55 protein-coding genes and 1 riboswitch (1 of these 56 running past the window's edge) are annotated in these 57454 nt (G+C 46.1%); of the genes, 27 read left to right on the forward strand and 28 right to left on the reverse strand.

The window, feature by feature from the left end:
- Positions 1-9: 9 nt before the first annotated feature.
- Positions 10-606: a LysM-like peptidoglycan-binding domain-containing protein gene (locus tag NDJ01_RS08865; RefSeq protein ID WP_139060148.1), complete on the forward strand. Its 597-nt coding sequence runs from the start codon at positions 10-12 to the stop codon at positions 604-606.
- Between the two features lie 81 nt (positions 607-687).
- Here the strand turns inward: NDJ01_RS08865 and NDJ01_RS08870 are convergent, their stop codons facing one another.
- The gene (locus NDJ01_RS08870; RefSeq protein WP_046874180.1) at positions 688-1149 is read right to left on the reverse strand and encodes a GNAT family N-acetyltransferase; all 462 of its coding nucleotides are present in this window, start codon (positions 1147-1149) and stop codon (positions 688-690) included.
- Positions 1150-1291: 142 nt separating this feature from the next.
- Here NDJ01_RS08870 and dbpA point away from each other — a divergent pair, with 142 nt between their 5' ends.
- Positions 1292-2671 (forward strand): ATP-dependent RNA helicase DbpA, encoded by a 1380-nt coding sequence (gene dbpA / locus NDJ01_RS08875; RefSeq protein ID WP_258586589.1) that lies wholly within the window; start codon positions 1292-1294, stop codon positions 2669-2671.
- Between the two features lie 43 nt (positions 2672-2714).
- Here dbpA and NDJ01_RS08880 read toward each other — a convergent pair whose 3' ends face one another.
- Complete coding sequence (locus NDJ01_RS08880) at positions 2715-3293, reverse strand: Crp/Fnr family transcriptional regulator (RefSeq protein ID WP_047009024.1); 579 nt, start codon at positions 3291-3293, stop codon at positions 2715-2717.
- A gap of 97 nt (positions 3294-3390) precedes the next feature.
- On the reverse strand, positions 3391-5352 hold the full coding sequence (gene cpdB / locus NDJ01_RS08885; RefSeq protein WP_047009025.1) for a 2',3'-cyclic-nucleotide 2'-phosphodiesterase: 1962 nt from the start codon (positions 5350-5352) through the stop codon (positions 3391-3393).
- A 275-nt stretch (positions 5353-5627) separates the two neighbouring features.
- Between cpdB and cobA the strand changes: the two genes are divergently transcribed.
- The 5 genes from cobA to cysC all read left to right on the forward strand — a co-directional run bounded on the left by cobA (position 5628) and on the right by cysC (position 11539).
- Complete coding sequence (gene cobA, locus NDJ01_RS08890) at positions 5628-6503, forward strand: uroporphyrinogen-III C-methyltransferase (protein ID WP_031780800.1); 876 nt, start codon at positions 5628-5630, stop codon at positions 6501-6503.
- Between the two features lie 59 nt (positions 6504-6562).
- Positions 6563-7471: a sulfate adenylyltransferase subunit CysD gene (gene cysD / locus NDJ01_RS08895; protein WP_005379592.1), complete on the forward strand. Its 909-nt coding sequence runs from the start codon at positions 6563-6565 to the stop codon at positions 7469-7471.
- 18 nt (positions 7472-7489) lie between these two features.
- The gene (cysN, locus tag NDJ01_RS08900) at positions 7490-8920 is read left to right on the forward strand and encodes a sulfate adenylyltransferase subunit CysN (RefSeq protein WP_047009026.1); all 1431 of its coding nucleotides are present in this window, start codon (positions 7490-7492) and stop codon (positions 8918-8920) included.
- 252 nt (positions 8921-9172) lie between these two features.
- Positions 9173-10897, forward strand: coding sequence for an SLC13 family permease (locus NDJ01_RS08905; RefSeq protein WP_005392351.1), 1725 nt, complete (start codon positions 9173-9175; stop codon positions 10895-10897).
- A gap of 24 nt (positions 10898-10921) precedes the next feature.
- The gene (gene cysC / locus NDJ01_RS08910; protein WP_065644941.1) at positions 10922-11539 is read left to right on the forward strand and encodes an adenylyl-sulfate kinase; all 618 of its coding nucleotides are present in this window, start codon (positions 10922-10924) and stop codon (positions 11537-11539) included.
- A gap of 89 nt (positions 11540-11628) precedes the next feature.
- Here the strand turns inward: cysC and NDJ01_RS08915 are convergent, their stop codons facing one another.
- From NDJ01_RS08915 to NDJ01_RS08945, 7 genes are all read right to left on the reverse strand, one after another.
- The gene (locus NDJ01_RS08915; protein WP_006742971.1) at positions 11629-12534 is read right to left on the reverse strand and encodes a TIGR03899 family protein; all 906 of its coding nucleotides are present in this window, start codon (positions 12532-12534) and stop codon (positions 11629-11631) included.
- A 321-nt stretch (positions 12535-12855) separates the two neighbouring features.
- A complete protein-coding gene (locus NDJ01_RS08920) occupies positions 12856-13350 on the reverse strand; it encodes a DUF3299 domain-containing protein (RefSeq protein ID WP_047009028.1) in 495 nt (164 codons plus the stop codon).
- 4 nt (positions 13351-13354) lie between these two features.
- A complete protein-coding gene (locus NDJ01_RS08925) occupies positions 13355-14614 on the reverse strand; it encodes an ABC transporter permease (protein ID WP_047009029.1) in 1260 nt (419 codons plus the stop codon).
- Positions 14611-15339: an ABC transporter ATP-binding protein gene (locus NDJ01_RS08930; RefSeq protein WP_258586590.1), complete on the reverse strand. Its 729-nt coding sequence runs from the start codon at positions 15337-15339 to the stop codon at positions 14611-14613. Before NDJ01_RS08930 ends, NDJ01_RS08925 begins: the two co-directional genes overlap by 4 nt.
- A gap of 52 nt (positions 15340-15391) precedes the next feature.
- On the reverse strand, positions 15392-16057 hold the full coding sequence (locus NDJ01_RS08935; RefSeq protein ID WP_258586591.1) for a DUF2796 domain-containing protein: 666 nt from the start codon (positions 16055-16057) through the stop codon (positions 15392-15394).
- 134 nt (positions 16058-16191) lie between these two features.
- A complete protein-coding gene (locus tag NDJ01_RS08940) occupies positions 16192-16491 on the reverse strand; it encodes a DUF2607 family protein (protein ID WP_005392338.1) in 300 nt (99 codons plus the stop codon).
- 237 nt (positions 16492-16728) lie between these two features.
- On the reverse strand, positions 16729-17280 hold the full coding sequence (locus NDJ01_RS08945; RefSeq protein WP_104971214.1) for a YtfJ family protein: 552 nt from the start codon (positions 17278-17280) through the stop codon (positions 16729-16731).
- A gap of 214 nt (positions 17281-17494) precedes the next feature.
- On the opposite strand from NDJ01_RS08945, the gene NDJ01_RS08950 reads away from it, so the two are divergent.
- Positions 17495-17695: a DUF1107 domain-containing protein gene (locus NDJ01_RS08950; protein ID WP_012841164.1), complete on the forward strand. Its 201-nt coding sequence runs from the start codon at positions 17495-17497 to the stop codon at positions 17693-17695.
- A gap of 86 nt (positions 17696-17781) precedes the next feature.
- On the opposite strand, the gene msrA is transcribed toward NDJ01_RS08950, so the two are convergent.
- A complete protein-coding gene (gene msrA, locus NDJ01_RS08955) occupies positions 17782-18420 on the reverse strand; it encodes a peptide-methionine (S)-S-oxide reductase MsrA (RefSeq protein WP_258586592.1) in 639 nt (212 codons plus the stop codon).
- A 167-nt stretch (positions 18421-18587) separates the two neighbouring features.
- Between msrA and NDJ01_RS08960 the strand changes: the two genes are divergently transcribed.
- The 4 genes from NDJ01_RS08960 to NDJ01_RS08975 are packed head-to-tail and all read left to right on the forward strand — an operon-like array spanning position 18588 to position 24871.
- On the forward strand, positions 18588-20300 hold the full coding sequence (locus NDJ01_RS08960) for an autotransporter assembly complex family protein (protein ID WP_053809466.1): 1713 nt from the start codon (positions 18588-18590) through the stop codon (positions 20298-20300).
- A complete protein-coding gene (locus tag NDJ01_RS08965; protein ID WP_258586593.1) occupies positions 20297-24061 on the forward strand; it encodes a translocation/assembly module TamB domain-containing protein in 3765 nt (1254 codons plus the stop codon). The genes NDJ01_RS08960 and NDJ01_RS08965 overlap by 4 nt, the downstream gene beginning before the upstream one ends.
- Before the next feature lie 45 nt (positions 24062-24106).
- A complete protein-coding gene (locus tag NDJ01_RS08970) occupies positions 24107-24454 on the forward strand; it encodes a gamma-glutamylcyclotransferase (RefSeq protein ID WP_012841162.1) in 348 nt (115 codons plus the stop codon).
- Positions 24455-24508: 54 nt separating this feature from the next.
- Positions 24509-24871, forward strand: coding sequence for a DUF2799 domain-containing protein (locus NDJ01_RS08975; protein ID WP_114323097.1), 363 nt, complete (start codon positions 24509-24511; stop codon positions 24869-24871).
- A 74-nt stretch (positions 24872-24945) separates the two neighbouring features.
- On the opposite strand, the gene ppa is transcribed toward NDJ01_RS08975, so the two are convergent.
- Positions 24946-25476, reverse strand: coding sequence for an inorganic diphosphatase (ppa, locus tag NDJ01_RS08980; RefSeq protein WP_012841160.1), 531 nt, complete (start codon positions 25474-25476; stop codon positions 24946-24948).
- Positions 25477-25603: 127 nt separating this feature from the next.
- Positions 25604-26620: a class 1 fructose-bisphosphatase gene (gene fbp / locus NDJ01_RS08985; RefSeq protein ID WP_005392321.1), complete on the reverse strand. Its 1017-nt coding sequence runs from the start codon at positions 26618-26620 to the stop codon at positions 25604-25606.
- Positions 26621-26932: 312 nt separating this feature from the next.
- Between fbp and mpl the strand changes: the two genes are divergently transcribed.
- From mpl to thiQ, 5 genes are all read left to right on the forward strand, one after another.
- Positions 26933-28291, forward strand: a complete 1359-nt coding sequence (gene mpl / locus NDJ01_RS08990; RefSeq protein ID WP_258586594.1) for a UDP-N-acetylmuramate:L-alanyl-gamma-D-glutamyl-meso-diaminopimelate ligase — start codon at positions 26933-26935, stop codon at positions 28289-28291.
- Between the two features lie 4 nt (positions 28292-28295).
- On the forward strand, positions 28296-28931 hold the full coding sequence (locus NDJ01_RS08995) for a flavin prenyltransferase UbiX (RefSeq protein ID WP_006742964.1): 636 nt from the start codon (positions 28296-28298) through the stop codon (positions 28929-28931).
- Positions 28932-28968: 37 nt separating this feature from the next.
- Positions 28969-29105: riboswitch (TPP riboswitch) on the forward strand.
- Positions 29106-29176: 71 nt separating this feature from the next.
- Positions 29177-30169 (forward strand): thiamine ABC transporter substrate binding subunit, encoded by a 993-nt coding sequence (gene thiB / locus NDJ01_RS09000; RefSeq protein WP_258586595.1) that lies wholly within the window; start codon positions 29177-29179, stop codon positions 30167-30169.
- A 41-nt stretch (positions 30170-30210) separates the two neighbouring features.
- The gene (thiP, locus tag NDJ01_RS09005; RefSeq protein ID WP_258586596.1) at positions 30211-31797 is read left to right on the forward strand and encodes a thiamine/thiamine pyrophosphate ABC transporter permease ThiP; all 1587 of its coding nucleotides are present in this window, start codon (positions 30211-30213) and stop codon (positions 31795-31797) included.
- Positions 31797-32501, forward strand: a complete 705-nt coding sequence (gene thiQ / locus NDJ01_RS09010) for a thiamine ABC transporter ATP-binding protein (protein WP_145473281.1) — start codon at positions 31797-31799, stop codon at positions 32499-32501. The genes thiP and thiQ overlap by 1 nt, the downstream gene beginning before the upstream one ends.
- A gap of 18 nt (positions 32502-32519) precedes the next feature.
- Here the strand turns inward: thiQ and NDJ01_RS09015 are convergent, their stop codons facing one another.
- Positions 32520-33467 (reverse strand): LysR family transcriptional regulator, encoded by a 948-nt coding sequence (locus tag NDJ01_RS09015; RefSeq protein ID WP_054867221.1) that lies wholly within the window; start codon positions 33465-33467, stop codon positions 32520-32522.
- A 92-nt stretch (positions 33468-33559) separates the two neighbouring features.
- Between NDJ01_RS09015 and NDJ01_RS09020 the strand changes: the two genes are divergently transcribed.
- On the forward strand, positions 33560-34636 hold the full coding sequence (locus tag NDJ01_RS09020; RefSeq protein ID WP_258586597.1) for an alkene reductase: 1077 nt from the start codon (positions 33560-33562) through the stop codon (positions 34634-34636).
- Between the two features lie 63 nt (positions 34637-34699).
- On the opposite strand, the gene NDJ01_RS09025 is transcribed toward NDJ01_RS09020, so the two are convergent.
- From NDJ01_RS09025 to argR, 4 genes are all read right to left on the reverse strand, one after another.
- Positions 34700-35137: a universal stress protein gene (locus NDJ01_RS09025; RefSeq protein WP_005392306.1), complete on the reverse strand. Its 438-nt coding sequence runs from the start codon at positions 35135-35137 to the stop codon at positions 34700-34702.
- 44 nt (positions 35138-35181) lie between these two features.
- Positions 35182-37761, reverse strand: a complete 2580-nt coding sequence (locus NDJ01_RS09030; RefSeq protein ID WP_258586598.1) for a TRAP transporter permease — start codon at positions 37759-37761, stop codon at positions 35182-35184.
- 295 nt (positions 37762-38056) lie between these two features.
- On the reverse strand, positions 38057-39025 hold the full coding sequence (locus tag NDJ01_RS09035; protein WP_005392302.1) for a TAXI family TRAP transporter solute-binding subunit: 969 nt from the start codon (positions 39023-39025) through the stop codon (positions 38057-38059).
- A 405-nt stretch (positions 39026-39430) separates the two neighbouring features.
- Positions 39431-39901 (reverse strand): transcriptional regulator ArgR, encoded by a 471-nt coding sequence (gene argR / locus NDJ01_RS09040; protein ID WP_031780246.1) that lies wholly within the window; start codon positions 39899-39901, stop codon positions 39431-39433.
- 361 nt (positions 39902-40262) lie between these two features.
- Between argR and mdh the strand changes: the two genes are divergently transcribed.
- Together mdh and NDJ01_RS09050 are read left to right on the forward strand one after the other, a co-directional pair.
- A complete protein-coding gene (gene mdh / locus NDJ01_RS09045; RefSeq protein ID WP_046874036.1) occupies positions 40263-41198 on the forward strand; it encodes a malate dehydrogenase in 936 nt (311 codons plus the stop codon).
- Positions 41199-41311: 113 nt separating this feature from the next.
- Complete coding sequence (locus NDJ01_RS09050; protein WP_258586620.1) at positions 41312-41503, forward strand: hypothetical protein; 192 nt, start codon at positions 41312-41314, stop codon at positions 41501-41503.
- An 89-nt stretch (positions 41504-41592) separates the two neighbouring features.
- Here the strand turns inward: NDJ01_RS09050 and ispB are convergent, their stop codons facing one another.
- Positions 41593-42564: an octaprenyl diphosphate synthase gene (ispB, locus tag NDJ01_RS09055; protein ID WP_005392297.1), complete on the reverse strand. Its 972-nt coding sequence runs from the start codon at positions 42562-42564 to the stop codon at positions 41593-41595.
- 256 nt (positions 42565-42820) lie between these two features.
- Here ispB and rplU point away from each other — a divergent pair, with 256 nt between their 5' ends.
- The 6 genes from rplU (at position 42821) to folA (ending at position 46751) form a co-directional block, all read left to right on the forward strand.
- Entirely contained in the window at positions 42821-43132 is a 312-nt protein-coding gene (gene rplU, locus NDJ01_RS09060; RefSeq protein ID WP_005383096.1) for a 50S ribosomal protein L21, read from the forward strand.
- A gap of 20 nt (positions 43133-43152) precedes the next feature.
- Positions 43153-43410, forward strand: a complete 258-nt coding sequence (rpmA, locus tag NDJ01_RS09065) for a 50S ribosomal protein L27 (RefSeq protein WP_005383095.1) — start codon at positions 43153-43155, stop codon at positions 43408-43410.
- Positions 43411-43616: 206 nt separating this feature from the next.
- On the forward strand, positions 43617-44792 hold the full coding sequence (gene cgtA, locus NDJ01_RS09070) for an Obg family GTPase CgtA (protein WP_005383091.1): 1176 nt from the start codon (positions 43617-43619) through the stop codon (positions 44790-44792).
- 196 nt (positions 44793-44988) lie between these two features.
- Positions 44989-45789 carry a threonine/serine exporter family protein gene (locus NDJ01_RS09075; RefSeq protein WP_150916207.1) on the forward strand — a complete coding sequence of 267 codons (801 nt, stop codon included), beginning with the start codon at positions 44989-44991 and terminating at the stop codon, positions 45787-45789.
- Positions 45789-46262, forward strand: a complete 474-nt coding sequence (locus NDJ01_RS09080; RefSeq protein ID WP_005392295.1) for a threonine/serine exporter family protein — start codon at positions 45789-45791, stop codon at positions 46260-46262. Before NDJ01_RS09075 ends, NDJ01_RS09080 begins: the two co-directional genes overlap by 1 nt.
- Before the next feature lie 9 nt (positions 46263-46271).
- Complete coding sequence (folA, locus tag NDJ01_RS09085) at positions 46272-46751, forward strand: type 3 dihydrofolate reductase (RefSeq protein WP_182019214.1); 480 nt, start codon at positions 46272-46274, stop codon at positions 46749-46751.
- Positions 46752-47019: 268 nt separating this feature from the next.
- Here the strand turns inward: folA and NDJ01_RS09090 are convergent, their stop codons facing one another.
- The 6 genes from NDJ01_RS09090 to lptD form a co-directional block, all read right to left on the reverse strand.
- Complete coding sequence (locus NDJ01_RS09090) at positions 47020-47826, reverse strand: symmetrical bis(5'-nucleosyl)-tetraphosphatase (RefSeq protein ID WP_258586599.1); 807 nt, start codon at positions 47824-47826, stop codon at positions 47020-47022.
- 15 nt (positions 47827-47841) lie between these two features.
- Positions 47842-48222 (reverse strand): Co2+/Mg2+ efflux protein ApaG, encoded by a 381-nt coding sequence (apaG, locus tag NDJ01_RS09095; protein WP_005379668.1) that lies wholly within the window; start codon positions 48220-48222, stop codon positions 47842-47844.
- Positions 48223-48297: 75 nt separating this feature from the next.
- Positions 48298-49107 (reverse strand): 16S rRNA (adenine(1518)-N(6)/adenine(1519)-N(6))-dimethyltransferase RsmA, encoded by an 810-nt coding sequence (rsmA, locus tag NDJ01_RS09100; RefSeq protein ID WP_005379669.1) that lies wholly within the window; start codon positions 49105-49107, stop codon positions 48298-48300.
- The gene (pdxA, locus tag NDJ01_RS09105; protein ID WP_258586600.1) at positions 49104-50102 is read right to left on the reverse strand and encodes a 4-hydroxythreonine-4-phosphate dehydrogenase PdxA; all 999 of its coding nucleotides are present in this window, start codon (positions 50100-50102) and stop codon (positions 49104-49106) included. The genes rsmA and pdxA overlap by 4 nt, the downstream gene beginning before the upstream one ends.
- Complete coding sequence (gene surA / locus NDJ01_RS09110) at positions 50092-51375, reverse strand: peptidylprolyl isomerase SurA (protein ID WP_258586601.1); 1284 nt, start codon at positions 51373-51375, stop codon at positions 50092-50094. Before surA ends, pdxA begins: the two co-directional genes overlap by 11 nt.
- 60 nt (positions 51376-51435) lie before the next feature.
- Positions 51436-53781 (reverse strand): LPS assembly protein LptD, encoded by a 2346-nt coding sequence (gene lptD / locus NDJ01_RS09115; RefSeq protein ID WP_006742729.1) that lies wholly within the window; start codon positions 53779-53781, stop codon positions 51436-51438.
- 266 nt (positions 53782-54047) lie between these two features.
- On the opposite strand from lptD, the gene djlA reads away from it, so the two are divergent.
- Positions 54048-54902 (forward strand): co-chaperone DjlA, encoded by an 855-nt coding sequence (gene djlA / locus NDJ01_RS09120; RefSeq protein WP_005383076.1) that lies wholly within the window; start codon positions 54048-54050, stop codon positions 54900-54902.
- A gap of 100 nt (positions 54903-55002) precedes the next feature.
- On the opposite strand, the gene NDJ01_RS09125 is transcribed toward djlA, so the two are convergent.
- From NDJ01_RS09125 to leuC, 3 genes are all read right to left on the reverse strand, one after another.
- A complete protein-coding gene (locus NDJ01_RS09125; protein ID WP_248381536.1) occupies positions 55003-55785 on the reverse strand; it encodes a DUF547 domain-containing protein in 783 nt (260 codons plus the stop codon).
- Between the two features lie 335 nt (positions 55786-56120).
- Entirely contained in the window at positions 56121-56723 is a 603-nt protein-coding gene (leuD, locus tag NDJ01_RS09130) for a 3-isopropylmalate dehydratase small subunit (protein ID WP_005383071.1), read from the reverse strand.
- Positions 56724-56734: 11 nt separating this feature from the next.
- A protein-coding gene (gene leuC / locus NDJ01_RS09135; protein WP_039841408.1) for a 3-isopropylmalate dehydratase large subunit crosses the window boundary here: on the reverse strand, positions 56735-57454 show its 3' portion. 681 nt of this gene lie beyond the right edge of the window; the window shows 720 of its 1401 coding nt (coding positions 682-1401); its start codon lies off the right edge, out of view — the gene reads right to left on this strand; it ends in the stop codon at positions 56735-56737.

A 57454-nucleotide genomic window follows, 5' to 3' on the forward strand; every position in this document is an offset into this window, starting at 1 on the left:
CTCATTAAAATGAATCGTCGCAGAAAGAAAAAGCAGCAAGTCGACTATGTCGAATTGGTTAAACAAAAATTCGCTGCTATCGACTGGAAGCAGCCGTTCAACAAAGAGCAATGGTTGGAGCGTATAAAGCCTGTTAAGCAGTTTTGGCTGCGCCTACCGAAATTCCATCAACGAGCTTTGATGGTTTTAGTTCCATTGATTCTGGTACTCCTTGTTATTCCTTTGCCGAATAAAACAGAACAATCAGTTGAGCAAGCTGAGGTCGATCATCAGCGCGTAGCGATTCAGCTGAACGCACAGAGTTTAAGCCAGCAAAGAACCTCTCAGAACTCAGGGCCGAAATCCGAAGACTGGAAAGAGTACACGGTTAAGAATGGCGACACGTTAGCGCAGGTTTTCAGAAGTAATAAGCTCTCGATGGCGGATCTTAGCGCTCTAGTAAAAATCGAAGGCAGTGATAAGCCGCTGAGCCAAATTAAACAAGGGCAATTGATTCGCTTTAAGCTTAGCGATGAAGGCGAGTTGGATATGCTGCAACTAGAAAAAAGCGGCCGGTCCGTCATGTTTTTCCGCTTATCGGATGGGACCTTTGGGCGCAACAAGTAGATGCTTCAAATGAACTAAAGACGCGAAGGTATCGCGTCTTTTTAGTTTATCTATAAATTAGTTAACCTAGCAATGAACGCGTTATATCGCTACGGCTTCTTTTCGCATATCCACATGAGGAATACCATCCTCTAGGTAGCGATCAGAAATAACTTTGAATCCATGACTCGCATAAAACTGGATGAGATGCTCTTGAGCTCCTATATCAATCGTCTGTCCTGGCCACAATATTTCACACTGTGTTAATGCCTCTTTCAGCAACTTATGTCCCAGACCATCACCACGCGCAGTTTGTTTGGTGACGACTCGACCAATGCTCACATTGTCATACGTCGTGCCAGCGGGTAGCAATCGTGCGCAAGCAACAAGTTCATCACCGTGGTAACCTATTAGATGATAAACACCTTCCAGTGTGTCTTTGCCATCCAGTTCAGGATAAGGGCAGGTTTGTTCAACGACGAATACATCCACACGTAATTTCATCATTGTATACAATTGTGTGGTTGTCAGTTGAGCAAAGGGCAAAGTAATCCAAGTGAGCATGTTGTCATCCGTCATGAGAGTAGAGTGACTGACTTTACTTTGTTTTGTACTCATACTCATTAACAAAGGTTAATTATCACTGGTTTTCCCACCAAATCTGGTGATAATGTGCCCTCTTTTCATCTCACCTGAGGATATTCCCGTGAGCAAACAAACTTTTGATCAAGTCGGGCTAAACCCAGCGTTACTCGCCACACTTGATTCCCTGAACTACACCCACATGACGCCAATTCAAGCTTTGAGTTTGCCTGCAATCCTAAAACATCGTGATGTCATCGGGCAGGGTAAAACGGGCTCAGGTAAAACCGCTGCATTTGGTTTGGGTGTTTTATCGAACCTTAACGTCAAACGCTTTCGTGTCCAGTCATTAGTATTGTGTCCAACTCGTGAGCTTGCGGATCAAGTCGCGAAGGAAATTCGTACTTTAGGTCGTGGCATTCATAATATTAAAGTGCTTACTCTCTGCGGTGGGATGCCAATGGGGCCACAAATTGGTTCTCTGGAGCATGGCGCGCATATCTTAGTCGGCACACCTGGCCGTATTTTGGATCACCTTGAGAAAGGCCGAATTAACCTGAGCGAGCTGAATACCTTGGTGCTAGATGAAGCTGATCGCATGTTGGACATGGGTTTCCAAGACGCATTAGATGCGATTATTGATGCAGCGCCAAAGCAGCGTCAAACTCTACTTTTCAGTGCTACTTTCCCAGAGAAAATTGAGCAAATTGCGCAGCGTATTATGCAGACGCCTGAAGTCATTAAGGTGGAATCGACTCATGATACCTCAAGCATTGCTCAGCATTTCTACAAAGTTGAAGGTTCGGAAGCGCGTGATGAAGCGTTGGCGAACTTGCTACTGACTCACCAACCAAAGTCCGCTGTGGTTTTTTGCAATACCAAAAAAGAAGTGCAAAGTGTCGCAGATGAGTTGCATCGCAAAGGGTTCAGCGTTATCGATATCCATGGGGACTTAGAACAGCGTGAACGCGATCAAGCATTGGTGCAGTTTGCTAACAAGAGTGTTTCTATCCTTGTCGCAACAGACGTCGCGGCGCGTGGTTTGGACGTAGATAACCTTGATGCAGTCTTTAACTTTGAGCTATCGCGCGATCCTGAGGTTCATGTACACCGTATCGGTCGTACAGGCCGTGCAGGTAGTAAAGGTTTGGCGTTCAGCTTCTTTGGAGAGAAAGACGGTTTGCGTGTAGCTCGTATTGAAGAATACCTGGACATGGACGTGGTACCAGCAACATTGCCTGCCAAATCAAATCAGCAGCCATACCAAGCGAAGATGGTGACGATTAACATTGATGGCGGTAAGAAACAGAAAGTACGACCGGGTGATATCTTAGGATGTCTGACTGGAAAAAATGGTATCCCAGGCTCTCAAGTTGGCAAGATTCACCTTTTCCCGATGCGCGCCTACGTTGCGGTCGAGAAGTCAGCTGCCAAAAAGGCTCTACAAACCATTAGTAATGGCAAGATGAAAGGGCGTCAGTTCCGAGCGCGGCTTCTTAAATAGCATAGAAAGGCTCTTCGTTTGAAGAGCCTTTTCTTTTTCGAGTTTATTTGAGAGTGTGATCTTTAGTTAAGCGCGCTTTAATTCGGCTCAAACTGATAGGCGTGATCCCAAGATAAGCAGCTATTTGGCTATCGGTAATACGTAGCTTTAAGTCTGGGTAATGGGCGCAAAATAGTTGATATCGTTCCTCTGGGGAGTAGAGCAGCATAAAGCGTTCTTTGTTCTCTTTATTAACCAGTTGGTTTTCGAGTAGCTTTAAGTAAATGGCGTGTTTTTCTGCTCGCCATTGATGCAGCGTTTCAATTGGTAAGCAAAATAGCTGACAAGCGCTCAGCGTTTCCAATAAGTAAGGCGAAGGTTGGTTCTTAATTATGCTCTCAAAGCCGATAACCCAGTCTTTCTCCCAATAAAATTCTTTACTGAACTCTTTGCCCTGCTCAGTGAGATAGCTTGCATGGCATAACCCTTCAATAATGAAGTAAAGGTGCGAGCTAAACTCTCCTTGGTGGTTAAGAATGTGGCGCGTAGGCAGTTCGAGTAACTCACCATTTTCGATAAGTTGGTTTGCTTCTGTGTCTAAGAAGCCATGATTGACTAAGTCTGAAAAAAGATCGCTGTGCATGTGATAACTCAGAAACGGTTTTCTTTATTCTAACGGGTTTTATTGATAACAAAAAAGCGGCTCATGAGAGCCGCTTAGCGTTGTTGTCAAATCAGCCTTACTTATTCAGATCGATTTGGTAAATCGCGAAACCAATGTCGTCAGTCGCGACACGTTTCATTGGGTATTGACCTTTATCTTTAATGAATTGCGCCGCTTTATCGCTAGGAGATGTTTCGAAGCGAATATCTAGCTTTTTATCGGATTTAATCGGTGCGAAAGACCAGTTGTTGTCAGCGCTTGGTGTCACTTCACCTTTTTCTTCACTCACGCGAGAAATATAAGCGGCGACGACAGAGCGGTTTTCATCTGGTGCGTCAAACGCAATAAAGTCTGGGCCCGTACCAGGGAAGGTATTGCTATAAGCACGGTAGTTATTGGTTGCGATGATGAAGTCCTGCTTCGAATCAACAGGCTTACCATTGAATGTCAGATTCACAATACGCTGAGAATCTGGATTAATCACTTTACAATCCGCATCGTACTTCGGCGGTTGGGTAACGTCGATTTGGTAGTTAACCCCATCAATGACATCGAAGTTGTACGTACGGAAATTATCCCAATCAATCAAAGATTGCGGTTCAGGATTGTTGATGTCGATGTGGTTGAATTGACCCGCACTGCACTCTAGCCATTCGCGAACCTCTTTACCTTTCACTTTCATAGCGACCAAGGTGTTGGGATATAAATAAAGATCGGCCGCATTACGGAAGGTGAGCTGACCGGATTCGACTTCTGTAAAGTTATTCGGATCGTTCTTACGCCCCCCGACTTTAAATGGTGCTGCGGCACTCAATACTGGAATGTCAGCGAGATCTGGGTCGCCTTGAATAAAGCGTTCCACGTAATCTTTCTGAGCAAGGTTAACGATCTGAATGGTTGGGTCGTCCTGCACTAATGCCAAGAAGCTGTACATGACATCATTTGCTTTGCCGATTGGTTGATTTACAAATTCACGAGTGCCTTTGTGATCTTCCTCTAACGCTTTCACAATACCTTCATCGGCTTTGGCTAATGACTTCTTATTTACTTTATCGAAGATAGGGCGTGCTTCTGCTTGGCCTTCGACGACTTGCCATCTGCCGTCTTTCTCTTTCAGCATCAAATCCATCACACCTACATGACTTCCCCAGCGACCTGGCATCACGGACGTTACACCATTGATGGTCCCTTTATCTATATTAACACCTGGTAGGTTTGCGAAGTCTTTCCCTGGGAAGACGGCGTGAGAGTGGCCAAAAGCAATTGCATCAATACCTTCAACTTCTGTGAGGTAGTAAACAGAGTTTTCAGCGCCTAGTTTGTATGGATCAGTAGAAATGCCCGAGTGTGGAATCGCCACAATCACGTCTGCGCCTTCTTTCTTCATTTGAGGAATCAGTTTCTCTGCTGTTTCCTTAATGTCTTTAGCAAAGACTTTGCCTTCTAAGTTTTTCTTATCCCACACCATAATTTGTGGTGGTACAAAGCCGATGTAACCCACTTTTATTTGATGCGCTTCGCCGTTTGTGTCTTTAAAAGTGTGAGTTTTGATGAGGTAAGGTTTGAAGTAATGCTCACCGGTTTGTTTATCAAATACGTTTGCGTTGATGTAAGGGAAGTTTGCCCCCTTCAACGTCTTTTGTAGAAAATCTAAGCCATAGTTGAACTCATGATTGCCAATGTTGCCCACATCGTAGTCTAGCTGGTTCATCGCTTTGTAGACTGGGTGCACGTCGTCGGGATTAATCCCCTTTGCCGCCATGTAATCGCCCATTGGGCTGCCCTGAATTAAATCACCGTTATCTACTAGTACCGAGTTTTCTGCCTCGGACTTAGCTTGTTTCACTATTGTTGCTGCGCGACTTAAACCGACTTGCTGTGATGGTTGGTCTTTGTAGTAATCGTAATCCATTACGTTGGTGTGAATGTCGGTGGTTTCGATAATACGAAGCTTGATGGTATCGGCCATTGCTGGGCCAGCAAGCGTTAGCATGCCACTTAATACTGCGAGGGAAATAGGATGAACTGCCACTTTCATTTGGTGCTCCAATTCGATGATAAGGGGAAATCATACTGCGTAATGTATCAAACACAGGTGCAACTCGATGATAAAGATACAGAAAACTGTGAACATTAATCAGTTTACTGAACCTTATTCATATTAACCGCCGACTTTTGCACGCTTTTGAATGAGACCAAACAAAAACTTCTTAGCAGATTTTTGAATAAAAAATGAAATTTTAGAATTTCAGGTAATATAAACGCCCCGCCATAATGCTTGCATAACGATATCAATGGACGATGAGCAAGCACATGGCAACGAACGATTCAGTCACTTCTTTTCCTAAACCAAAGCCCCGGTTAGTTTCTGACAACCCAGTAGCTGGTGTTACTCGTTTTGCAAAGCAATCGCTACAGCCTGGTGAAGTCGCCTTAGTCGGTGCAGGACCAGGCGATCCTGAACTTCTGACGGTGAAAGCACTGAACTGCTTGCAGCAAGCTGACGTGGTTTTGTACGACTACTTGGTGTCTGAAGAAATCATGGCATTGATTCCAAGCGATACGATTTTGGTGTGCGTTGGGAAGCGAGCTGGGCATCACAGTGTGCCGCAGGAGAAGACGAATCAGCTTTTGGTGGATTTTGCCAAGCAGGGCTACAAAGTAGTGCGCATTAAAGGTGGGGATCCGTTTGTATTCGGTCGTGGTGGTGAAGAGTTAGAAGTGCTTGCTGATGCCGGCGTTCGTTTTCAAGTTGTCCCTGGCATTACCGCAGCAGCTGGCGCAACCGCTTATGCTGGTATTCCACTGACTCATCGTGATTATGCGCAATCGGCCATCTTTGTGACCGGCCACTTGAAAGAAGAAAGCGATGAGATGGATTGGTCAACGTTGGCTCGTGGGAATCAGACTTTAGTGATCTACATGGGGCTGATGAAATCACACTATATTCAGAATCAACTCATTAAGCATGGTCGTTCAGCGTCGACTCCGATTGCCATTATTGAGCGTGGCACGCAGATTCAACAAAAAGTATTTACGGGAGAACTCTCCCAACTCTCTGATTTATCGAAGGAAGCACAATCGCCATCTTTGATTGTTGTCGGAGAGGTAGTGCGACTGTCTCAAAAGTTAGACTGGTTTTTGTCTAGTACTGAATTCAACAAAAGTGCTATTGCCAACTCCATATAATTTCAGACCAAAGATTAGAGACGTAATGCGCCTTCAAGCTTAAAAAGGAAATACAAAACATGGACCAACAACGTTTAACTCACCTTAAACAACTCGAAGCGGAGAGTATCCATATTATCCGCGAAGTTGCGGCTGAGTTTGATAACCCAGTCATGATGTATTCGATTGGTAAAGACTCATCAGTGATGCTGCACCTAGCGCGTAAAGCGTTTTACCCGGGCAAAATTCCATTCCCACTTTTGCATGTCGATACCGACTGGAAATTCCGCGAGATGATTGAGTTTCGCGATCGCACCGCTGCCAAATACGGCTTTGAGCTTTTGGTACATAAGAACCCAGAAGGTCTAGCCATGGGCTGCAGTCCGTTTGTTCATGGCTCGTCAAAGCATACGGACATCATGAAAACGCAAGGTCTTAAGCAGGCGCTAAACAAATATGGCTTCGATGCTGCTTTTGGTGGCGCTCGTCGTGATGAAGAAAAATCACGCGCAAAAGAACGAGTGTATTCGTTCCGTGACAAGAACCATACCTGGGACCCTAAAAACCAACGTCCTGAGCTATGGAAGACGTACAACGGCCAGGTTAATAAGGGTGAGAGCATTCGTGTATTCCCACTGTCTAACTGGACTGAACTTGATATCTGGCAATACATCTATTTAGAAAACATCGAGATCGTGCCGCTTTACCTCGCGGACAAACGCCCAGTTGTTGAACGCGATGGCATGCTGATCATGGTTGATGATGATCGTATGGAGCTTCAACCGGGTGAAGTGATTGAAGAGAAGAGTGTGCGCTTCCGTACTCTTGGTTGTTATCCATTGACTGGGGCTATCGAGTCTGAAGCAAACACTTTGACCGGCATTATCGAAGAGATGCTGGTGGCAACGTCGAGTGAGCGCCAAGGCCGAGCGATCGACCACGATCAGTCAGGATCGATGGAGCTTAAGAAACGTCAAGGTTACTTCTAAAGGATCTAAGGAAAGATAATGAACAGTGCAGTTGAAGCTCAATTAGCCGAGCTTGGTATCGAAGGCTATTTAACACAACACCAGTACAAGTCGTTACTTAGATTCTTGACTTGTGGCTCGGTGGATGACGGTAAAAGTACACTAATCGGTCGCTTACTCCATGACTCAAAACAAATTTATGAAGATCAGCTAGCGGCAGTGCACTCAGACAGCCAACGTGTGGGCACCACGGGTGAAAAGCCTGACCTTGCGTTGTTGGTCGATGGCTTACAAGCTGAGCGCGAGCAGGGGATCACAATTGATGTAGCTTACCGCTATTTCTCGACGCAGAAACGTAAGTTCATTATCGCTGATACTCCTGGGCACGAGCAGTACACGCGCAATATGGCGACAGGCGCATCGACGTGTGACTTAGCGGTGATCTTAGTCGACGCACGTAAAGGCATTCTTGATCAAACTCGTCGTCACTCTTTTATTTCCAACCTACTGGGTTTGAAACACTTTGTTGTGGCGATCAACAAGATGGATTTAGTGGATTACTCGCAAGAGCGCTTTGAAGAAATCCGCGATGAGTATCTTAAGTTTTCTGAGAACCTGACCGGGGATATTGATATTCAAATCATCCCGATTTCGGCGCTTGAAGGTGACAATGTGGTGGATAAAGGGCAAAACCTAAGCTGGTTTAAAGGCCCGTCATTGCTTGAACTTCTTGAAACGGTCGATGTGGATCAAGAAAAAGGTGCGGGTGAGTTCCGCTTCCCTGTGCAATACGTTAACCGTCCTAACCTCGATTTCCGTGGTTTTGCGGGGACGATTTCTTCAGGTTCGATCAAAGTCGGTGATGCCATCAAAGCATTGCCATCGGGGAAAACGTCAACCGTGGCACGCATTGTTACGTTTGATGGTGATATTGAGGAAGCTCGTGCTGGGTTGGCGGTCACTCTGACGCTAAGCGATGAGATCGATATTAGCCGTGGCGATTTGATTGTCCTAGACAATGCTCAAGTGGAAACCACAAACCACTTGCTTGCCGATGTGGTATGGATGACAGAGCAACCTCTGCAACCGGGCCGTGACTACGACATCAAAATCGCGGGTAAGAAAACTGTGGGCCATGTTGAAGCGATTCGTCACCAATATGATATCAACAACCTATCAAATCATAGTGCGGCAGAGCTGCCATTGAATGGTATTGGCTTGTGTGAATGGTCTCTCAATGAATCAGTTGCGCTGGACAATTACCAAGATTGTGCTGATACCGGCGGCTTCATCATTATCGATCGTCTGACGAACGTGACGGTCGGTGCAGGCATGGTCAAAGAAAGCCTCGCGGTTGTTGAGCGCGATTTGACGGGCATCTCTGCGTTTGAAGTTGAGCTGAATGCACTTGTGCGTAAACACTTCCCTCACTGGGAAGCGAAAGACGTCAGCCAATTGCTGAAAAAGTAATTGGCGCGCCCGAGCACGATAAGCTCTGATTCTATCTGTTGTTGTGCTTGGGGCGTCGCTGCCTAACTGAGTTGCGAAATGCAGTTAGGTTATTCTCCTAATACCAGAATGCTTCGTTGAAGCCCAAGAAAACCGAGCATTCTGATGTTCTTTTCGCTTACGCTGATTTTGGTCTGTTTACTCGTTTTTCTGGTGTCTCACGGATAAATGAGCCGTTGTTGTGCCCTTTGGGCGATTTGGTAAGGAAAGGCTATGTGGGAACAAGGGTTTGTATTAGCGATTTTGCTTGGCATTATCACTTGTTTGCTTGTCACAAAAATTAAGCCTAGTTATGTCTTTGCGGGTGCCGCTTTTATTGCATTTATGGCGGGAATGATGGATTCAGCCACGATCGCATCCAACTTTACCAACTCTTCGTTATTGACTCTGGTTCTGTTGATTCTTGCATCGTGTGCTTTAGAAAAAACGTTACTGATCAGTTGGGTGAGCCGAAGTATTTCTGAAGGCCAGTTAGGCAGTGTGATCGCTAAGCTCGGTGTATCAACGGCCTTGCTCTCTTCATTCACGAATAATACCGCCGTGGTTGTCTCATTGATTGGGGCGATTAAGCGTAATCAGCAGCATGCGCCTTCGAAATTACTCATCCCGCTGTCTTACGCGGCCATTTTTGGTGGCACATTAACTTTGATAGGTACGTCGACTAACTTAATCATCAACAGCTTTGTTGAAGATGCCGGTTTGCCGAGCCTGAGCTTTTTTACACCCACGATGATTGGCTTGGCGGTGTTGGTGGGAGGAATGCTGATTCTTATCCCGCTCAGTTACTTACTGCCGAACTACGATGATCAAAGCCAAGAAGATTTACCGTACTTTCTTGAGTCTCGCGTAGAGCCTGGTTCACCGTTAGTTGGGCGCACGGTCAGCGAGAATAATTTACGTGCGCTGCGCAAACTGTTTCTTGCGGAGGTTGTACGAGATGGCGTGACGGTTTCCTCTGTAGGACCGGATTTCGTACTCAATGCGAAAGACCGTTTGTTGTTTTGTGGTGATGTTGAGAGCGTCGCGACTCTGCAAGAAATTCCGGGCCTCAAGCTTTTTGGTCAGCAGCACTTGAATGGGCAAAATTTTATTGAAGTTGTGGTGAGCTCATCCGCGACGTTTTGCTATAAAACACTTAAAGAGAGCCGATTCCGTGACCGCTTTGATGCCGTTGTTGTCGCTATTCGTCGTGGCCATGAGCGCTTAGAGGGCGGTTTGGGTAGCATTACCTTAGCGCCAGGTGACACGTTAGTTCTGGTTCCGGGGAAGCGTTTTGAGTCTGAACGCCGAGCTCATCGTAAAGAGTTTGTTTTAGTGCATGATTTGGACTCTAGCGCTCGGCTTGATACGAATAAATCCTCCATCGTGCTACTGGGTTTTGCTGCCGTAATTGGGTGTGCGCTATTAGAACTAGTACCGATTATTAAAGGCCTTGCCGCGTATCTTATTGCACTTATCGCGTTTGGTATTGTACAGATATCAGAACTGCGCCGCCGTTTTCCGATCGATATCGTCGTGATTGTCGGCTCTGCTTTGTCCATCGCTCAATTGATGATCTCTTCCGGCTTGTCAGAGAGAATGGGAGCGATGTTTATTGAAGCGTTCAATGGCTGGGGCGTGTTTGGAGCCTTGGTCGCAACTTACATCATGACATTAGTTCTTACTGAACTGGTGACGAACAATGCCGCGGCTGCGCTTTCTTTTCCTATTGGCTATAGCATGGCGGTCGGTTATGGCGTTGATCCGATGCCATTCATTATGGCGGTCTTGTTTGGCGCCAGTGCGAGCTTTATTTCTCCCTACGGTTATCAAACCAACTTGCTGGTGTACAGCGTAGGAAATTACAAATTGACCGACTATGTGAGAATTGGTGTGCCGATTTCGATTGTGTACTCTGTATTAGTACTTACTTTGATTCCGGTCTTCTTCCCGTTTTAATTCCGATATTTACAAGGATACGTTATGACTGCCGAAACGACGGTAAAAGATGAAAACATTGTTTGGCACCAGCATTCGGTCGATAAACAGTTTCGTGCTGAATTAAAGAAGCAAAAACCTGCCGTATTGTGGTTTACTGGCTTATCTGGAGCGGGTAAATCAACCATAGCGGGGGCGTTGGAAAATCGCCTTGCAGCATTGGGTTACCACACCTATTTATTGGATGGTGACAATGTGCGACATGGCTTGTGTAGCGATTTGGGCTTTTCTGAACAGGATCGCCGCGAGAACATTCGTCGTATTGGTGAACTGGCTAAACTGATGGCGGATGCAGGTTTAATTGTGTTGTCGGCGTTCATTTCACCGCATCGCGCAGAGCGACAGCTAGTGCGCGACTTATTGCCAGAAGGTGAGTTTATCGAAGTGTTCGTCAATGCATCTCTAGAAGTCTGCGAAGGTCGCGATCCTAAAGGTTTGTACCGCAAAGCACGTGCGGGAGAAATTCCTAACTTCACTGGTATTGATTCTGAATATCAAGCACCGAAGAATCCGGAAGTCGATTTACCAGCGGGCGAAAAAAGCGTCGATGAGCTGGTGGACTTGTGCTTGGAAGCACTTAAGTCGCGTGCAGTGATCCGATAAATAAGCATTTGGATCATTGGTGACCTCAAGCTCTTTGAGCGGCTTAAGAAGCATTTAGATCATGGGTGGTCAAATGCTTCTCGAACTGCCTACACGGTATGATGAACCGTACTTTTAGCGTCACTATGGACACTAAATCTATGATTTAAAAGCGCAAGCATTTGGTCGTAGTAGTCGGCATGTGGTTTGTTACCGAGCAAGGTACAGAGTTCATTGCCTGTTGGCGTGAAGCGGTAATATAAAAGACGGACGCCTTTGCTGTTCACGTTCAGCGACAAGTTTTTACCTTGGTAGGTGAGGATCAATGGCGTCTCGATACCAATTTCGCCAGATTCAAGCTCGGTACTATGCAGTAACCCTAGTTCAATCAACAGCAACAAACTTGAATAGGGCAACTGAAAACTTCCCATGTTTAAGCTGTTGGCGATGTCTCGTTTGCCGAAGCTAAATATTCCTCCTTGCGCTTTATAACCAATCAACAGCTTGCGACTGTGATCCCCTCCAAAACTGCACGCTAGAGAGGCGGCTCTTTGCAGAGTTTGCGCTTCTTTTGGTGACATATCTTTGAGGACTTTGAGCGCTTTCATAGACGTCGAGCCTGGGTTTGTCACTTCACGCTTCATCACTTGAGCCCATAACTTTTGCATCGCGCTGTTATGGATGTCTTGAGCCATTTCAAAAAAACGATACAACCAGTCTTGGTCGGGCTCTCCGGCAGTTTCATCTCGGCATGAACTGTGTGCTAGCTTTAGAATCTGCTCTAGGTTTTTTTGTCGCTGTTCTTGGCGTCTCTGTTCACGCAGTTGGGCTCTTTCAAGCGCGGATTTGGCTGGTGGATCGGTTTGTAGTAAGGCATCAAGACCGTGTATTTGGGCAATGGTTTTTACCTTGCTGGCACTGTCTTTGATGTAGCCCTGCTTCTTTTCTTGTTGCGTATTTTTTTGTGCGTTTGACTGATGTTCGATGACAACAGGTTGCTTTGTCGGTTCTGCCATTAATTTTCCTACCAAGAACTGCGCTGTTCGCTTGTTTAAATCTACACCTTATCTAACCAGGCGACCAGATAGGAGTTCTCAGTTTTTGAACGAATAGGGCTATCCAAAATGATAATGAGTTGTTAAAATTGTTATCGTTATTTTGGAGGGACAATGAAGTTCTCAGAAGCAGGTAAATTAAAAAAGCACCTGTCGATAGCGTTTCTTTTGGTTATTTATGTTGGCGTATTAGCGTATTTGTCTCGTTATATCGTGTAACACAGAACTAAAAAAGGCGCCGATGTGACGCCTTAGGTGTACCGATGCATGTCAACGACTTAACTACATATCGTCGTAGGCTTCTATTTTCGATCCCTCAATAACGTAAGCCGTTTCAGCCAGCTCGTGGCTTATCGTCTCGGTTTTCAACTCCCCAACCACATATATGACATCCCACAGTTCTTGAACGGGTGCGCCTTTGGGAAACTTCACGTAAATGATTTGGTTTGGTGGCGGTGGTGGTACGTGGATACAAGCTCCAAAGTATGGCACCAACAAAAACTCGGTGACGGTATTCGCGTCACCTTCAAGCGGGATGACAAAGCCTGGGATTTTAACTTGGCTTCCATTTAGCTCTGGTCGAACGTTACCAATTTTAGATTGTTGCGCTGCGCCGCCACTGTGATCAGAAGCTGGCATGCCCATACTGTCGAACAGTTTGCGTTCTTTCTCAGGTACTAGATCAATCCAGTCGAGCGTTAATGGCTCCTCGCTTGCGAGTACTGGCGCTATAAATGAGACTATCAGCAAGCAACTTGCGAGTATTTTTCTCCACATTTTATTAAATCCTTATTGTCATTCCGTCACTTAGTGACTGTCGGTAGGCGCGAAAAGCCGGGATGAAACCAATTACAATTCCAGCGCATTGTACGAAACCTAATAACATCCATTCATAGGGCGATAAGAGGCTTAAAGTCAGATGTATTCCATAATGCTGTTGAATGATGGGTTGCACGATGGCGAGAATTGCATACAGCCCTGCCACTCCGGTCACAATTCCGGCGGCAGTAAGTAGACTGGCTTCGCTGATCAACAGTGAGAAAACATGACGAGGTCTTGCCCCCATAGCGCGCAAAATCGCCATTTCACGGCGGCGCTCCTGTAAGCTGGTTAATAAGCTGCTTAGCATGCCGAGTAATCCTGCAATCACCACAAAGCCAGACACTGCCATTAAGGCTTGCTCGGCAACAGACATCATTCCCCACAATTCATGCAACGCAACCCCGGGCATAATCGCGCTAAGCGGTTCTTTGGGATAAGTGTTGATTTGCCTTTGTAGGGCGAAAGTCTGAATACGAGATTTCAAACCGACCAGCATCGCGGTAATTTGCTTGGGCTGAAAGTCTCTGTTTTTGAGGTCTTGTGCCTTGGGTGTTGGGCCTAAACGTGCACCGCTTTCCCATCCAACGTGAATCGCTTCGATGGCTTCTAGCGAGACATGAACGGTTTTGTCGACTGGCGTGCCTGTGGGCGCAAGAATCCCGACAACTTTGAATGGTAGGTTGTCATGTCGGCTAAAGCCTACATCACTAATGCCGTGGGCAATGATGATTTCACTACCGACGTGATACCCCAGCTGTTTTGCGACATCAGAACCGAGCACTGTTTCAAATAAGCCATTGAATTCTCGGCCTTCTGAAAATGTTAGTGATTGCTTACTTCCGAATTTATAGTGTTCAAAATAGCTGTGGTTGGTTCCCATGACTCGGAACCCTTTGTGCGAGTCGCCAAGTGAGATTGGAATCGCCCAATCTACTGCTCGATGATTGGCAAACTCTTGGTAGCTCTTCCAGTCAATGTTGTTGGTGGCATTGCCAATGCGAAATACAGAGTAGAGCAGCAAGTTCACTTGTCCAGAACGGCCACCAATGATGAGGTCGGTGCCTGAAATTGTATTGGCGAAGCTATCTTTTGCCTGAGTACGAATGCGTTCTACTCCTAAAAGGAGTACGACAGAAATCGCGACTGTCATGATGGTTAATATTGCCGTCGCCTTACGATTGATTAAGCTCTTCCACGCGAGCTTTGCAACAGCGCTCATGATGCGGCTCCTAGGTTAGATGCTTGGTTAATATCTGGTAGGTTAAGTGTGCGGTCAAATAAGGGCTCAAGCGTTGGATCGTGACTGACGAAGATCAGCGTAGCGTTGGCTTGATTCGTTTGCTCCATCAGGAGTTCAATAAACGCTTTACGGTTATCATGGTCTAAAGCGGAGGTTGGCTCGTCAGCAATCACTAACCCCGGATACCCAATGAGTGCTCGTGCAGCCGCAACACGTTGTTGTTGGCCAATGCTCAGCTCCGATACAGGACGCGCATGAAGCTCGCTGGGTAGGTGGAGTCTTTCAAGCAGAGCTTGAGCTTGCTCTTCTAACGTTTGAGATGGCACTCTTGAATGAGCGCGGCCACGTCGTGTTTGACTGAATTGGCAAGGCAGTAGTACGTTTTCAAGTACGTTTAAATAAGGCAATAAATTGAACTGCTGAAAGATATAGCCAATGTGATCGGCGCGAAATTTGTCTCTTTGACTTGCACTTAAACTAACAAGGTCAGTATTCAGTACGGATAGAGCGCCTGATGTTAACGTGTTGATGCCAGTTAGTAGGGCAAGCAGCGTAGATTTACCGCAGCCACTGGGACCTTTGATAAATACGTGCTCACCTTGGGCAATATGTAACTGTGGAATATGAATGGTTGCGTGTGTTGAACCGGGCCAGACAAACTGGGCATTATTTAGCTCAACAACGTTTGACATGATTTCAGTCATACTAAATCACCAAAGCATTGGCGTGTAAGTGTGTACTTACACGCCACTCGTGTTATTTGATTACGATTTGGGAGTTATCTTTGCTCAGTTTGATGGCTGATTGCATGGTGTCAGTGAATATATTGACGTTGATTGACTCAGTCGTTGGAAATTGATTAAACCAGTCGGTTTGAATGTGACTGAGTTGGTTAACTTGGTCACAGCTGAAGCGATATTGCACCGAAAACTCACCATGTCCGCCATTTTCATGCTCCTCATGGTGAGCATCGTGACCGTCATGGTGCTCATGTTCATTGTGATGTTCATTGTGGTGACCATGGTGTTCGTGCCCTTCATGATCGTGATTTGCATGGTCATCATGGTCGTGCTCGCTATGATGATGGTCTTCATAAGGGGTGCTGAGGTGATGGTTTACGTAAGCTTCTTCAATATCACAATTGGCTTGCGCGTTAATAGCAAACAGTGTGTTGCTGTCTTCTAGGGTGGCAATGGCTTGTTTAAGTGCTTGCTCTTGCTGTTCATTTTCTGGAGCATGCTCGAAACCGACCACATCGGCTCCGGGAGCAGTAATCTCCACTAACAGATCCTTTCCATCTTGGGCGATATTAAATTCGACGTGACCATGCACATGAGCACCGTGCTGGCGGTATTCGTCCGCATTTGCTGCTGTCGATAAAGAGAGACCAATGACAAGCGCTAAAACATGTTTCGATGACATTTTGTGTTTCCTAATTTTGCTGGCACTAACCCGAGCAATACCGGATCAGATTTGTATTTACTAAGGTGCGATTCGCTGACACGTTAGGTGCAGGAATACGCACAAATTATGTTGAGTGTGGAATAGTTTGGAAATTAAGCAAAATAAGGCGGGGCACGAGCTGCACCACGAATGTCTTCACTATTAACAAGGCGCTGAAAGACATCATGGTATTGGATGCGCGTAAATGTTGGCGTCGATAGCGTCGGTTGAGCTTTGGCTATGCCGTGTTGAACCCCAGAAAATAGCTGGCAATGATGGTGTGTGTGGTGTTCGGGAGTCAGATCAACTTGATGAAGGATTACCGCAAAGTTCCAAGCGATCAGCAACGCGACACTGAAAAATAAAACAGTGCGATGCCAATGCTTCCGTATCTTTTGCTGGTGGTGGTACATCTGAGTTCCTCTTACCGACTGTTATAATATAACACCCATAATGAGTAAAAGTTCACTCTTTTGTTGGTTAGTGGGAAAATTTACGTCAACACATGCGATGTCGCCGAATCTGAGACAGTCTCCTTGGTGGCATCACTGAGCGTTAAACTAGGGGGCAACAGAAATCTCAAGCTTTAAGTTTGGTCGCATGGCTCCTTATACTGCGTACTACGGATATTAAGGAGCCAAGCAACGAGACTAGATGTTCTGTTTAATTAGCTCGATCACCTTTGCAATTTCATCTTGCTCAAGTGCGCCTTCTTTTACAAACAGCACTTTGCCTGTTTTGTCTTGAACAATAATGGCAGAGCTTTCTTCTTTAAGATCCCAAGTGTTGGCGACTACGCCATTTTCATCCAGAACCATAGATGACCAAGGAAACTCTTTTTTGCTGTCTTGGGCTGAAGATTTCACGAACGAACCTGTCCCCCAGATTGCATCATCTTGGTTAATGATCGTAGTTGTTTGATAGCTGTCTTGCGGGAATTGCGCGGCGGTTATTGCTGACATCAAAGGAGCGTTCATTTCTTTTGAACTGCTACGACCTGCGATTGCTTGAATAACACGAACCTTACCCTGCATATGCTGGGTTGCCCATGGTTGGTATGCAACGCCCTCACCCTGCAAAACAATCTCGCCATAAGCCGCGACCTTGGCAGAAGGAACGGTCTCACCGACAGATAGGTTGTGTGCAAACGCAAAGCTTGGCGTTATAGCCAATAGTAGAGGTAGGAGAGTCTTAGTTTTCATATTGTTATATTCCGTACGAGTTGGAAGTTTTCCAGTATATATCCAGATCTAGGAAATTTGTAGAACTGTTGATAACATTTATTTAACGTATGGGGTGGTGTAATATTGCGTTATATTTAGAATTTGCTAAAATGAACCTCGTCGCAGATTGCGCATCAAGATTGCAGAGAATAAATAAGCAATCCGTGTTTTCTCAAAGGAATTGAGGTGAGTTATGCTACGTGAGTTTGCTGTATACCGACCATTACAAGTGGCACGTTTCGTTAAAACGTTGTTCAAAGGTCAATTCTTTATTGCTGGGGTTGGATGTTTTCAGTTCGACAATGGCAAAGTTTTGCTCCCTGACGTCAACGATCAGAAAAGACTCACCATCTTTAAAGAAGTCAATCAAGTGATTGCTTCGCTGTCTGTTTAAGAGCCCGTTGGCTTGAATTTAGTTTTCGATTTCAAAAAAGAGCGACCTATTCGGTCGCTCTTTTTGGTTTGAGTTAGTCCTAGGAACTAACTTTGTAAGCTGGGTGGAAAGCAAACACCTGTGCCACCGATACCGCAGTAACCGTCAGGGTTTTTAGCCAGGTATTGCTGGTGGTAAGTTTCGGCAAAATAATACGGGCCCGCTGGCTGTATCTCAGTGGTGATGTTCGCGCGTAGTTCCTCTTGCAGTGCTTGTTGATACAAGAGCTTCGATTTTTCTGCGCTCTCTTGCTGCTTCGCGGAATAAGTGTAAATAGCCGAACGGTATTGTGTGCCCAAATCGTTACCTTGACGCATCCCCTGGGTTGGGTCATGTTTCTCCCAAAAAACGGCCAGTAGTTTTTCTAAGGAAATCACGCGTTCATCTAAGACGACTCGTACTACCTCTGTATGGCCTGTTTTACCCGTACACACCTCTTCATAAGTAGGATTGGGCGTATATCCACCGGCGTAGCCAACCGAAGTGGAGATAACCCCATCCAGTTGCCAAAATACGCGCTCAGCGCCCCAAAAGCAGCCCATTCCCAGCAGAATTTGTTGTTGATGCGGCTCCAATGGTGCCTTTAAGTTAGATTTATTTACAAAATGATGCTCTTCAACCTGCATCGGTTGATCTCTACCTGGCAAGGCATCTTCTATACTGATCAATGTTTGTTTGTTGAGCATGGTATTTGTCCTTCAATACGTGTCTTAAATTTGCGAACTTTTTCATTTCGTCTGTATCTGATGCTGTGATGACATAGACCGCGTTAAACCTATTAATATTACAGACTTAGACTTTAATTGGCGTTATCATTATTTACGTTTACTTAACCTCATTCAGCCAAAAAAGCATGATAAAAAAAGCTCTCCTCACCATTGTTGGCCTGTTTGCCTTTTCTCATGGTGCCTATGCCGATGTTTCTTTGACTTTAAAAGGCATCGATGGCGCTTTAGAAGAGAATGTCAGTGCGTACCTGTCGTCCATTCCAGCGAAGGACTACTCCACTTCTCTGCGTTTTCAAGCGAGATTAGATCAAAGTATCACTGAAGCTCTCAATGCGCTTGGGTATTATCATGCAAAAATTTCATACTCTATTCCGGAAGGGAATGATGAGTTGATCGTCAGCATCAAGCCGGGTTTACCTGTGAAAGTGAAAGTCATGGATGTAGTGATCACAGGTGAAGCAAAAGACGATGAAGAGTTCGCCAAACTTATTGAACGTTCACCGCTTAAAGTCGGCAAAGTATTGAATCAAGGTGAATACGATAGCCTGAAATCGGGTATTCGTAACTTGGCGTTGCAGCGTGGTTATTTCAATGGTGATTACAAGCTCAGCAAACTTGAAGTGATTCCTGACTTCAATGAAGCGAACGTGCGTTTGCATTATGACAGTGGTATTCGTTATCACTTTGGTCCGATTAACATTACTGGCAGTCAGATTTGGGAAAACCGTGTTGAATCAATGCGACCTTTTGAAATTGGTGAACCTTACCTGGTTTCGCAAGTGGGGGAGTACAACCAAAACCTGTCTAATACCGATTGGTTTTCATCGGTTTTTGTGGAGCCTGATTTAAGTAAATTGGATGAGGGACGCGAATTGCCAATTAAGGTCTCGCTCGCGCCAGCGTCAAAAAACCAAATAGAAACCGGTCTTGGTTACTCGACCGATACTGGTGTGCGTGGCACGTTAAAATGGAAAAAACCATGGGTTAGTTCACGTGGCCACAGCTTTAATACGGCGTTATCACTATCAAAGCCAGAACAGACGATCACGGCAGGCTACAAAATCCCGCTTGATGACGTATTGCGTGAATACTACCAACTGCAATTTGGTTTAAAGCACCTTGATAACCGAGATACGGAGAGTTTGGAATCCAACCTAGCAGTTGAGCGACATTGGCTAACCGATGGCGGCTGGCATAAAACCATTTATGTTCGTCACTTGTACGAAAACTTCTCTCAAGGTCTGCAAGATGATGGGGTGCAATTTGTTTTACCCGGAGCCACTTTTTCACGAACTCGTGTCCGTGGTGGCAACATGCCAATGTGGGGGGATAAGCAAAGTGTAACGATCGAATATGGTGATCCTGCTTTGCTGTCAGAAACGCGAGTATTGCGCCTATTAGGGCGATCATCTTGGATCCGCGGGATCGGTGATAATCATCGTGGTTTGTTCCGTTTAGAAGGTGGTGCGAACATCACTGAGGAATTTGAAAAGCTTTCGCCTTCTCTGCGTTTCTTCGCTGGTGGTGATAACAACATTCGTGGTTATGGATACGAGTCTATTTCACCTGTGGATGAAAGTGGCGCCTTGACGGGTGGTAAATACATCGTCAGCAGCACATTAGAGTATCAATATCGCGTGTATGGAAACTGGTGGGCAGCCACCTTCTACGATATTGGTGATGCATTTAACGAAACACCTGAATGGAAATCGGGTGCTGGTGTGGGTATCCGTTGGGCGTCTCCGGTTGGACCGGTTAGCTTTGATTTTGCGTGGGGACTGGATGAAAAACCAGAAAGAGAGTTCCGCATCCACTTCTCATTGGGGCCTGAGTTATGATCAAAATGATGTTTAAGTGGACCAAATGGCTGTCGCTAAGTTTGATTGGTCTATTGCTGTTGCTCATCATTTTTGTTGCGACAGTGCTATTTACTCACCCTGGTCTTAAGCTCGCGTTGTGGGGAGCAGAAAAGGCTTTACCGCAACTACAGATAGAGAAAGTTCAGGGTTCATTATTTCCTCGTTTTGAGCTACAGAACGTCAGTTTTGTCGACGAATCTTTGAACATCGACGCAAAAGTCGATCGTTTAGCGTTAGCGGTTAACTTCCGTTGTTTCTTTGATCCTAAAGTCTGTGTCGATGAGCTAACCCTGCAAGGTGTTAACTTTCAGATGCCAGAGCTCCCTCCGGCAGGCGAAGAGCCAGAGGAGACACCGCCATTACGTACAGTCAGTACACCAGTCCCTATTTTTGTTAATAAGGTCAGTTTTGATGACATTAACTTAAACATTTTGGGCAACCAAATTGACTGGCAAGATTTCTCTACCGGGCTTTCTATGCAAGGCGACCGTTTAGTGATTGCGCCGACGGCATTAAAAGACATCAATGTTGCACTGGCTCCAAGTGAAGCTGAACCTGAAGCCGCCACCGACGAGCCGAAAGACGCTGACGCTCCGCCGCAAGATATTATGTTACCCGAGGTGTGGATTCCACTCACTGTGGAAGCAAGACGCCTCGATATTCATAACTTCAAGCTTGCAGGTGAGAAGCCGGTGATCGTTCACCAGCTTGGTGTTGTAGCGAAAGCGGGGGGCGACCGTGTTGATGTGAAAACATTAGAGCTCGATATGCCTGAAGTGGAAGGTAAGTTAAGCACGCAAGTAACGCTTTCTGCTGACTATCCTCTCAAAGCTCAGCTCGATGCGCTGGTGAAGCAAGCGGATGCGAAAGGGCAAAAGTTGTCGCTGTCAGCTGCTGGTTCGGTGGGAGACCTTTCTCTCACTGCGACCTTATCTGAACTAGTCGAAGCGGAGATCAAAGGTGAACTTCAGCCCCTGAAAGCGCAGTTACCCTTTGATGTTGCAATCAAAAATGTGCAAGCGCAATGGCCGTTAATCGGTCAAAGTGATTATCAAGTATCGGTACCAAGTTTATCTGCAAAAGGTTCCCTGGACGGATACATCGTGGCACTAGAAACACAAGCTTCGGGTAAAGATATTCCTGCTGTAGACGTTGTACTAAACGGCAAAGGCACATTAGAGCAAATCGATCTTGAAAGCCTGGTAGTCAAAACATTGGGCGGTGAGCTATCCGGTCAGGTGATGGCGAATTGGGCTGCGCCAATCAACTGGCAAGCTGACCTTAATTTGCAACATATTCAACCAGGGCTTCAATGGGAAGAAGCGGAAGGCGATATCAGTGGCAGCCTCTCGACTTCAGGTTCTTTAACAGAACAAGGCGGTTGGCAAGTCAGTTTACCTAAGTTAGATATCGATGGCATTTTGCGCGGTTATCCGCTGAATGTGGAAGGCAAACTGGAAGCGTCTGATAAGAATGGCAAAGGTGAAGACATTCAGCTTACCACGCAAGGTTTAGCGCTTTCTCATGGCCCTAACCAATTGAGTGCCAAGGGTAAGATTGATAAGCAGATATTAATGGATGTTGAGGTTAACTTCCCCGATTTTGCGAAAAGTGTTCCGGATCTAGCGGGTAAGATGCAAGGCAACGTGGCGCTGCGTGGTAGCTTGAAAGAGCCTGACATCAAATTAGACCTAGCGCTAAATCAAGTGAACTGGCAGCAGCAAGCGAACGTCGAAAACATAACTTTGAAGGGGGATGTGACGCCTCTGCCAGCACCGAAAGCGAACTTAAGCCTCATTGCGAACAACATTACCTACGACGACATTAAAGTTGATAGTGCAGACCTTGAAGTCTCTGGGGATGAAAAACTGCACCAACTGACGCTAGATGTGGTGTCTGACATTGTCTCAACCAGCTTAGAAATTGAAGGCTCATTCATACAGAAGCCGCAAATGATCTGGGATGGTGCATTGCGTCGTCTTACTTTGAGCACGCCGCAGGGACCTTGGGCGTTGCAGAAATCGACGGCGGTTAAAGTCAACATTGATAAACAAATCGCTGATGTTCAAGCACATTGTTGGCTGCAAGCCAATTCGAGTGTTTGTTTGACCGAAGATATTAGTGTTGGTCAAAGTGGCGAAGCCAAGTTAGCTGTGAACGACTTTGACTTTGAACAAATCAAGCAGTTCCTGCCGCCAGAGACGAAATTACAAGGGTCGGTCAACGCGCAAGCGACAGCAAAATGGGCACCAGAGATGAAGCCGGAAGTCACGGTGAACGTTGATATGCCTAAAGGTCAAGTAGAGCAAGCACTAGAGCAGCCGATAACTCTTGGTTGGGAAAGCTTTAGCTTTAAAGCGGCGCTGGCAAAAGACAAGTTAGATGCTGAGTGGTTATTTGATGTGAGAGACAATGGTGACTTATCAGGTCAGGTTTCTTTGGTCGATGTAACGTCTGAGCAGCCTGAGATTGACGGTAAGGTCTCGCTATCGACATTCCATCTGGATTTCTTAGCGCCGTTGATAGGTGAGTACAGCCTATTCAAAGCGAACATGAATACTGATTTGGCGATATCTGGTGATGTTATGCACCCTAAAGTCAACGGTCAGTTCTTGATTGATCAAATGAAGCTACAAGGTGAGGTCACGCCGATAGACATTAACTCCGGTCAGGTCGCGATCAACTTTAAAGGTCACCAAGCGGATCTTGATGCGGGTATCATGACGCCAGATGGTGAGTTGGAAGTGACCGGTGAGGCCGATTGGCAGGATCTACAAAATTGGCATACCAAAGCGCGCGTATTTGCGAAAGAGCTTCAGGTGGATCTTCCACCAATGGTAAAAATCAAAGTTGAGCCGGACATGACCATTGATGTCACACCACAGCTTGCTAAGGTCGAAGGTAATATTAATCTGCCTTGGGGACGAGTTGTGGTTGAAGAGCTGCCACCAAGTGCGGTTGGTGTTTCAAGCGACACCGTGATTTTGGACCAGAACTTACAGCCTGTGAGTGATATCGAGCCAATGCCATTTGATGTTGAAACGGATATCAACATTAAGATCGGTGATGACTTCCAACTGGCCGCCTTTGGCTTGAAAGGTGGTCTGAAAGGTAACCTCAATGTGACACAGAAAGATAAAGGTCCGTTCATCGTTGGTGAGGTTAATATCGTCGACGGTTCTTACCGCTCTTTTGGTCAGGATTTGGTGATTGAAGAAGGTAAGATCTTAATGAATGGTCCGGCAGATCAGCCGTACGTTTCTATTAAGGCGATTCGAAATCCAGATAATACCCAAGATGACGTGATTGCTGGTGTGCGTGTAACAGGACCAGCATCGGATCCAAATGTGGAGATATTCTCTGAGCCTGCGATGCCTCAAGCGAATGCGCTCTCTTACCTACTTCGTGGTCAAGACATTGATGGCGAAGCGGGAGGCAATGCTATGACGACCACGTTGATCGGCCTAAGTTTGGCAAAGAGTGGACGCGTGGTTGGTGAAATCGGCGAAGCCTTTGGGGTTCAAGATTTACAATTGGATACGGCGGGTTCGGGCGATGATTCTCAAGTGACCGTCAGTGGTTACATTCTGCCGGGATTACAGGTGAAATACGGCGTCGGCATCTTTAACTCACTAGGCGAGTTCACAGTGCGTTATCGATTGATGCAAGATCTGTATTTAGAGGCGGTTTCTGGTGTAGATAGTGCGGTTGACCTACTCTATCAATTTGAGTTCGATTAGAGCTTGTTCGTCTGCGTACATAAAGTTCATGACTAAGGAGTGGTTATGCAGCATTTAGTTTTTGTATATGGGACCTTGCGTAAAGGAGAGTGTAATCATCACTTTCTGAGCTCGGCCCAGTTTCTTGGTCAGCATGAAACGGATGCTCAGTTCGCACTGTATGACTTAGGTCCTTATCCCGCGTTGTCTGTCGGGCAGCGCTCGATACAAGGTGAAGTGTATCTGATTGATGATGAAACCTTATCCGAGCTAGATAAGCTGGAAGATGTGCCAGTAGAGTATCGTCGAGAGAGCATCGTCACGCCGTTTGGCCAAGCTTGGATCTACTTGTATCAAGATACTGAACAACTGACCGAAGAAATCGCTTCCGGAGATTGGTGTCAAAAGGTGTGAGCTATACTGACATTATCAATAGCGACGAGACGAGCTGGTCACTAAGGAGTCATGATGAAGGTATTCGTAATTGGATCAATGGCGTTGATTCTTGCCGCATGCGCGCAAACAACTCTGCCGACCTCGAGTAATGCTACCGACTGGCAAGCGTTTGGTAAGCAATCTGCCTTAGATGGATTAAGAGTTTTATCTGAAGATCGTATCGCTGCATTGGATGGTACTAATCATGCTACGCCCGAACTGATCATGGCCTATCAAACGGGTTATCAGCAAGGGAAGCAAGAGTATTGTGAACAAAGCGCGTATATGCTTGGTGTTATCGGGCGTCCGTATTTTGGTATTTGTGATGACCTAGACCCCTTCTTTCAGCATGACTATGACGCCGGCCGAATGTCTTCTGCAGGCGCGCCTATCTAGTTGACTTACACAAGATGAAAAGCAAAAGAGCTGCCCTAAAGCAGCTCTTTTTAATTTTGTATCAGCCGTGATGCTTATTTTTTCTGAGCGCGCTCGTAAGATTCTAGGATCTCAGCTTTAGCGGCAGCAACATCTGCCCAACCATCCACTTTCACCCATTTACCTGCTTCAAGCTCTTTGTAACGCTCAAAGAATTGCGTGATCTGCGCTTTCAGTAGTTCTGGGATATCGTCCACATCTTGGATGTGATCGTACTCTTTCGAGATTTTGGTGTGTGGAACCGCAAACACTTTTGCGTCTTCACCTGACTCATCCGTCATCTTCAAAACGCCAACAGGACGGCAGCGAATCACTGAACCTGGCATTAGTGGGTATGGTGTTGGTACCAGTACGTCGACTGGGTCGCCATCAAGAGACAGCGTATTGTTCACGTAGCCATAGTTACATGGGTAGAACATTGGTGCAGACATGAAACGGTCGACAAATACCGCACCAGAGTCTTTATCTACTTCGTACTTGATTGGATCTGCATTTGCAGGAATTTCGATCACGACATAGATATCTTCAGGCAGCGACTTGCCTGCTGGCACATGGTTTAAGCTCATTAGAATATTCCTTTTCATTAACGATGAGTCACACAGAAGCGGCTTCATCTGATGATAAATTCGCGTTTCACTTTAGCGACAAAAACGCGGCAGGTAAACACCTGCCGCGTTGGACAAAGGTCTGAAATTATTCTTCGTCGCGGTGCAGTTCAAGGAACTCTTCAACTTTGCGAACCATGTTCTTAGAACCAACAAAGAAAGGCACACGTTGGTGCAATTCGGTTGGTTTGATATCCATGATGCGATTGACGCCGTCTGATGCAATACCGCCCGCTTGCTCAATTAAGAACGCCATTGGGTTACATTCATAAAGTAGACGCAGTTTGCCCTGAGGGTGGCTTTGCGTACTAGGGTAAAGGTAGATACCACCTTTCAGTAAGTTGCGGTGGAAATCAGCAACCAATGAGCCAATGTAGCGAGAAGTGTATGGACGACCGTCTTCTGGCACATTCTCTTGGCAGTACTTGATGTACTTCTTTACCCCTTGAGGGAAGCGAATGTAGTTACCTTCGTTGATCGAATAAATCTTGCCTTCTTCTGGGATCATCATGTTTTCATGAGAAAGGCAGAAGCTGCCGATAGATGGGTCGTAAGTAAAGCCGTTTACGCCGTTACCCGTGGTGTAAACCAACATGGTTGATGAACCGTAAATCACGTAACCAGCGGCAACTTGCTTATGACCAGGCTGAAGGAAATCTTCTTCTGTCGCTGGTGTGCCAATAGGTGAAACACGGCGATAAATAGAGAAGATAGTACCGACAGAGACGTTCACATCGATGTTAGAAGAACCATCAAGTGGGTCCATCAGTACCACATATTTGGCGTTTTGGTTGAGCTCTTTGTTGAAAGCAACCGCTTCGTCTTCTTCCTCACTGGCAACGCCACACACTTGGTCACGAGCTTCAAGCGCGGCTTTGAACTTATCGTTCGCGTAAACATCGAGCTTTTGCTGGTCTTCACCTTGGACATTTTCCGTGCCTACAGCACCAGTGATATCACCGAGACCCGCTGCGTTGATTTCGCGGTTAACGATTTTTGCAGCTAAACGAATGGAGGCTAAAAGGGATGATAGATCACCGCTAGCGTGGGGGAAATCCGCTTGTTTTTCGACAATGAACTCGCCTAGGGTGCGCAGTCCTGACATGGTTAATCCTTACATTTTCATTTCATTGGGGGTAGTGCGCAAGTGAGCATCTCTTTATGGATGTTAAACGATTGCGCTGGATGTAAGTTTAAGTCGCAGATCTTTTTAATGGTAATGAAGTAACTGTTTGAGATCTCAATTTATTTGTAGACTTGTTTGAGGGATTCATCAGTAAGCAAGAGGTTGTACAGTCTGTGTTCAACCTTGTCATATTTGTGAAAGGGACTGCAAGAAGAAGGCTAAAGTCTCTCGCTTTTCTGGTTGTGATCGCGATAATGAAAGCATTAAAGAACGCATTACAAGGTTTAGTTTATGCACATTCATATCTTGGGTATCTGTGGCACATTTATGGGCGGCGCTGCGATTTTAGCGCGCCAATTAGGGCATAAAGTCACTGGTTCTGATGCCAACGTTTACCCACCGATGAGCACGTTGCTTGAGTCTCAAGGTATTGAAATTATTGAAGGCTTCGACCCGTCTCAACTCGACCCTCAACCAGACCTTGTGGTGATCGGTAATGCCATGAGCCGTGGTAACCCATGTGTTGAACATGTGCTCAATACCAACATGCGCTACACCTCTGGTCCGCAGTGGCTCAACGAGTTTTTGCTGCACGATCGCTGGGTATTGGCGGTATCGGGTACACACGGTAAAACGACCACGTCGAGCATGCTGGCTTGGATACTCGAAGACTGCGGTTATCAACCTGGTTTCCTAGTTGGTGGAGTACTTGGTAACTTTGGAGTCTCTGCTCGTTTGGGTGAAAGCATGTTTTTTGTCGTTGAAGCGGACGAATATGACAGTGCTTTTTTCGATAAGCGTTCTAAGTTTGTGCACTACCATCCTCGAACCTTAATCATGAACAACCTTGAGTTTGATCATGCAGACATCTTCGATGATCTAGAGGCGATCAAGCGCCAATTCCATCATTTAGTGCGAACGGTTCCCGGCAATGGCTTAATCTTAGCTCCGAAGCAAGACCAAGCTTTGGCGGATGTATTAGAGCGTGGTTGCTGGACAGAAAAGCAGTTTTCAGGTGTTGATGGCGACTGGCAAGCGCACAAATTAGTGGTCGATGGCTCAAAATTTGAAGTTGCTCTACAAGGCGAGAAGGTCGGTACCGTCGAATGGGATTTGGTGGGTGATCATAACGTTGATAATGCGTTAATGGTGATTGCCGCGGCGCGACACGTTGGCGTAACGCCGGAGCTCGCGTGTCAGGCTCTGGGCCGTTTCATTAACACCAAGCGCCGTCTTGAGTTAAAAGGTGAAGAGCAAGGTGTGACGGTTTACGATGATTTTGCGCATCACCCAACGGCAATTGAACTCACCGTCGGTGGTTTGCGTAACAAGGTAGGCGAAAAACGCATTCTTGCCGTGTTGGAACCTCGTTCTGCCACTATGAAGCGCGGCGTGCACAAAAACACACTCGCGGATTCGCTACACAGTGCAGATGAAGTGTTCTTATTCCAACCAGACAACATCGAATGGTCGGTGCAAGATATCGCGGAACAATGTCAGCAACCTGCTTTTGTTGACGCTGACATCGATAACTTGGTAGCGAAAATCGTTGAACGGGCGCACCCAGGTGACCAAATTCTCGTGATGAGTAATGGTGGCTTTGGCGGTATTCACGGCAAGATTCTCGAGCAACTTAAACAAAAAGTCTGATTTTATGCAAAACAAACAGCAGCAAGCAGAAAAAGCCATCACTTTAGCGTTAACTGGAGCATCTGGTGCGCCTTATGGCCTTCGTCTTTTAGAATGTTTGGTCGCGGCGGATTATCATGTCTACGTTCTGATCTCTTCGGCGGCTCGTGTCGTGATGGCAACCGAACACAACCTTAAGTTGCCAAGTGGGCCAGAAGCCGCAAAGCAAGCGTTGGTGGAACACCTCAACTGTGACCCAAATAACATCACCGTTTGCGGTAAAGATGACTGGTTCTCGCCGGTTGCGTCTGGTTCTGCTGCACCCAAGCAAATGGTGGTTTGCCCATGTTCTGCGGGAAGCGTTGCGGCGATTGCGCATGGTATGTCGGATAACTTGATTGAGCGCGCCGCTGACGTGGTGATGAAAGAGCGTGGGCAGTTGTTGCTCGTCGTTCGCGAAACGCCATTTTCAACGCTGCATCTGGAGAACATGCACAAGCTATCGCAAATGGGCGTCACCATCATGCCAGCGGCTCCGGGCTTCTATCATCAGCCAAAGAGCATTGAAGACTTAGTGGATTTTATGGTGGCGAGAATTCTCGACCACTTAGGTATTGAGCAAGGTTTAGTGCCTCGTTGGGGTTATGACCAGCGTTCGTGAGCTGATTGTGTAACCACTCAAATACCTTTACAATCCATCCAACTCATCGGGGAGCAAACCCATTTAGCATTGAGTCAATCAATGCATTTGGGCGCTGAGACCTAAGTGCTTTACTAGGGACCCGTATTACCTGAACCAGATAATGCTGGCGTAGGAATTGAGTCTGGATATTGGAAGTCCTTAATAGCCGCCTCAACCCTGTGCCGCTCAACTTATTTCTCTGAAATACTCATGGAGAGCGAGCAGTGAAACCCACTCTAAATCTGATTGCCCTAGCTGCAATCACCTCTACTTCAGCGTTTGCCGCTGAAAACACATTAACCATCTATACCTACGACTCTTTTGCCGCAGATTGGGGGCCGGGTCCTAAAATCGAGCAAGCTTTTGAAGCAATATGTAGCTGTGACGTTAACTTCGTGGCGTTGGACGATGGTGTGTCGATCCTGAATCGTCTTCGTCTTGAAGGCGGTAATAGCAAAGCCGACATCGTGTTAGGTTTGGATAACAACCTGATGGCCGAAGCGAAGAAAACCGGTCTGCTTACCGAGCACAATGTGGATACGGCCAACACAGTGCTACCAAATGGTTGGAGCGACACGACGTTTGTACCGTACGATTACGGCTACTTCGCGTTTGTGTACAACACAGAGAAAATGGCTAATCCGCCGAAAAGCATGAAAGAGCTGGTGGAAACGCGCGACGATTTAAAAGTGATTTATCAAGATCCGCGTACGTCAACGCCTGGCCAAGGCTTGATGCTGTGGATGAAATCCATCTATGGCGACGATGTGACGCAAGCGTGGCAGAAGCTAGCGAGCAAAACCGTAACGGTCACGAAAGGTTGGTCAGAAGCGTATTCCATGTTCCTTAACGGCGAGTCGGACTTAGTGCTTTCTTACACTACGTCACCTGCGTACCACTTAATTGCGGAAAACGATTCAAAGTTTGCGACGGCGAATTTTGCTGAAGGTCACTACATGCAAGTTGAAGTCGCCGCTAAAGTGGAAGGGGCAAAAAATTCAGAACTTGCTGATCAATTTATGAATTTCATTTTAAGTGATGAGTTCCAGTCAGCGATGCCAACGGGTAACTGGATGTACCCTGTTACAGACGTTGAGTTACCTAAAGGTTTTGAAACCTTGAGCGTTCCAAACAAGTCGTTGAGCTTTAGTGCTGATGAAGTGGCAAAAATGCGTAAGTCTTGGATTCGCGAATGGCAAAGCGCACTGACGTTTTAGCTGACGTTCCACCCCTCATCTGAATGAGATAGGTTTTACCTTTGAATTCTGTTCCAAAAATAGGTTTAGGGGTCGCGATGATCATCGCGGCCTTTGTTGTTTCTGCCCTAGGTGCTTTGATTGTTCAAGCCCCTTCACTTAATGTGTCTGTGGTATGGGACGACCCGTATTATCAACATGTCACCAAGTTCAGCTTCTACCAAGCTTTTCTTTCCACATTGCTCAGTGTTGGCTTTGCCATTCCAGTTGCGCACGCGCTTTCACGTCGCCAATTTTGGGGTAAGTCATTACTGCTTAAGCTGTTTGCATCGACGCTCGTTTTGCCTGTTTTGGTTGGTGTTTTCGGGCTGTTAGCGATTTATGGCAACAGCGGTTTGTTAGCGCAGTGGCTACAGAGTTTCGATAGCAAACTGCCATTTTCTATTTACGGTTTGAACGGCATTTTACTCGCCCATGTGTTCTTTAATTTACCTTACGCGGCGCGCTTGCTGTTGCAAGCATTAGAATCTATTCCTGCCGAGCAACATAAGCTGTGTGCGCATTTAGGTATGAACCATTGGAATAAGTTTCGTTGGGTGGAATGGCCGCGTTTAAGGCAGCAACTTCCCCACGTTTGTGGCTTGGTATTTATGTTGTGCTTCACCAGTTTTGCCACTGTAATGGCGTTGGGGGGCGGGCCAAAATCCACCACCATTGAATTGGCCATTTATCAAGCGATTAAGTTTGATTTTGATTTACAAGCTGGGGCGTTATTGGCGCTGTGGCAGATGCTGTTATGTGGACTGCTTGCCATTGGAGTGCAGAAGTTAACAAAGCCTGTTTCTATCAGTGCTGGCAGCACATCGGTACAGCAATATTTAACGAGGGATCATGGGTGGTCAAAAGCTTGGGATAGCTTTTGGATCATAGGTGCTTTTTTACTGGTGATACCACCGTTATTGATGGTGTTACTGAGTGGCATCAACCAACAAGTTTGGACGGTGTTAACCGATGAACGTTTTTGGTCTGCGTTATCTAACTCACTCAAAGTGGCAGGGTTAGCCAGTGCGCTTGCGGTCGCTGCGGGCGTGTCCATATTGTTGACCAGCCGTCGTTGGCGTTTGCAGTACAAAAACACGCGAGCCGATCAGATTGAGCTAATCGGCACCATTATTTTGGTGACGCCAGGTTTGGTGATTAGCACCGGATTATTCTTGCTGTTGCGATCATTTACCGATGTTTTTAGCTTGGCGTTTTTTGTTGTGATTCTGGTGAACGGTTTGATGGCTTTGCCTTACGTGATCAAAACGCTGGCACAGCCAATGCTGTACATTGAGCAACAGTATCAGTATGTATGTGCCAGCTTAGGTATGCGTGGCTGGCAACGATTTAAAGTGGTGGAGTGGCAGGCGCTGCGCAAGCCATTCGCACATGCGTTTGCGATCAGCTTTATGTTTGCGATTGGCGATTTAAGTGCTATCGCGTTGTTTGGCGGGCAAGAGTTCCGCACTTTACCTCTGTATTTATTCCAGCTGCTTGGCAGCTATCAGATGGACGCGGCGGCGGTGGTATCGGTGACCTTGTTGTTGTTGAGTGTGGGCTGTTTTTCCTTGATTGAGAAAGTATTGAAAACGAAGGAGAGAGAGTAATGTTAGTGTTGGATGATGTGCAGTACACCTACCAACGTGAGCTGTTTCGTTTTGATTTAACGATTGAGCAAGGTCAGATAGTGTCGCTGATGGGACCAAGTGGGGCTGGAAAATCGACGTTGCTGGCGTTGGTGGCTGGGTTTATCCATCCTGACCAAGGTGACATTCGGGTTGATGGTGAGTCGATTGTGCACAAAGAGCCTTATCAGCGTCCTTTCTCCATGTTATTCCAAGAGCATAACTTGTTTTCTCACTTGTCGGTGCGTGACAACATTGGCTTAGGTTTACACCCAGGGCTAAAGCTCACGGTAGAACAAAAGCGTCAGGTTGAACAAGCTGCGCAGCAGGTTGGCGTTGCAGAGTACCTCGACCGTTTGCCTGAGCACCTTTCTGGTGGGCAGCGTCAACGTGTTGCCTTAGCACGTTGTTTTGTTCAGCCTCATCCCATGTGGCTGTTGGATGAGCCTTTCTCGGCGCTTGATCCGGTTTTACGTGAAGAGATGCTGAGCTTGGTAAAAAAACTGGCGGCAGAGCGGGGAATAACCGTATTGATGGTCACGCACCATTTAAGCGATGCCAAAGCCATTGCCAGCCACTTTGTGTTTGTGGCTGATGGCAAAGTGGAAGCAGCGGATAGTATGTCTGCATTGAGTGAACAGCATGCTAGTGAGAAGCTTGCGGCATTTATCCGAGCCGCACGCTAATGCTCAATGGTGGCTGGGTCATGCTTCTCCGCAACACAAACCATGTCGAGGACCAAATTCAAACTGAGATCTTAGGCTCATGATATGGTCAATCATCGCTTGTACTCGTCGCGTTCGGTTTGCGCCAGGACGATAGACTAAATAAATGGGCATTGGTACCGTGTGCCATTGAGGTAAGACTCTGACTAAGGAGCCATTTTCTAGCTCTTGCGTCATGTTTTGCATAGGTAAGTTAGCGATGCCTAGTCCTTTGAGTGCGCCTTTTAATACCGCTTCTACGGTGGTGCTAGAGAAGTTACTGCTTACCGAGACGTTGACGGTGCTGTCCTGCGAAATCAACGTCCAAGGGCCTATCTCTGAAACATACTGATATCTCAAACAGTTGTGTGTTGTCAGATCTTCTGGCGTTTTAGGTACGCCACACTCAGCTAAATACTCAGGACTGGCGGCCAATACTCGGGTGGTGTAGCCCAATTTTTTAGCAATCAGTCGATCATCGACGATCTGGCCGACTCGAATTGCCATATCAAAACCGTGTGAAAACAGATCAACAAAATCGTTCGATGCTTCTAACGCAATTTGTACTTTTGGCCATTGTTTTAAAAATGGTAAAAAGATGTGCTCAGCCATATACGCGTCCAAGGCTGGTGGCGCAGCAATGCGAAGCCGACCTTGGATCTGCTGTTCCATTTCCTGAACGTCTTGACCAATTGAGTGAAATTCCTCAACTAAGCTTGCAGCACGCTCTAAAACCATTTGACCAGCTTCGGTAATCACCAACTTTCGGGTCGTGCGCTCTAGGAGCTTGGCTTCAAAGTGTTGTTCGAGTTTGGTTATGGCTTTACTAACAGTAGATTTTGGTAGGTTTAACTCCAGCGCGCACTTGGTTAAGCTCAGTAGTCGACAGCTTGTGACAAAGATAGAGAGCGTCCTAAAGTCAATTGTTTCTAAATTTCGAACAATCACTTTCAATTATCCATATTGTTTCAATATTGATCTGATTATAGTCTGGCTCTTCATCCTTAGCCATCAAGTTATTGTCATTTGAGGTAAACAACATGTCCAACTCTGTAGACTTATTTTCTCCTATCGAACTCGGTCAATTAGCATTAGATAATCGTGCCATTATGGCCCCTTTAACGCGCGCTCGTGCCAGCGCAGATCATATCCCGAATGACCTTATGGTTGAGTACTATGCTCAACGCGCGAGTGCTGGACTTATCATTGCTGAATGCACCATGGTGATGGAAGGAACGTCTGCTTTTATGGCAGAACCGGGCATTTATAACGAAGAACAAATTGCAGCTTGGAAAAAGGTAACGGATGCGGTTCATGAAAGAGGCGGTAAGATCGTATTGCAAATTTGGCATGCGGGACGCGCTTGTCATCCTGAACTGAATGACGGGAAAACGCCTGTTGCAGCGAGCGCACTAGCCATTCGTGATGAGTTAGTCCATACCCCTTCAGGTAAGCAAGCATATACGGTACCACGAGCACTCGAAGTGGATGAGATAGCTTCTATTGTGGCGGCGTTTAAGCAAGGTGCGGAAAACGCCAAGAAAGCAGGCTTTGATGGTGTGGAGATACATGGCGCCAATGGTTATCTTATCGATAACTTTCTTCGTGATGGTTCGAATTTACGTACTGATGAATACGGTGGCTCAGTCGAAAATCGTGCCCGTTTTTTACTTGAGATAGTTAAAGAAGTGGTCGAGGTATGGGGACCTGGAAGAGTAGGGCTGCGCACATCACCATTAAATGGATTTAATGACATGAAAGACAGCGATCCGGTTGGCTTGGTTCGTTACTTAGCTAAGCAACTTAATGCTTTCGATCTTGCTTATTGGCACGTGATGCGTGCGGATCTAAAGGGCGTACAAAAAGCAGATGTTCTCAAGCCAGCACGCGAAAACTATCAAGGTCACTTAATGGCGAACGTGGGCTACAGTGCACAAGAAGCGACAACGGCAATTGCAGAAAATCAAGTTGATGTGGTCGCATTTGGCGTTCCATTTATCGCCAACCCTGATTTAGTTGAGCGATTTAAGAAAAATGCACCTCTTAATGAGGCAAAACCTGAGCACTTTTATTTAGGTGGAGCAGAAGGTTATACCGATTACCCAGTAATGGCATAATCCTTACTTGTTCAATATAAAAAGGACGCTAATGTTAGCGTCCTTTTTCGTTTCTTTAGTTGTTTAACCTTGCGGTTTCACGACCATCACATTGATTGGAGAATATTCCACGACCTTACTTGCGACAGAGCCAAGCATTACTTTATTGATTTTAGAACGCTTGTGACTTGGCATAATGATGAGATCAGCGCCCAAGCGCTCTGCATAATCAAGAATCGTCGCGTAGGCTTTGCCCTCAGCAACATGCACTTGGTACACAACATCTTCAGCAATATGCTTATTGGCGAAAGCTTTTAGTTGCTGCTTCACGTCTTGCTTCATTTTGGCTGCTGCATCTTTTGGGAAGTATGTAGCAACCATCGACATGTGAATACCAGGTAGTACTGTTAGAAGGTGGATTTGCGCATTCGCTTGCTTTGCCTGCCAAACCGCTAGTTCAACCGCTCGGTCTGAAAAGCCTTGGTCATTTAGATCAACCGGAACAAGAATTTGTTTGTACATTCAATGTCTCTCACTAAGGTCCCTTGTCCTCGGGGCCAAATCGGTTATGCGCTCAATTGTTCCTTACGAGCACGACGTTTTTGGTTCATGGCAAGCACCAGCAAAATCATTAAGCATGGCACAAATACCCATTCTTTCATCGGACGTTCTGCATCTTGGATAACCCACTTGATCTCCCAATCAAAGTCGATACCTGCAGACTCTGCCGGGCTACCAAACTCGACCATATCGACAATCATTTTGTTGTCGCTTTCGGTCAGCATCAGACCCATTGACGAAATACGTGCTTCCGCTGTTGTCGCACTGTCTTCGAATGGAAGACGAACCGTTTTCTCGATGTAGTCGCCTTCAAGGTTTTCGCCGGCAACACGTAGCTCCAATGATTCTCCTACATTTAGCGTTTCCGTGATTTGAGCTACCTCAACGCCAGGAGAAAGAACTTTCGCTGGATACAGCATGTCCCACCAAAAACCAGGACGGAAAAACGAAAATGTCAGTACTAATAATAGAACGGTTTCCCACCACTTGTTACGCGTGAACCACCATCCTTGTGTAGCGGCGGAAAAGATCAGCATCGCAATGATCGATGAAATGACAGTGAGTGCTAAATGCCACCAAGAGTCTATCCCCATCAATAGTAGCTGGGTATTGAACACAAACATGAATGGCAAAATGGCGGTTCGAATATCGTAAGTAAAGCCTTGGATACCTGTACGAATCGGGTCTGATTTAGCAATCGCAGCCGCCGCAAATGCCGCAAGACCTACGGGTGGGGTGTCGTCGGCCAAAATACCAAAGTAGAAAACGAACAAGTGCACCGCAATGAGTGGGATGATCAAGCCATGTGCTGCACCTAGCGTGACAATAACCGGTGCCATCAACGTAGATACTACGATGTAGTTCGCCGTTGTCGGTAGACCCATCCCAAGAACCAAGCTGATTATTGCGGTAAACAGCAGCATAAGAATGATGCTACCGCCAGAGATAAACTCAACGAAGTCCGTCATGACCAGGCCGATGCCCGTTAGGGTGACGACCCCAACTACGGTACCTGCCGCTGCCGTTGCAACGCCGATACCAATCATATTGCGAGCGCCAGCAACCAAGCTCTCAGCCAGATCAACGAAGCCATCTTTGGTTTGCTGCATCATGTCACCTTGCTTTGATAACAGAGCAATCAATGGACGCTGAGTCAGCAAAATGAAAATCATGAACACCGTTGCCCAGAATGCTGAAAGACCTGGCGAGAAGCGCTCTACAGTCAGACACCAAACCAATACAACGATAGGCAGTAGATAGTGCAAACCAGATTTAACCGTTGGGCCAGGATCTGGTACTTCTGTTAACTCTGCATCAATCTCAATTGCGCCATCTTGCACGTGATTTGCTGAGATCTTCACCAAGCCAACATACGCAATTAACAGGGCAACCGTAACAATTGGCGTCGCGGCATCACCAAAGACATCTTTCGTCCAACCCACTCCGTAGTAAACCAATGCGCTGATCACACACAGTCCTAAGATTGTGCCAGTAAAGGAAAGCAAACTTTGTACTAACGTTGGGTTGTGGCGACGAGGAAGACCTGTCATACCCGCTTTACACGCCTCAAGGTGAACGATGTAAATCAAAGCGATGTAAGAGATAAGTGCCGGAAGTAGAGCAGCCTTAATCACCTCAACGTATGAGATACCGACATATTCCACCATCAAGAATGCCGCCGCGCCCATGATTGGTGGCGTTAACTGACCATTGGTTGAGGCGGCAACTTCAACGGCTCCCGCTTTGGTGCCCGGAAAACCGACACGTTTCATCAATGGAATGGTAAAGGTACCAGTGGTTACCACGTTTGCGATTGAAGAGCCAGAAACAAGCCCGGATAAACCAGATGCAACAACGGCCGCTTTTGCAGGACCACCTTTCATATGACCCAGCAAAGAAAAGGCGACTTTAATGAAGTAAGCACCTGCGCCAGCGCGTTCCAGCATGGCACCAAACAATACAAACAAGAACACAAAAGAGGTTGAAACGCCTAATGCGACACCGAATACACCTTCCGTTGTTAGCCATAAGTGAGACATGGCCTTGTTTAAGCTCGCTCCTTTATGCGCGATGACATCGGGCATATAAGGGCCAGCAAAGGTGTAAGTAAGGAAGACAGCAGCAACCACCATCAGTGGTGGACCGAGCGCTCGGCGTGTTGCCTCTAAAAGGAGAACCATACCGATGACAGCAACGACGATATCTGCCGTTGTTGGTGCACCGGAACGTCCAGCTAGCTCGGTATAAAAAAGGTAAATATATGCCGCAGAAAAACTACCTGCTAGCGCCAATATCCAATCGACAAGAGGGATATGATCGCGAGGGGAATTTTTCATCGCTGGATAAGCAGTGAAAGCCAAGAAGATCGCGAAAGTGAGGTGGATTGATCGCGCTTCCGTGTCGTTCAGTACGCCGATATTAAAAATAAATGGTAGCGGAGATGCGTACCATAATTGAAATAGTGACCAACACAGAGGAACAAACCAAAGGATTCGTCCTTGCATTCCCGAGGGGCTACGTGCACCTGTGTCTGCCTGAGCCACCATTTCTTGCACATCTTGTGACGGAGCTTGATTCGTCGCCATGTACTTTTTCCTTATTATTGATGGTCCTGTCGGATTTTTATCGAGAACCACACTTCGCCTTTATCAGTGTAGCGAATGGAGCGAAGTTTGCTTTCGAGTATTTTGCTGCCTGAACTCAAAGTGTTGAATTTTGGAGACTCTGCTAGGCGGCGTTTAAGTTTTTCTTGGGTATGAACTCGCAATTTTCGGAAGAAAACTGGCGAATGAAGCATGCAGTTAGCACGTGCTACAACCTGCATGCTCAAACAGGCAGAAAACCATCTTTTCCTGCCTGTGAGTTTGGAGTCTGAGGAAGTTACTTAAGTAGACCCACTTCTTTGTAGTATTTTTCTGCACCTGGGTGAAGAGGGATAGATAGACCCGCTTTCACCATGTCTTCTTTTTTCAGGTTTGCAAACGCAGGGTGTAGACGTTTGAACGTATCGAAGTTTTCAAACACGGCTTTTGCAACGTTGTAAGCGACATCGTCTGAAACGTCTGCTGTTGTAACCATCGTTGCCGCAACACCAAAGCTGTTTACGTCTTTGTCTGTGCCACGATACATGCCAGCTGGCACTGAGCTAAAGGCGTAGTATGGGTTATCAGCAACAATCTTATCGATTTTCGGGCCTGTTGCAGAAACTAGCTTAGCATCACATGATGTTGTTGCTTCTTTGATTGAACCGTTCGGGTGACCCACCATGTAAATAAATGCGTCAATTTTGTTGTCACAAAGTGCTTGAGAACGCTCAGAGCCCTTTAGCTCAGAAGCCAATTTGAAGCTGTCGTTTGTCCAGCCCATCGCTTCCATAACAACGCCCATGGTTGCACGGTCACCAGAGCCAGGGTTACCGATGTTTACGCGCTTACCTTTTAGGTCTTCAACGTTTTCGATACCTGAATCTGCACGAGCAATGATGTTGAAAGGTTCTGTATGAAGAGAGAACATTGCACGTAGCTTTTTGTACGGGCCTTGTTCCGCAAACTTACTCGTACCGTTGTAGCCGTGGTACTGCCAATCCGATTGCACGATACCAAAATCTAACTCGCCAGCACGGATAGTGTTAACGTTGTAAATAGAGCCGCCAGTCGATTCTACTGAACAACGAATGTTGTGTTCTTTACGACCTTTATTGACCAATTTACAGATAGCACCACCAGTAGGGTAGTAAACACCTGTAACAGAGCCAGTACCGATAGTAATAAACTCTTGAGCGTTAACTGCGCCTGCACCCATTACTGCTGCAGCGATAGCGCCTACTTTGAGAAGTTTGTTAAATGCCATGAATTTCCCTTCCTTATATTCATTATTTACCCGGAAATAACCATAAATCACTTCTGGAGTTTCCTATTTGGAAACGGCATCTTTTCCAATCCAATCGTTTGAAAAAGCGAGCGAATCATAACAAAAAATTGGCAGAAAATTATCCAATTGTTAAATGTTATAGTTGATAAGTCTGAATCTTGTGCAGGAGGATAGTGTTAGATTTGTGATCTAATTCTTTTTATAACAAACACTTAATAAGTATTAAGTGAACGAAGTGAAAAAGATCAATTGCGTGATGTTAATCACAAAATAGGTGGTTAAATAATGGTCTGGATAAGCAAAAGATTTACATAAATCATGGGCTACAAAATGAGATTTCTTTTATAGCCCACAAAGAGTTAGCTGATCTAAATGTGAAAGAACTTAGCCAGTGTATTCGAACAGTTCACATACTGATTTGAACAACTGTTCAGTCGTAATCGCCATCGTTGGAGTGATAAAGATAGTGTCATCACCTGCAACAACACCAAGAATACCTTCGGATTTACCCAGTGAGTCAAGCAAGCGAGCAATCAACTGCGCAGCACCAGGGCCAGTATGGATAACAACTAATGCCGCGTTATGGTCAATGTCTAGCACCAGTTCACGCAAAGAGCTGCTTACAGTCGGTACGCCTAGCTCAGCAGGAAGGCAGTAAACCATTTCCATTTTTGCATTGCGTGTGCGGACGGCGCCAAATTTAGTCAGCATGCGTGATACTTTCGATTGGTTAATGCTTTCAAATCCTTGTTGTTTGAGTGCATCAACAATCTCACCCTGTGAGCCAAAGCTCTCTTCTTTTAATAGGGCTTTAAAGGCGCGGACTAAGTTGTCTTGTTTTTCTGAATTGCGCATAGTCATTACGAATCTCTTATATTACGGGTCAGCAATTTTGCATATTCTCGCATATATATTCATGCGGTGCCAAAGAGTCCCAGTATTATGTTAGTTACGTCACTGTAAACTATATACCACATGGAATTCTTTAACTATATGAAGTAGGGCTGTTTTTGTTTTCTTGAATTCCTTGTCATTTCAACAGAATAAAAGAATAATCCAAGCCCCATTTGTAGCACGGTAACAGCTAGTTGCGCGAGGTCGCAAAGCTAGCGTTAATTGATTGTAATCAAGTTGTGATTCCGATAGCTTTATTTAAGTTGGTTACAAACTACCCTACGAATACGTTTATAAGAGAAATACTCTCAAGGAGAACTACATGAAAGTAGCCGTTATTGGTGCCGCTGGTGGCATCGGTCAAGCCCTGGCCCTTCTACTTAAGAACCGTCTTCCTGCTGGTTCTGATTTAGCCTTATACGATATTGCTCCAGTAACTCCTGGTGTGGCTGCTGACCTTAGCCACATCCCGACGCCAGTTTCTATCAAAGGTTACGCGGGTGAAGATCCTACTCCAGCACTAGAAGGTGCGGATGTTGTGCTGATTTCTGCAGGTGTTGCTCGTAAGCCTGGTATGGATCGCGCGGATCTATTCAATGTAAATGCTGGTATCGTTAAGTCGCTAGCGGAGAAGATTGCGGTTGTTTGTCCGAAAGCTTGTGTTGGTATCATCACAAACCCGGTAAATACAACAGTGCCAATTGCCGCTGAAGTACTTAAGAAAGCGGGTGTTTACGATAAGCGTCGCTTGTTCGGTGTAACAACACTTGACGTTATCCGTTCAGAAACATTCGTTGCAGAGCTAAAAGACAAAGATCCAGGTGACATTCGCGTACCTGTTATCGGTGGTCACTCTGGCGTAACGATCTTACCTCTACTGTCTCAAGTGGAAGGCGTTGACTTTACAGCTGAAGAAGTAGAAGCATTAACGAAACGTATTCAAAACGCAGGTACCGAAGTTGTAGAAGCAAAAGCGGGTGGTGGTAGTGCAACACTATCAATGGGCCAAGCTGCATGTCGCTTTGGTCTGTCTCTAGTTCGTGCTCTTCAAGGTGAAGAAGGCGTAGTTGAATGTGCATACGTTGAAGGCGACGGTGAGCACGCGACTTACTTCGCACAGCCTGTGAAACTAGGTAAAGAAGGCGTAGAAGAAGTACTAAGCTACGGCAAACTCAGCGACTACGAAAAGTCTGCACTAGACGGTATGCTAGAAACACTAAATGGCGACATCAATATTGGTGTTGAATTCGCAAAGTAATCTAGAAAGCTCGAATAAGAAGAAAGCCGATCAAAATGATCGGCTTTTTTGATCTTTGGCTTCTCTGCTTCGTAAAATTACTTGATTAAAACAACGTGGTGAAAGAGAAGATGATGGAAGCAAGTCGAATCCGTAAAGGCATGGTTGTTGAATGCCAGCAGGGCGTAGGTATGATATTGGTGGTCGACCGTGAAGCAGAGACGGTACTGTTGTCGAAACAAGGTTCTGATCAGCAGATTGCGGTTAGCTTTGATGAAATAGAAGATGACCCACAACTGCATGGCGGTAGTGACAGATATTACTAGCGCTTATCACGGCATTAGGTATCAGATACAAAAAAGGAAGAGCTTGCTCTTCCTTTTTGTTTTAAGTCTTGCGTTATGGGTTGCTATGATTACTTCGTGCGTTGTACCGCGACATGAGCCAGAGTAATAAGCGCTTGCTTGTATTCAGATTCTGGCAATACTGATAGTTCTTCGATTGCTTTGTCTGCTTCTTCTAGTGCTTTTTGCGTCGTGTATTCCAGAGATCCGGCCTCTTTCATCACCGCGAGAATTTCTTCTAAGCGATCCATGCCATTGGCCTTCTCAATTGCTTCGCGAATCATGAGGGCATTGTCTGGCGTGGTATTACGCATAGCGTGAAGTAGAGGCAAAGTTGGCTTGCCTTCAGCCAAATCATCCCCCACATTTTTACCCATGTCTTCGCCATCAGAGGTGTAATCCATGACGTCATCAATAAGCTGAAACGCAGTACCCAAATACTTACCGTAATTTTGCATTGCGATTTCAACATGCTCAGGAGCATCGTTTAAGATTGCGCCAATTTGAGTTGCAGACTCAAATAAGCGTGCCGTCTTAGAGTAGATGACTTGCATGTAGCTTTCTTCTGTCGTGTCAGGATCGTTACAGTTCATCAACTGCTGAACTTCACCTTCGGCGATCACGTTTACGGCGTTGCTCATTAGCTTAAGGATCTTCATGGATCCTAGCTCCGTCATCATTTGGAATGAGCGAGTATAGATAAAGTCCCCAACTAACACGCTAGCAGCATTGCCAAATGCAGCATTCGCAGTTGCTTTACCGCGGCGCATGTCTGATTCGTCGACCACGTCATCATGCAGCAAAGTCGCTGTATGGATGAACTCAATAAACGCAGCTGCCATTGTATGACCGTTGCCTTGGTAACCAAGTGCGCGGGCTGACAGTATCGCTAAAAGCGGTCTCAGACGTTTGCCTCCACCACTCACGATATAAAAACCGAGCTGGTTGATTAAAGAGACATCAGAATTAAGTTGGGCTTGAATTGTTTCATTCACTTTTGCCATGTCATCGGCAGTAAGCGCTTGGATAGTTTTAAAATCCATCGTATATCCGGCTGAAGTTAGACCCTGCAAGGCTTATTCGATTTATATAATTGTCGAATAATACACTAAAAAACGTTGATTAATACATTACTAAAGGGCATGATTGCCGCACTTTTCTTTGGCGATTAGCTTTTCGCCAATTTTTTCAAAATATGGCTTGTCATAGGAGCATCTATTCTGTAGAATCTGCGCCCTATTGATGATTAGTTTAGCGCACACCCTCAAGAAAGGCTGTGCGGAAAAAGCGGAGTAAAATATGTACGCTGTTTTCCAATCTGGTGGTAAACAACACCGTGTAAGCGAAGGTCAAACTCTTCGTTTAGAGAAATTAGACGTTGAAACTGGTGCAACTGTAGAATTTGATAAAGTTCTTCTTGTTGCTAACGGCGAAGACATCAAAGTTGGTGCTCCTCTTGTAGAGGGCGGCAAAATTGTTGCTGAAGTTGTACAACACGGTCGTGGCGATAAAGTTAAAATCGTTAAGTTCCGTCGTCGTAAGCACTCTCGTAAGCAACAGGGTCACCGTCAGTGGTTCACTGAAGTGAAGATCACTGGTATCAACGCTTAATCTATTAGGAGAGTTTAACAATGGCACACAAAAAAGCTGGTGGTTCTACTCGTAACGGCCGCGATTCAGAAAGCAAACGTCTAGGTGTTAAGCGTTTCGGTGGTGAATCTGTACTTGCAGGTAACATCATCGTTCGTCAACGTGGTACTAAGTTCCACGCTGGTAACAACGTAGGTATCGGTAAAGACCACACTCTATTCGCTCTTACTGAAGGTAAAGTGAAGTTCGAAGTGAAAGGTCCTAAGAACCGTAAGTTTGTAAGCATCGAAGCTGAGTAATTAGGTTTTTACCAAGTTACTTAATAGCTTTAAGCTGAATTCAAAAGCCCTGCCGAATCGGCGGGGTTTTTTATTTATGGCAGTCGACATATCGAAGTTTCTCGTTTCCACGTTATTTGTGGGCTGGGAGCTTAGATCTGTCATCTGCTAAAATTGTCAGATGACAAAGTAGATTTAATCCACGCACGAAGTAGTCGGAGTAAAAGATGAAGTTCGTAGATGAAGCGGTAGTAAAAGTTCAGGCTGGCGACGGCGGTAGCGGCGTTGTGAGTTTCTGGCGTGAAAAGTTCATCACTAAAGGTGGCCCTGATGGCGGTGATGGTGGCGACGGTGGTGATGTTTATATCCAAGCCGATGAAAACCTTAACACTCTGATTGATTATCGTTTCCAGCGCTTCTACGAAGCGGAGCGTGGTGAGAATGGCCGCGGTGGTAACTGTACAGGTAAACGTGGCAAAGACATCGTTCTTCGTGTGCCTGTAGGTACGCGCGCAGTGGATATCCACACAAATGAAATCGTGGCAGAAGTTGCTGAACACGGTAAGAAAGTGATGATCGCAAAAGGCGGTTGGCACGGTCTAGGTAACACGCGTTTCAAATCTTCAGTAAACCGCGCGCCTCGTCAAAGAACATTAGGCACAAAAGGTGAAGTACGTGAAATTCGCCTTGAGCTATTGCTTCTTGCTGACGTTGGTATGCTTGGTCTACCTAATGCAGGTAAATCAACCTTTATCCGCGCAGTATCAGCAGCAAAACCAAAAGTCGCTGATTACCCATTCACGACGTTGATCCCAAGCTTGGGCGTAGTGAGTGTCGTACCAGAGAAAAGCTTTGTTGTTGCAGACATTCCAGGTCTTATCGAAGGTGCAGCAGATGGCGCTGGTCTTGGTATTCGATTCTTGAAGCACTTAGAGCGTTGCCGAGTGTTGCTGCACATGATCGATATTATGCCAATTGATCAGTCTGATCCGGTGCAAAATGCACTAACGATCATTGATGAGCTAGAGCAATACAGTGAAAAACTGGCAAGCAAGCCACGCTGGTTAGTATTCAACAAAGTTGATTTAATGCCTGAAGAAGAAGCGAATGAGAAGATCCAAGAAATCTTAGACGCACTAGGCTGGGAAGACGAGTACTTTAAGATCTCGGCGATCAACCGTAACGGCACTAAAGAGCTTTGTTACAAACTGGCTGACTTTATGGATAATCTACCTCGCGAAGAGGAAGAAGTGGCTGAAGAAGATAAAGTTAACTTCATGTGGGATGACTACCATAAAGATGCGATGGCGGGTAAAGACGTTATCACTGAAGATGACGACGACGATTGGGATGACTGGGACGATGAAGAAGATGACGGTCACGTTGTCTACGTTCGTGACTAATCAGAACCGTCAAACAATGCCTGTTTGTCTATAATTCATTAAGCCGCAATTTATTTATTGCGGCTTTTTTTGTATCTAAATCATATTTAGATGGTGTGATTTACGGCACAATAGCCGATACGTCGTGATTTTTGAGGGCTAGTTTGGACCTCTCGCGTATGAATGAGCAACACCCTAAAAGGAATTAGACTGATTTATGACTCTAGAAACCATACCGTCTGGAGAGTTGGCGGTATCCACTCAACGATCTATTTCTCGCCTTGTTGCCCAAGCCGGGCAAATGCTACTCGCTCATGGTGCTGAAAGTACTCTGGTGAGCGATATTATGCGCCGTATTGGCCTTGCTTGTGGGGTTAATGAAGTTGCGGTTGCCCTATCAGCCAATGCACTGGTTGTAACGACGGTAATGGATGGACACTGCATCACCACCACCCGAAGTTGTGCCGATCGTGGCATTAATATGCGCGTTATTACGCAAATTCAACGTATCTGCATCATGATGGAGCGTGGGCTGCTCGATGCAGCCATGGCGCAGAAAAAGCTGAACGCCATCAGTCCAGAGCGTTATAACCGCTGGCTGGTGGTGTTTATGATTGGCCTGTCATGTGCGGCATTCAGCCATCTGGCAGGTGGTGATTGGGGGGTATTTGTTATGACCTTTTTAGCATCAGCTGGTGGCATGATCGTTCGCCAAGAAATTGGTCATCGTCACTTTAACCCTTTACTGAACTTTGCAGCGACAGCCTTTGTGACGACCTTAATTTCTGCGCAAGCGGAAATCTACCAAATCGGCAATCTGCCCACCGTTGCAATGGCATCGTCGGTATTAATGCTCGTACCGGGTTTCCCGTTGATTAACTCAGTGGCAGACATGCTGAAAGGGCACATTAACATGGGTATTGCCCGATTTGTGATGGCCAGCTTACTGACGTTGGCGACGTGTTTGGGCATCGTTGCTGCGATGAGCGTTACTGGAATTTGGGGGTGGGCAATCTAATGAGTTTATTTGATTTGATGCTTGGCCTGCTGAATGACATGTTTTTCGCTGCGATTCCCGCAGTTGGATTTGCACTGGTTTTTAACGTGCCACAAAGAGCTTTAGTGTATTGCGCTGTTGGCGGCGCGATTGGACACGGCAGCCGTTATTTGATGATGCAGTTTGGTATTCCCATTGAATGGGCGACCTTTTTTGCCGCGACGCTAGTTGGGATGATCGGGGTATACTGGTCTCGCCGCTTTCTCGCGCACCCAAAAGTGTTCACTGTGGCAGCTTTGATCCCGATGGTACCTGGCGTGTTTGCTTACAAAGCAATGATAGCCATGGTTGAGATCAACCATATTGGTTATTCACCTGAGCTCGTTGCAACTTGTATGGAGAACTTTCTTAAGGCCATGTTTATTATTGCAGGTTTAGCTGTTGGTCTTGCTGTTCCAGGGCTGTTATTCTATCGCCGCAGACCAATTGTATAAGGACCTAACATGATCATTAGTATGATTGCCGCGATGGCCGACAATCGCATCATTGGCAAAGACAATCAAATGCCTTGGCATCTTCCCGCCGATTTCGCTTGGTTTAAGCGCTGCACTATGGGCAAGCCTGTTGTGATGGGACGCAAAACCTATGAGTCTATTGGTCGCCCTTTACCTGGTCGCTTGAATATTGTTATCAGCCGTGATGAGACACTAAAGATCGAAGGCGTCACTACCGTAACATCGATTGAGCAAGCTTTGGACGTGGCTGGTGACGTGGAAGAAGTGATGATCATTGGCGGTGGTGCGATTTACGCAGCTTGCCTACCGATGGCCAATAAACTATATGTAACACACATTGAAGCCGCGATTGATGGTGATACTCAGTTCCCAGATTGGGGAGACGAGTTTAAGGAAACTTACTCAGAAACGTATCAAGCCGATGAGAAGAACGCCTACAACATGCGCTTTACTGTGTTAGAAAAGTAATTCGAGATTAAAACAGCGTATTTAATATGGTAATGCCGTTCGTATAACACCGAGCGGCCATCTCGGCCTGCCATCATCCTGAAAGCGACGGAGGAGCGTGATTCAGGATCTTCTATACGAGTACTTTGTTGTCAAAGGTATCTCTATCTACCCGCAGCGTGCGGATATTAGATTCCTAGTCTCGCTAAGGCTCGCTGGAATGACCCTACAGGAGATGTTAGGTGACAGGCATTCTCCCTACGATGGATTATCGACTATTATTCAGTGTTTAACTTAACGCATCCTGAGTAAAGATTTTCTTATCGTCCCAACGGATCATGGTTAGGCTTCCGCCCCAAACACAGCCAGTATCCAGACCGATGATCTCTTCGTCTACATGGCCTTGTAGTGCAGCCCAGTGACCAAACAACACCGTTTTATTGAGGTGAACGCGCTGAGGTACATCAAACCATGGAATAAGTTCGTTACCGGAAACTTGTTGTGGTGGTAGTTTACAATCCATATCCAAACGACCGTCAGGGAAACAAAAGCGCATCCGTGTAAAGGCATTAATAATATAACGGCATCGGTCCAAACCCTGTAGAGAGTCATCCCAGGAATCAGGTTGATTGCTGTACATGTTTTTTAAGAGCCAAGGCAGCTCTTCACTTTGGATGATGCGTTCAACTTCGCGGGCACATTTTCTTGCGGTTTTTAGATTCCACTGCGGTGATATCCCAGCGTGACACATCACGAACTCGTCATGCTCGGCCATAAGAGGTTGCTGAGCTAGCCATGCCAATAGATCTTCTTTATCGGGTGCAGTGAAAATAGGTGCGGTTTTATCTTTGTCTTTGACCTTTTTTATCCCGTGAGCAACGGCGAGCAGGTGAAGGTCGTGATTACCAAGCACAACGGTTGCGCTTGTGCCAAGTGACTTCACAAAGCGTAAAGTTTCTAGTGATTTAGGCCCTCTGGCGACCAAATCACCAGCGAGCCAAAGTTGGTCTTTTTTCGCAGAGAAAGAGACTTGTTCTAGTAGTCGCTGCAATTCATCAAAACAGCCTTGAATATCACCAACAATATAAGTAGCCACTGAATCTCCAATTTACTAATTTAAAACATTTGGAACAGCAAGACGAAATGGTTCAATTTCGGTGATGAACTCCTGTCCTTTTTCATCCAGCATTTTGTAGTGCCCTTGCATAACGCCGACAGGGGTTTCTAACGCGGTTCCGCTACTGTACGTGTATTCATCATTGCTTGGAATAAAAGGTTGTTGACCCACCACACCGTCACCTTCAACCGTCATTTGCTTGCCATTCGAGTCTGTGATTAACCAGCGACGGCTCACTAACTGCACGGTTTGTTGGCTAAGGTTTTTGATGGTGATGATATAGGCGAAAACGTAGCGTTGTAGCTCAGGATTGGACTGTTCTTCGATGTATTTGGTGTGAACTTGAATTTTGATGCAAGGTTGAATGACGTCCATGTGCACTCCTCAGAAACGTAATATCCCAATAATAATAAGCCAAACCGGCAAGGGTTTGGCTTATCGTTTGAGTTCTTAGTGCTGCGGGTTATCCGCAAGCCAGTTCGCCATCGCGACGAATTGTTCTAGCGTCAGGTTCTCTGGACGCATGCTTGGATTAACACCTAGCTCTTCTAGTACTTCTGTGCTTAACAACGATTTGTAGCAGTTACGAACTGTTTTGCGACGTTGGTTAAAGCCTTCACGACAAACGCGATCCAGCAAACGCAGATCTTTCGCAGGGCATGGTAGCTCTTCGTATGGCACTAGACGAACGACAGCAGAGTCCACTTTCGGTGGTGGAACGAATGCCGTTGGCGGCACTTCCAGTACTGGTACCACTTTACAGTAGTACTGAGCCATTACCGTTAAACGGCCGTAAGCTTTGCTGCCAGGACCGGCAGCTAAGCGGTTTACCACTTCTTTTTGCAGCATAAAGTGCATGTCTTGAATGTCTTTATGGAATTCAAAAAGGTGGAACATCAATGGTGTAGAGATGTTGTACGGCAAGTTACCGAAAATGCGTAGCTTGTTGTTTGGCTTCACTAATTGAGTGAAGTCAAAACGCATAGCGTCACCCTCATGGATGGTCAACTTATCCGCCAGTTCAGGGTGAGTACGTAGGCGTTCCGCCAGATCGCGGTCTAATTCGATAACTGTGAACTTATCCACTTCACGACCTACCGGCTCAGTGATTGCACCAAGACCAGGACCGATTTCAACCAGGTTTTGACCTGGTTTTGGGTTAATCGCTGATACGATTCCATCAATAATGTATGGATCGTTCAGGAAGTTTTGACCAAAACGTTTACGCGCTTTGTGTCCTAAATGGACATCATTTCTCATTGTTTCTTCTCTACCAAATCTATCGCATGCGTGAGCGCTGTTCGGAAACTCCCTGTATCCGCTTGACCTGTCCCTGCCAGATCTAATGCAGTACCGTGATCCACCGATGTTCTAATAAAAGGTAGACCAAGAGTAATGTTTACTGAACGACCAAAGCCTTTGTATTTTAATACTGGCAACACTTGGTCGTGGTACATGCCTAAAACAGCATCAGCATCATTTAAATATTTTTCATTGAAAATGGTATCTGCCGGCAAAGGGCCGATCAGGTTGATACCTTTTTCTTGTCGAATCTTTTCCAGTGTCGGAGTGATGGTTTCGATCTCTTCACGACCTAAGCAGCCATCTTCGCCAGCATGAGGGTTAAGCCCGCAAACGTAGATGTTTGGTTGTGCGATAGCAAACTTTTCTACAAGGTCTTTATGAAGAATATCGATGATTTTTTCTAACCGCTCTTCGGTGACCGCTTTGGACACATACGCTAAAGGAATATGTGTTGTGACTAGCGCCACGCGTAGCCCTTCCGTTGCTAGCATCATGACGACTAGCGGCGTTTTTGACTTCTCGGCGAAAAACTCAGTATGACCACTGAATGCAACACCTGCGCGATTAATCACCCCCTTATGAACAGGGCCGGTGACAATAGCATCAAATTCATCATTCATACAGCCTAAAGCGGCTCTTTCTAGCGTTTTTAGTACATAGTGACCATTCGCTTCGTTGAGCTCGCCTGCGACCGCAGGTTCCGATATTTGGATATGATCAACAATAAGCGAGCCTGCTTTTTGTGCTTTAGGCGTTTCTTCTGGATTGTAATCAGACAGTTGGACTTCAATGCCAAGCTGCTTGGCTCTGTCCATCAGCATATTTTTATCGGCGCAGACGACAATTTGGTGTGCCCAATCTTCCTTCGATAAGGCAAGCACTAAGTCTGGGCCGATACCCGCAGGTTCCCCTGCGGTTACGACAATTCTACGAATTGTATTAGTTGTCATTGTTGTCATCCACGATTTCAACAAACGCACTTGCGCGTAGCTCTTGCATCCATGCGCCCGCTTCTTCATTAAATTTACGGTTAAATAGAATACGGTAAGCCTTGTTCTTCATCGCTGAGTCAGTGCGGTCAACTTGGCGACGATCCAACACTTCAACGATATGCCAGCCGTGAACGGTTTTGAACGGTTCGCTGATTGAGCCAACAGGCAGAGTTTCTACTTGGTGTTTAAATTCTGGCACGTACAGATCTGGCGTTTGATAACCTAGCTCACCGTCTTGCGCTGCCGAACCAGGGTCTTGGCTGTATTGTGTTGCCAGTTGAGCGAAAGTGGCTTCGCCAGCTTTGATGCGGCGTGCAAACTCATTCAGTTGCTTCTTCGCCCCTTCATCGCTCAGAATCACGGTTGGTTTAATCAAAATATGACGCGCATTTACTTCCGTTACCGCAACCGTTTCTAGGCCTTTTACATCTTCAATTTTTAGGATGTGGAAACCGATGCCACTGCGAAATGGACCAATGATGCTGCCTTTGTTTTGCATTTTGATCTGATCAGCAAAGATAGTTGGCATCTCTTCTTTACGCATCCAGCCCCAGTCGCCACCTTGTAAAGCTTTAGGACCTTTTGAGTAGGTGTAGGCCATCTCCGTAAAGTCTGCACCTTCATTCAGCTTTTTCGCCAGCGCTTTTGCTTCAGCTTCTACAGCAGATTTTTCTTTGCCGTCAGAGAAGCGCAGTTGAATGTGTCCAATTTTGTATTGAACGGTCGCATTGGTTTCTTGTGATAGTTGCTCAGCAAGGCTGTCGACTTCTGCTGGAAGGATATTAATACGGCGACGAACCAGTGCATTACGGGCTTCTGAAGCGGCGATTTCCTTACGGATTTGTTCGCGGAATTCTGGGTAACTCAAGCCTTCACTTTCTACAGAAGCGGCGAGTTGTTCTACAGATTGTTCATTATTACGTGCGATCTCCGCAATCGCTTGGTTTAAGCGGTTATCGTCAATACGCACACCGATACGGTCTGCTTCTTGGCCTTGCAACGTGTCAATAATCAGCTTTTCAACAACTTGTTCTTTTAACACGCTAGCTGAAGGTAAGCTCTTTCCGCTTTGACGTGCGTTGGCTTGCAGCGTTTTCATCGCTGTTTCGATGTCGCTTTGTAGAATTACACCGTCGTTCACGATGACCGCAACCTTATCGATCTCTACTGGTGCTGCAACCGCTCCGCAAGAGAGTAGGGTCGTGAATAAGATTGATTTCCAAATTTTCATTTAAAATTCCGTCAGTATTTTTTGAATAGGCGTCTTATTCATTTAAGACGCCTATTTCGATTAATTGTTCAGATAGAATGGGCGGCCGTACTTAATCGCGTTGTCAGAACCATCCAGTTCTTTGACTGCAGTGTCTTCACGCTGATTGGTCGCAAAGCCTTGAATACCGAAGTTAACGCTAAAGTTATTTTCGTATTCAGGTGATGCGCCAGTGCTGCCGATAGTTTGGTTTTCCCAACCAAGCAATTGGTTGGCGTAAGTCACACCAATGTACCAACAGTCAGACTGGTAACGCAGGCTCGCTAGCCATTCTAGGTCCGCATTTTCATTTAGGTCGTAGTAGTATTGACCACTTGCAGACCAGTTCGGGTTGAACTCGTAGGCCGCAACAATACCTGCTTGTGAAATGCCTTTACGAGTAATTGTGTCTAGGTTTTCGAGAATGATCGTATCTTCGATGTATTCACGCGTGACGTAACGATAGTTACCCTGAATAAAGCCACCGTTAAATTGGTACTCTAAGGTACTGTTCGCCAACTGCATGGAGCTCAAATCGATATCGTATTGAATTCCACCGTGATAGAACAAGTAATCGTTGTAGTTGAAATCAGCTTCAATCGCCCATGATGAATAGTTGGTGGTCTCATCCGGAAGATTTGGGCTGTTGCTCAGTTTGGTCTTTTTATCGAAGTAGTAAATCTGACCAAATGAAACGTTAAGACGCTCTTTATAGTCATCATCAAAGAAGCGAGTACTCGCACCGTAGCTTAACTGGTTCGCAGAGGCGATTTTATCAATGCCACTGTACTTACGACTGCGGAATAGCCCGTAGTAGTCGGTTTGTAGCAAGGTGGTATCGTAGTTGTAGATATTGGTTTGATCTTCTTCAGGTACGTACAAGTACTGCAGCTGAGGTTCCAGTGTTTGTGTGTAGCCCTTGATCCAACTCGTGTCTCGCTCTAAGTAAAGTTGCGCATGTGTACGGAACTCGGGGATAACACGAGACACTTCGTCATCTAACTGGTTTTGCAAATTTACATCTGTCAGACCCGTTAAGTCTTGAGAGTAGTACGTGGAAAGCACGCGAGCTTCCGTTGTCCACGTTGCCCATGAATTTGAAAGCGGCAATGTAAGCCCTGGTTCAATATGAACACGGGTCGCATTTGGTCGCGCAGCATCGCTCGTATCGAAGCGGCTCACTTGGCTCTTCACGTCAAAGTTGAGGTAATCTCCCCACAATGGCGTGTAGTAGTTCAAGTCTAACTGAGGAAGCAGGCGATAAGGGCGGTTCTCTTCTTTCAATAAGATTTGGAAGTCGCGAACGGTTAACGAGGCATCCCAGAAATCAGAACGATATTGTACTTGTCCTTCTTGAACCAGTTGACCATCTTCACGGTTACCAATATCGGAGTCGAGATCGAGGAAGTAATCAATATCACTCACTTTTGAGTAATCGACTTTGACTATCCACTGTTTATTGATAATACCGTCGTGTTTAACTTGGTAGCCCCAACGAGACTCGTCTTGATATTTGCGATCGCTATTGAGGTATTCGCCTTTGATTTCACCATTCCCCCAACCATCCGTTAGGTAGCGGAAATCAGTATCGAGTTTTGTTCCGCGCTGCTGCATGTAGAGCGTGGTGAGCGTCATGTCATATTGAGGTGCGATGTTCCAATAGAATGGCACCTCGACTTCCATACCATCGCTAGAACCATAAGATAAAGAAGGGAAGAGGAAACCCGTTTTACGCGTATCTCCAATTGGCATGGTTAGATACGGCACATAGAAAACAGGAACGTCTAACACTTCAAATCGAGGATGGTGCAGCGTCGCCGTCTCTTCATCTTGGTCAACGTCAATACCTGATGCCACTAAACGCCATGAATTGTCGCCTTGAGGACATGATGTAATAGAACCATCTTCGAGTTCATAAACCGACTGACCTGTACGCGCGATGTATGCTGCTGTGCCTCGACCTTGTTGGCAAAGGAACTGATAATCGGTGTTCTCCAGTGAAAACGTGTCTTGGTTGATGTCATTAGTAACACGATCAGATCGAGCTTTGACTTGGCCGTCATTGAAAGTCACGTTGCCTTCGGCAACCACGACGTTATCTTGTTGGTGCAGCGTTACGCTATCTGCGGTGATTTTCTTCTGGCCTTGGGTGACTTGTACATTACCTGAGTACTGAGCTTTGTCACCATTGATGGCTTGCAGGGTGTCAGCTTCTACCACTACTGGGGTATTAAGAGCGTCCTCCTCGCCACTGGTATCGACCAAACATTGATCTGTGGCGGGCATTTCCTGCACACTATCATGGATATTCGCTTCAGCTTGAGTGGTGGGTACAAACAAGGCGGTGCTGATAGAGGCCGCTAAACATGTGCGGGAGAAATGTTGCATTGAATTGAACTTTCCTGTGTCACTACTACTCGATGGCTATAGGGCTTGTTGTACCCTAGCGTAATAGCCAAATGAATCAACTATAGTCGCATTTATCCCAGCGTATTGATTCACTGTGGCATAATGACGACAAAATAGCTGCAAAGATAAGCAGGCGAAATGGCCTAGCCGAAATAAAACTAATTCCATTATCATAAAGGAAATCGTTGCATCCGGCACTATAAGACCGCCGTCGTCGATAAAAATTCATTGATAGAGAACACATAATGCATATTTTTGGCAAAATTCTGGGTGCCTTTTTTGGCTTGTTACTTGGCGGGCCGCTAGGTTTACTCTTTGGCTTATTTATTGGCCATCAATTCGATAAAGCACGTCGCTTGAGTCAAGCCGGGTTCTCTACTGGCGGCTTTGGAAAAGGGCCGAGCCAAGCTCAGCGCCAAGAAGAATTTTTTAAAGCGGCGTTTGCGGTAATGGGACATGTGGCAAAAGCGAAAGGCCAAGTCACCAAAGAGGAAATCCAACTTGCTTCTGCAATGATGGACCGCATGAATTTGCATGGCGAACAGCGCCGCGCTGCGCAAGATGCGTTTCGTGAAGGTAAAGACAGTGACTTTCCGTTAGAAGACGTTCTTGTTCGTGTGAAAATTTCGACAGCAGGCCGTTTTGACTTGTTGCAATTTTTCCTTGAACTACAAATCTCGGCGGCCTTTGCTGACGGCTCGATTCATCCTAGTGAACGAAATGTGTTACACAAAATAGCACGTGGTTTGGGTTTCTCTTCTGAGCAGCTAGAGCGTCGCTTGCAAATGCAAGAAGCCGCATTCCGTTTCCAAAGCCAGGGTGGTTTTCATGGTCAGCATCAAGGCCAATCTTCTGGTGGTAGCTGGCAACAAGCTTCACAAGCGGATCAACTGGCTGACGCGTACAAAATTCTGGATGTGTCTTCAGATGCCGACAGTAAAACCGTCAAGCGTGCTTATCGTAAACTGATGAACGAGCATCACCCAGACAAATTGATGGCTAAAGGCCTACCACCAGAGATGATGAACGTAGCGAAAGAAAAATCTCAAGAGATTCAAAACGCTTACGATCTGATTAAAAAGGTCAAAGGCTTTAAGTGATTTTGTCAAAATCTAGAAAATAAAAAGGGCACTTGGTGCCCTTTTTAGCTTTTGGGTTACGGGTGACCAAAAGCGTTGCAAGCTGAACGGTGACGATAAATTAGTCAGCTTGATTCAAACTCCAATCGTATTCGTACTTCACTTTTCCAGAGAAGTCTTTGTACTGTGGCGCGTACTTCGCGATGTGGTTAAAGACTTGTTTTTCTCCACCAAAGTCCGCTGCAAACCAATCATAAATGGAAGACAGCTGTGCCGTGTTTCCTTGGATAGATACGCCTTTGCTGCTGTTGATAAACGCTTTGGCAGCACTTTCAAGTAAGGCTTCAGTGTTTTCGGCAGTGAATGCTTGAGCTTGTAGGTTAGGGCATCCCAAGCTTGCACAATTTACGGCGTAATGCGTTCTTGGATCATTCCAAATTGGACGCAAAATTCGATGTTCAATATCGTTTAAAGTCAGATCCTTGCCGTTGACCACGACCACATCATCTCCCCAAGGACCAAAGCTAAATAAGCCACCCAGCTTGGTGATGGATTCGACGGGATAGTTATCCAAAATAAGATCAACCGTGATGGCGTTGTAAAGGTTCACCCAATAGGCGTATTGCTCTGCTTGGCTGTATTGTAGAGGGTCTAGTTTTGCCAAACGCTGGATGTATTGTTTCAGCTTAGTTTTATCGACAGAGGTCACTTGGCTATAACGAAACAAAGTATTCTCACCTTGTTCAACCAAGTAATTGTCTAACAGTTGTTGCCATTCCTGATGAGAAATTTGGGTTTGGTTGGCCTGATTCGATTGTTGCCAATACGGCCATAAATCAGATTTAGGAGCAGCGAACGCCGAGAAAGAAACTAGAGCACACAATAGCAATAACAGACGCTTCATAGAGATACCTTTGAATGAAATATTGTTGATAGTGTAGACCTGTTGAGTGCTTGTTTTCTTTCAGTAATCAGTTGCCTTTATTCTCCGTTATTCCGAGGAGCATAAGCGACAGCAGGAATCTAATACCCACAAACGCTTGCGTAAAGAAGGTATGAATCTGCACAGTACATTCTGGCAGTAGATCCTGAATCACGCTCCTGCGTCGCTGTTCAGGATGACGAATTTCAACAGAGGCGTTCGGTATTCCGCAAGCAAAGCTATATGAGAATGGCTGCATAAAATATTAAAAGGGCCGACAATTGCCAGCCCTTGATTTGTATATTTACTAATGCGTCTTAACGCAAGAAGCTCGGGATATTCGCTTCGTACTCGGCAATCTTATCTTCATGTTGAAGGGTTAGACCAATGTTGTCTAAACCGTTTAGCAAGCAGTGACGACGGAACGAATCAATTTCAAAACCATACTCTTTGCCGTTGGCACGAACGACATTCGCTTCTAGGTCGACCTCGACTTCTGCACCTTCATTCGCCTCAACAAACTGGAAGATCTCATCCACTTCTTGCTCAGTCAAGCGAACTGGTACCATTTGGTTGTTGATCGAGTTGCCGTAAAAAATATCGGCAAAGCTTGGTGCGATCATCGCTTTGATGCCGTAATCCGCTAGTGCCCACGGTGCGTGCTCACGAGATGAGCCACAGCCGAAGTTTTCACGCGCTAGCAAGATAGAAGCGCCTTGGTAGCGCGGAGCGTTCATCACGAACTCTGGGTTCGGTTGTTCGCCAGCATCGTCTAGGAAGCGCCAGTCATGGAATAGGTGCTTACCAAACCCTAGGCGGGAGACCTTTTGTAGGAACTGCTTTGGAATGATGGCATCAGTATCAACGTTCGCTGCATCTAGAGGAACAACTAAGCCTGTGTGTTGTTTAAAACCTGACATCTGTTCTCTCCTTAATCTAACTCACGAATATCAACAAAGTGACCAGCAATTGCTGCCGCCGCTGCCATCGCAGGGCTCACTAGGTGGGTACGGCCATCACGACCTTGGCGGCCTTCGAAGTTACGGTTTGAAGTAGATGCACAACGTTCATGTGGACCCAAACGGTCATTGTTCATTGCTAGACACATCGAGCAACCTGGTAGGCGCCACTCAAAGCCCGCTTCTTTAAAGATGACATCTAGGCCTTCTGCTTCCGCTTGCGCTTTTACTTGCTCAGAGCCAGGAACGATAAGCGCTTGAACGTGAGACGCGACTTTGCGACCTTTCGCGACTTCCGCCGCTGCGCGCATGTCTTCGATACGTGAGTTAGTACAAGAGCCAACGAAGACTTTATCGACGTTGTAATCAGACAATGACTTGCCTGCCTCTAGACCCATGTAAGCCAGAGCTTTTTCTGCCGATGCTTTTTCTACTGGGTCGGCAAAACTTTCTGGTGCTGGGATAGGTTGATCTACCGCGATCACTTGGCCTGGGTTAGTACCCCAAGTGACTTGTGGTTTAATGTCTGCTGCGTTTAGTGTCACGACCGCATCAAACTGAGCATCATCGTCCGTTTTTAATGTCTTCCAGTATTCTACTGCTGCATCAAAGTCGGCACCTTGAGGTGAGAATTTACGGCCTTTGATGTATTCGAACGTGGTTTCATCTGGCGCAATCAAACCGGCTTTTGC

The sequence above is a fragment of the Vibrio sp. HS-50-1 genome, from assembly GCF_024747315.1.
GTDB classification, from domain to species: domain Bacteria; phylum Pseudomonadota; class Gammaproteobacteria; order Enterobacterales; family Vibrionaceae; genus Vibrio; species Vibrio diabolicus.

Excerpts from the sequence above, each read along its gene's own strand:
- lptD (WP_006742729.1), bottom strand. The coding sequence starts at position 53,781 with ATGCAACATTTCTCCCGCACATGTTTAGCGGCCTCTATCAGCACCGCC.
- leuD (WP_005383071.1), bottom strand. The coding sequence starts at position 56,723 with ATGTCAGGTTTTAAACAACACACAGGCTTAGTTGTTCCTCTAGATGCA.
- NDJ01_RS08970 (WP_012841162.1), top strand. The coding sequence starts at position 24,107 with ATGCAGCATTTAGTTTTTGTATATGGGACCTTGCGTAAAGGAGAGTGT.
- NDJ01_RS08905 (WP_005392351.1), top strand. The coding sequence starts at position 9,173 with ATGTGGGAACAAGGGTTTGTATTAGCGATTTTGCTTGGCATTATCACT.
- ppa (WP_012841160.1), bottom strand. The coding sequence starts at position 25,476 with ATGAGCTTAAACCATGTGCCAGCAGGCAAGTCGCTGCCTGAAGATATC.
- cysD (WP_005379592.1), top strand. The coding sequence starts at position 6,563 with ATGGACCAACAACGTTTAACTCACCTTAAACAACTCGAAGCGGAGAGT.
- NDJ01_RS08870 (WP_046874180.1), bottom strand. The coding sequence starts at position 1,149 with ATGCTCACTTGGATTACTTTGCCCTTTGCTCAACTGACAACCACACAA.
- thiQ (WP_145473281.1), top strand. The coding sequence starts at position 31,797 with ATGTTAGTGTTGGATGATGTGCAGTACACCTACCAACGTGAGCTGTTT.
- pdxA (WP_258586600.1), bottom strand. The coding sequence starts at position 50,102 with ATGACAACTAATACAATTCGTAGAATTGTCGTAACCGCAGGGGAACCT.
- NDJ01_RS08965 (WP_258586593.1), top strand. The coding sequence starts at position 20,297 with ATGATCAAAATGATGTTTAAGTGGACCAAATGGCTGTCGCTAAGTTTG.
- NDJ01_RS09125 (WP_248381536.1), bottom strand. The coding sequence starts at position 55,785 with ATGAAGCGTCTGTTATTGCTATTGTGTGCTCTAGTTTCTTTCTCGGCG.
- mpl (WP_258586594.1), top strand. The coding sequence starts at position 26,933 with ATGCACATTCATATCTTGGGTATCTGTGGCACATTTATGGGCGGCGCT.
- NDJ01_RS09035 (WP_005392302.1), bottom strand. The coding sequence starts at position 39,025 with ATGGCATTTAACAAACTTCTCAAAGTAGGCGCTATCGCTGCAGCAGTA.
- NDJ01_RS09080 (WP_005392295.1), top strand. The coding sequence starts at position 45,789 with ATGAGTTTATTTGATTTGATGCTTGGCCTGCTGAATGACATGTTTTTC.
- NDJ01_RS08935 (WP_258586591.1), bottom strand. The coding sequence starts at position 16,057 with ATGTCATCGAAACATGTTTTAGCGCTTGTCATTGGTCTCTCTTTATCG.
- rplU (WP_005383096.1), top strand. The coding sequence starts at position 42,821 with ATGTACGCTGTTTTCCAATCTGGTGGTAAACAACACCGTGTAAGCGAA.
- djlA (WP_005383076.1), top strand. The coding sequence starts at position 54,048 with ATGCATATTTTTGGCAAAATTCTGGGTGCCTTTTTTGGCTTGTTACTT.
- surA (WP_258586601.1), bottom strand. The coding sequence starts at position 51,375 with ATGAAAATTTGGAAATCAATCTTATTCACGACCCTACTCTCTTGCGGA.
- rpmA (WP_005383095.1), top strand. The coding sequence starts at position 43,153 with ATGGCACACAAAAAAGCTGGTGGTTCTACTCGTAACGGCCGCGATTCA.
- fbp (WP_005392321.1), bottom strand. The coding sequence starts at position 26,620 with ATGTCAGGACTGCGCACCCTAGGCGAGTTCATTGTCGAAAAACAAGCG.
- apaG (WP_005379668.1), bottom strand. The coding sequence starts at position 48,222 with ATGGACGTCATTCAACCTTGCATCAAAATTCAAGTTCACACCAAATAC.
- NDJ01_RS08925 (WP_047009029.1), bottom strand. The coding sequence starts at position 14,614 with ATGAGCGCTGTTGCAAAGCTCGCGTGGAAGAGCTTAATCAATCGTAAG.
- NDJ01_RS08975 (WP_114323097.1), top strand. The coding sequence starts at position 24,509 with ATGAAGGTATTCGTAATTGGATCAATGGCGTTGATTCTTGCCGCATGC.
- NDJ01_RS08940 (WP_005392338.1), bottom strand. The coding sequence starts at position 16,491 with ATGTACCACCACCAGCAAAAGATACGGAAGCATTGGCATCGCACTGTT.
- NDJ01_RS08950 (WP_012841164.1), top strand. The coding sequence starts at position 17,495 with ATGCTACGTGAGTTTGCTGTATACCGACCATTACAAGTGGCACGTTTC.
- cysN (WP_047009026.1), top strand. The coding sequence starts at position 7,490 with ATGAACAGTGCAGTTGAAGCTCAATTAGCCGAGCTTGGTATCGAAGGC.
- cgtA (WP_005383091.1), top strand. The coding sequence starts at position 43,617 with ATGAAGTTCGTAGATGAAGCGGTAGTAAAAGTTCAGGCTGGCGACGGC.
- NDJ01_RS09025 (WP_005392306.1), bottom strand. The coding sequence starts at position 35,137 with ATGTACAAACAAATTCTTGTTCCGGTTGATCTAAATGACCAAGGCTTT.
- NDJ01_RS09030 (WP_258586598.1), bottom strand. The coding sequence starts at position 37,761 with ATGGCGACGAATCAAGCTCCGTCACAAGATGTGCAAGAAATGGTGGCT.
- cysC (WP_065644941.1), top strand. The coding sequence starts at position 10,922 with ATGACTGCCGAAACGACGGTAAAAGATGAAAACATTGTTTGGCACCAG.
- folA (WP_182019214.1), top strand. The coding sequence starts at position 46,272 with ATGATCATTAGTATGATTGCCGCGATGGCCGACAATCGCATCATTGGC.
- NDJ01_RS08920 (WP_047009028.1), bottom strand. The coding sequence starts at position 13,350 with ATGTGGAGAAAAATACTCGCAAGTTGCTTGCTGATAGTCTCATTTATA.
- cobA (WP_031780800.1), top strand. The coding sequence starts at position 5,628 with ATGGCAACGAACGATTCAGTCACTTCTTTTCCTAAACCAAAGCCCCGG.
- argR (WP_031780246.1), bottom strand. The coding sequence starts at position 39,901 with ATGCGCAATTCAGAAAAACAAGACAACTTAGTCCGCGCCTTTAAAGCC.
- NDJ01_RS09020 (WP_258586597.1), top strand. The coding sequence starts at position 33,560 with ATGTCCAACTCTGTAGACTTATTTTCTCCTATCGAACTCGGTCAATTA.
- NDJ01_RS08945 (WP_104971214.1), bottom strand. The coding sequence starts at position 17,280 with ATGAAAACTAAGACTCTCCTACCTCTACTATTGGCTATAACGCCAAGC.
- rsmA (WP_005379669.1), bottom strand. The coding sequence starts at position 49,107 with ATGAGAAATGATGTCCATTTAGGACACAAAGCGCGTAAACGTTTTGGT.
- NDJ01_RS08865 (WP_139060148.1), top strand. The coding sequence starts at position 10 with ATGAATCGTCGCAGAAAGAAAAAGCAGCAAGTCGACTATGTCGAATTG.
- NDJ01_RS08880 (WP_047009024.1), bottom strand. The coding sequence starts at position 3,293 with ATGCACAGCGATCTTTTTTCAGACTTAGTCAATCATGGCTTCTTAGAC.
- NDJ01_RS09075 (WP_150916207.1), top strand. The coding sequence starts at position 44,989 with ATGACTCTAGAAACCATACCGTCTGGAGAGTTGGCGGTATCCACTCAA.
- mdh (WP_046874036.1), top strand. The coding sequence starts at position 40,263 with ATGAAAGTAGCCGTTATTGGTGCCGCTGGTGGCATCGGTCAAGCCCTG.
- NDJ01_RS08995 (WP_006742964.1), top strand. The coding sequence starts at position 28,296 with ATGCAAAACAAACAGCAGCAAGCAGAAAAAGCCATCACTTTAGCGTTA.
- msrA (WP_258586592.1), bottom strand. The coding sequence starts at position 18,420 with ATGCTCAACAAACAAACATTGATCAGTATAGAAGATGCCTTGCCAGGT.
- NDJ01_RS08930 (WP_258586590.1), bottom strand. The coding sequence starts at position 15,339 with ATGACTGAAATCATGTCAAACGTTGTTGAGCTAAATAATGCCCAGTTT.
- NDJ01_RS08915 (WP_006742971.1), bottom strand. The coding sequence starts at position 12,534 with ATGGCAGAACCGACAAAGCAACCTGTTGTCATCGAACATCAGTCAAAC.
- NDJ01_RS09050 (WP_258586620.1), top strand. The coding sequence starts at position 41,312 with ATGGAAGCAAGTCGAATCCGTAAAGGCATGGTTGTTGAATGCCAGCAG.
- NDJ01_RS08960 (WP_053809466.1), top strand. The coding sequence starts at position 18,588 with ATGATAAAAAAAGCTCTCCTCACCATTGTTGGCCTGTTTGCCTTTTCT.
- cpdB (WP_047009025.1), bottom strand. The coding sequence starts at position 5,352 with ATGAAAGTGGCAGTTCATCCTATTTCCCTCGCAGTATTAAGTGGCATG.
- ispB (WP_005392297.1), bottom strand. The coding sequence starts at position 42,564 with ATGGATTTTAAAACTATCCAAGCGCTTACTGCCGATGACATGGCAAAA.